At 59.2% G+C, this 55,830-nt stretch carries 56 protein-coding genes and 1 tRNA gene (2 of these 57 running past the window's edge); 34 read left to right on the top strand and 23 right to left on the bottom strand.

What is annotated here, in order from left to right:
* A protein-coding gene (locus I9185_RS07065; protein ID WP_224853568.1) for a DUF333 domain-containing protein crosses the window boundary here: on the bottom strand, nt 1–142 show its 5' portion. Its footprint begins 86 nt before the window's first position; only the first 142 of its 228 coding nucleotides appear in the window; the start codon lies at nt 140–142; its stop codon lies beyond the left edge, outside the window.
* A gap of 133 nt (nt 143–275) precedes the next feature.
* On the opposite strand from I9185_RS07065, the gene I9185_RS07060 reads away from it, so the two are divergent.
* From I9185_RS07060 to I9185_RS07050, 3 genes are all read left to right on the top strand, one after another.
* Nucleotides 276–1,091, top strand: coding sequence for a TIGR00282 family metallophosphoesterase (locus tag I9185_RS07060; protein ID WP_171114781.1), 816 nt, complete (start codon nt 276–278; stop codon nt 1,089–1,091).
* An 87-nt stretch (nt 1,092–1,178) separates the two neighbouring features.
* Nucleotides 1,179–2,957, top strand: a complete 1,779-nt coding sequence (locus tag I9185_RS07055) for an SLC13 family permease (RefSeq protein ID WP_210092659.1) — start codon at nt 1,179–1,181, stop codon at nt 2,955–2,957.
* 95 nt (nt 2,958–3,052) lie between these two features.
* Nucleotides 3,053–3,790: a YbaY family lipoprotein gene (locus tag I9185_RS07050; protein ID WP_245223422.1), complete on the top strand. Its 738-nt coding sequence runs from the start codon at nt 3,053–3,055 to the stop codon at nt 3,788–3,790.
* A 13-nt stretch (nt 3,791–3,803) separates the two neighbouring features.
* On the opposite strand, the gene I9185_RS07045 is transcribed toward I9185_RS07050, so the two are convergent.
* The 4 genes from I9185_RS07045 to I9185_RS07030 all read right to left on the bottom strand — a co-directional run bounded on the left by I9185_RS07045 (nt 3,804) and on the right by I9185_RS07030 (nt 8,930).
* Complete coding sequence (locus I9185_RS07045) at nt 3,804–5,465, bottom strand: FAD-binding dehydrogenase (RefSeq protein WP_210092658.1); 1,662 nt, start codon at nt 5,463–5,465, stop codon at nt 3,804–3,806.
* A gap of 10 nt (nt 5,466–5,475) precedes the next feature.
* Nucleotides 5,476–6,333, bottom strand: a complete 858-nt coding sequence (locus I9185_RS07040; RefSeq protein ID WP_171630853.1) for a bile acid:sodium symporter family protein — start codon at nt 6,331–6,333, stop codon at nt 5,476–5,478.
* 73 nt (nt 6,334–6,406) lie between these two features.
* Nucleotides 6,407–7,141: a glutamine amidotransferase gene (locus I9185_RS07035; protein ID WP_210092657.1), complete on the bottom strand. Its 735-nt coding sequence runs from the start codon at nt 7,139–7,141 to the stop codon at nt 6,407–6,409.
* Nucleotides 7,142–7,157: 16 nt separating this feature from the next.
* A complete protein-coding gene (locus tag I9185_RS07030; RefSeq protein ID WP_210092656.1) occupies nt 7,158–8,930 on the bottom strand; it encodes an SLC13 family permease in 1,773 nt (590 codons plus the stop codon).
* A gap of 110 nt (nt 8,931–9,040) precedes the next feature.
* Between I9185_RS07030 and I9185_RS07025 the strand changes: the two genes are divergently transcribed.
* Together I9185_RS07025 and I9185_RS07020 are read left to right on the top strand one after the other, a co-directional pair.
* On the top strand, nt 9,041–9,781 hold the full coding sequence (locus tag I9185_RS07025) for a YebC/PmpR family DNA-binding transcriptional regulator (RefSeq protein ID WP_152458737.1): 741 nt from the start codon (nt 9,041–9,043) through the stop codon (nt 9,779–9,781).
* Between the two features lie 149 nt (nt 9,782–9,930).
* Nucleotides 9,931–11,208 (top strand): permease, encoded by a 1,278-nt coding sequence (locus I9185_RS07020; protein WP_210092655.1) that lies wholly within the window; start codon nt 9,931–9,933, stop codon nt 11,206–11,208.
* An 11-nt stretch (nt 11,209–11,219) separates the two neighbouring features.
* Here the strand turns inward: I9185_RS07020 and I9185_RS07015 are convergent, their stop codons facing one another.
* Nucleotides 11,220–11,909 (bottom strand): nitroreductase family protein, encoded by a 690-nt coding sequence (locus I9185_RS07015; RefSeq protein ID WP_171722874.1) that lies wholly within the window; start codon nt 11,907–11,909, stop codon nt 11,220–11,222.
* A 26-nt stretch (nt 11,910–11,935) separates the two neighbouring features.
* Nucleotides 11,936–12,829, bottom strand: a complete 894-nt coding sequence (locus tag I9185_RS07010; RefSeq protein ID WP_171722875.1) for a LysR family transcriptional regulator ArgP — start codon at nt 12,827–12,829, stop codon at nt 11,936–11,938.
* An 87-nt stretch (nt 12,830–12,916) separates the two neighbouring features.
* On the opposite strand from I9185_RS07010, the gene I9185_RS07005 reads away from it, so the two are divergent.
* The 7 genes from I9185_RS07005 to I9185_RS06975 all read left to right on the top strand — a co-directional run bounded on the left by I9185_RS07005 (nt 12,917) and on the right by I9185_RS06975 (nt 19,402).
* The gene (locus tag I9185_RS07005; protein ID WP_171114801.1) at nt 12,917–13,516 is read left to right on the top strand and encodes a LysE/ArgO family amino acid transporter; all 600 of its coding nucleotides are present in this window, start codon (nt 12,917–12,919) and stop codon (nt 13,514–13,516) included.
* Between the two features lie 40 nt (nt 13,517–13,556).
* Nucleotides 13,557–14,465: a DMT family transporter gene (locus tag I9185_RS07000; protein ID WP_171633757.1), complete on the top strand. Its 909-nt coding sequence runs from the start codon at nt 13,557–13,559 to the stop codon at nt 14,463–14,465.
* 87 nt (nt 14,466–14,552) lie between these two features.
* The gene (gene betI, locus I9185_RS06995; RefSeq protein WP_171630867.1) at nt 14,553–15,125 is read left to right on the top strand and encodes a transcriptional regulator BetI; all 573 of its coding nucleotides are present in this window, start codon (nt 14,553–14,555) and stop codon (nt 15,123–15,125) included.
* Complete coding sequence (gene betC / locus I9185_RS06990) at nt 15,122–16,630, top strand: choline-sulfatase (RefSeq protein ID WP_210092654.1); 1,509 nt, start codon at nt 15,122–15,124, stop codon at nt 16,628–16,630. Before betI ends, betC begins: the two co-directional genes overlap by 4 nt.
* 70 nt (nt 16,631–16,700) lie before the next feature.
* The gene (gene betA, locus I9185_RS06985) at nt 16,701–18,359 is read left to right on the top strand and encodes a choline dehydrogenase (protein WP_171227852.1); all 1,659 of its coding nucleotides are present in this window, start codon (nt 16,701–16,703) and stop codon (nt 18,357–18,359) included.
* Nucleotides 18,360–18,414: 55 nt separating this feature from the next.
* A complete protein-coding gene (locus I9185_RS06980; RefSeq protein WP_210092653.1) occupies nt 18,415–19,062 on the top strand; it encodes a thermonuclease family protein in 648 nt (215 codons plus the stop codon).
* A gap of 100 nt (nt 19,063–19,162) precedes the next feature.
* A complete protein-coding gene (locus I9185_RS06975; RefSeq protein WP_152458727.1) occupies nt 19,163–19,402 on the top strand; it encodes a YdcH family protein in 240 nt (79 codons plus the stop codon).
* 81 nt (nt 19,403–19,483) lie between these two features.
* Here the strand turns inward: I9185_RS06975 and I9185_RS06970 are convergent, their stop codons facing one another.
* Together I9185_RS06970 and I9185_RS06965 are read right to left on the bottom strand one after the other, a co-directional pair.
* Nucleotides 19,484–20,884, bottom strand: a complete 1,401-nt coding sequence (locus I9185_RS06970) for a helix-turn-helix transcriptional regulator (RefSeq protein ID WP_210092652.1) — start codon at nt 20,882–20,884, stop codon at nt 19,484–19,486.
* A gap of 63 nt (nt 20,885–20,947) precedes the next feature.
* On the bottom strand, nt 20,948–22,153 hold the full coding sequence (locus I9185_RS06965) for a multidrug effflux MFS transporter (protein WP_171630878.1): 1,206 nt from the start codon (nt 22,151–22,153) through the stop codon (nt 20,948–20,950).
* Nucleotides 22,154–22,336: 183 nt separating this feature from the next.
* On the opposite strand from I9185_RS06965, the gene I9185_RS06960 reads away from it, so the two are divergent.
* From I9185_RS06960 to I9185_RS06950, 3 genes are all read left to right on the top strand, one after another.
* Nucleotides 22,337–23,869, top strand: a complete 1,533-nt coding sequence (locus tag I9185_RS06960) for an acyl-CoA carboxylase subunit beta (RefSeq protein WP_171630880.1) — start codon at nt 22,337–22,339, stop codon at nt 23,867–23,869.
* Nucleotides 23,870–23,978: 109 nt separating this feature from the next.
* Nucleotides 23,979–24,464, top strand: a complete 486-nt coding sequence (locus tag I9185_RS06955) for a DUF6497 family protein (protein ID WP_209832465.1) — start codon at nt 23,979–23,981, stop codon at nt 24,462–24,464.
* A 133-nt stretch (nt 24,465–24,597) separates the two neighbouring features.
* The gene (locus I9185_RS06950; protein ID WP_152458722.1) at nt 24,598–24,951 is read left to right on the top strand and encodes a hypothetical protein; all 354 of its coding nucleotides are present in this window, start codon (nt 24,598–24,600) and stop codon (nt 24,949–24,951) included.
* An 86-nt stretch (nt 24,952–25,037) separates the two neighbouring features.
* On the opposite strand, the gene I9185_RS06945 is transcribed toward I9185_RS06950, so the two are convergent.
* Nucleotides 25,038–26,189: a DcaP family trimeric outer membrane transporter gene (locus I9185_RS06945; protein ID WP_171630886.1), complete on the bottom strand. Its 1,152-nt coding sequence runs from the start codon at nt 26,187–26,189 to the stop codon at nt 25,038–25,040.
* Between the two features lie 650 nt (nt 26,190–26,839).
* Here I9185_RS06945 and I9185_RS06940 point away from each other — a divergent pair.
* Together I9185_RS06940 and I9185_RS06935 are read left to right on the top strand one after the other, a co-directional pair.
* Nucleotides 26,840–27,043, top strand: a complete 204-nt coding sequence (locus I9185_RS06940) for a hypothetical protein (protein WP_152458720.1) — start codon at nt 26,840–26,842, stop codon at nt 27,041–27,043.
* A 116-nt stretch (nt 27,044–27,159) separates the two neighbouring features.
* A complete protein-coding gene (locus tag I9185_RS06935; RefSeq protein ID WP_210092651.1) occupies nt 27,160–29,208 on the top strand; it encodes an acetyl/propionyl/methylcrotonyl-CoA carboxylase subunit alpha in 2,049 nt (682 codons plus the stop codon).
* 76 nt (nt 29,209–29,284) lie between these two features.
* Here I9185_RS06935 and I9185_RS06930 read toward each other — a convergent pair whose 3' ends face one another.
* Entirely contained in the window at nt 29,285–29,731 is a 447-nt protein-coding gene (locus tag I9185_RS06930; protein WP_171362466.1) for a DUF4174 domain-containing protein, read from the bottom strand.
* Nucleotides 29,732–29,899: 168 nt separating this feature from the next.
* Between I9185_RS06930 and scpA the strand changes: the two genes are divergently transcribed.
* The 6 genes from scpA to I9185_RS06900 all read left to right on the top strand — a co-directional run bounded on the left by scpA (nt 29,900) and on the right by I9185_RS06900 (nt 35,363).
* Nucleotides 29,900–32,026 (top strand): methylmalonyl-CoA mutase, encoded by a 2,127-nt coding sequence (scpA, locus tag I9185_RS06925; protein WP_171630890.1) that lies wholly within the window; start codon nt 29,900–29,902, stop codon nt 32,024–32,026.
* A 105-nt stretch (nt 32,027–32,131) separates the two neighbouring features.
* On the top strand, nt 32,132–32,734 hold the full coding sequence (locus I9185_RS06920; RefSeq protein ID WP_210092650.1) for a VOC family protein: 603 nt from the start codon (nt 32,132–32,134) through the stop codon (nt 32,732–32,734).
* Nucleotides 32,731–33,219 (top strand): GNAT family N-acetyltransferase, encoded by a 489-nt coding sequence (locus I9185_RS06915; RefSeq protein WP_210092649.1) that lies wholly within the window; start codon nt 32,731–32,733, stop codon nt 33,217–33,219. Before I9185_RS06920 ends, I9185_RS06915 begins: the two co-directional genes overlap by 4 nt.
* A gap of 45 nt (nt 33,220–33,264) precedes the next feature.
* Nucleotides 33,265–33,945: a molecular chaperone DjiA gene (locus I9185_RS06910; RefSeq protein WP_171114829.1), complete on the top strand. Its 681-nt coding sequence runs from the start codon at nt 33,265–33,267 to the stop codon at nt 33,943–33,945.
* Between the two features lie 4 nt (nt 33,946–33,949).
* Nucleotides 33,950–34,951, top strand: coding sequence for an endonuclease/exonuclease/phosphatase family protein (locus I9185_RS06905; RefSeq protein WP_171630896.1), 1,002 nt, complete (start codon nt 33,950–33,952; stop codon nt 34,949–34,951).
* 37 nt (nt 34,952–34,988) lie between these two features.
* Nucleotides 34,989–35,363 (top strand): hypothetical protein, encoded by a 375-nt coding sequence (locus tag I9185_RS06900; protein WP_171630898.1) that lies wholly within the window; start codon nt 34,989–34,991, stop codon nt 35,361–35,363.
* A gap of 12 nt (nt 35,364–35,375) precedes the next feature.
* On the opposite strand, the gene I9185_RS06895 is transcribed toward I9185_RS06900, so the two are convergent.
* The 5 genes from I9185_RS06895 to I9185_RS06875 all read right to left on the bottom strand — a co-directional run bounded on the left by I9185_RS06895 (nt 35,376) and on the right by I9185_RS06875 (nt 41,164).
* Nucleotides 35,376–36,920, bottom strand: coding sequence for a Ppx/GppA family phosphatase (locus I9185_RS06895; RefSeq protein ID WP_171630901.1), 1,545 nt, complete (start codon nt 36,918–36,920; stop codon nt 35,376–35,378).
* A 49-nt stretch (nt 36,921–36,969) separates the two neighbouring features.
* Complete coding sequence (locus tag I9185_RS06890) at nt 36,970–37,659, bottom strand: DnaA/Hda family protein (RefSeq protein ID WP_210092648.1); 690 nt, start codon at nt 37,657–37,659, stop codon at nt 36,970–36,972.
* A complete protein-coding gene (locus I9185_RS06885) occupies nt 37,660–38,733 on the bottom strand; it encodes an AI-2E family transporter (protein ID WP_171722887.1) in 1,074 nt (357 codons plus the stop codon).
* Nucleotides 38,734–38,822: 89 nt separating this feature from the next.
* Entirely contained in the window at nt 38,823–39,797 is a 975-nt protein-coding gene (locus I9185_RS06880) for an isopenicillin N synthase family oxygenase (protein ID WP_210092647.1), read from the bottom strand.
* Complete coding sequence (locus I9185_RS06875) at nt 39,797–41,164, bottom strand: FAD-dependent oxidoreductase (RefSeq protein WP_171723626.1); 1,368 nt, start codon at nt 41,162–41,164, stop codon at nt 39,797–39,799. Before I9185_RS06875 ends, I9185_RS06880 begins: the two co-directional genes overlap by 1 nt.
* 187 nt (nt 41,165–41,351) lie before the next feature.
* Here I9185_RS06875 and I9185_RS06870 point away from each other — a divergent pair, with 187 nt between their 5' ends.
* Both I9185_RS06870 and proS read left to right on the top strand, forming a co-directional pair.
* A complete protein-coding gene (locus tag I9185_RS06870) occupies nt 41,352–42,170 on the top strand; it encodes a methyltransferase domain-containing protein (protein ID WP_210092646.1) in 819 nt (272 codons plus the stop codon).
* 71 nt (nt 42,171–42,241) lie between these two features.
* Complete coding sequence (gene proS / locus I9185_RS06865) at nt 42,242–43,582, top strand: proline--tRNA ligase (protein WP_152458706.1); 1,341 nt, start codon at nt 42,242–42,244, stop codon at nt 43,580–43,582.
* 116 nt (nt 43,583–43,698) lie between these two features.
* On the opposite strand, the gene I9185_RS06860 is transcribed toward proS, so the two are convergent.
* Both I9185_RS06860 and I9185_RS06855 read right to left on the bottom strand, forming a co-directional pair.
* Nucleotides 43,699–44,058, bottom strand: a complete 360-nt coding sequence (locus I9185_RS06860; protein WP_152458705.1) for a hypothetical protein — start codon at nt 44,056–44,058, stop codon at nt 43,699–43,701.
* A gap of 17 nt (nt 44,059–44,075) precedes the next feature.
* A complete protein-coding gene (locus I9185_RS06855; protein ID WP_209832480.1) occupies nt 44,076–44,396 on the bottom strand; it encodes a hypothetical protein in 321 nt (106 codons plus the stop codon).
* A gap of 18 nt (nt 44,397–44,414) precedes the next feature.
* On the opposite strand from I9185_RS06855, the gene I9185_RS06850 reads away from it, so the two are divergent.
* Nucleotides 44,415–45,710 (top strand): lipoprotein-releasing ABC transporter permease subunit, encoded by a 1,296-nt coding sequence (locus tag I9185_RS06850; protein ID WP_171722891.1) that lies wholly within the window; start codon nt 44,415–44,417, stop codon nt 45,708–45,710.
* On the top strand, nt 45,703–46,389 hold the full coding sequence (locus I9185_RS06845; RefSeq protein ID WP_171630915.1) for an ABC transporter ATP-binding protein: 687 nt from the start codon (nt 45,703–45,705) through the stop codon (nt 46,387–46,389). Before I9185_RS06850 ends, I9185_RS06845 begins: the two co-directional genes overlap by 8 nt.
* On the opposite strand, the gene I9185_RS06840 is transcribed toward I9185_RS06845, so the two are convergent.
* Nucleotides 46,373–46,810: a DMT family transporter gene (locus I9185_RS06840; protein WP_171114855.1), complete on the bottom strand. Its 438-nt coding sequence runs from the start codon at nt 46,808–46,810 to the stop codon at nt 46,373–46,375. The two genes, I9185_RS06845 and I9185_RS06840, sit on opposite strands and share 17 nt — an antisense overlap.
* Nucleotides 46,811–46,907: 97 nt before the next feature.
* Between I9185_RS06840 and I9185_RS06835 the strand changes: the two genes are divergently transcribed.
* The gene (locus I9185_RS06835; protein ID WP_171630919.1) at nt 46,908–47,315 is read left to right on the top strand and encodes a cytochrome c; all 408 of its coding nucleotides are present in this window, start codon (nt 46,908–46,910) and stop codon (nt 47,313–47,315) included.
* Here the strand turns inward: I9185_RS06835 and I9185_RS06830 are convergent.
* Both I9185_RS06830 and I9185_RS06825 read right to left on the bottom strand, forming a co-directional pair.
* A complete protein-coding gene (locus I9185_RS06830) occupies nt 47,312–48,004 on the bottom strand; it encodes a hypothetical protein (RefSeq protein ID WP_210092645.1) in 693 nt (230 codons plus the stop codon). The two genes, I9185_RS06835 and I9185_RS06830, sit on opposite strands and share 4 nt — an antisense overlap.
* A 42-nt stretch (nt 48,005–48,046) precedes the next feature.
* Entirely contained in the window at nt 48,047–48,709 is a 663-nt protein-coding gene (locus I9185_RS06825; RefSeq protein WP_171722895.1) for a DNA-3-methyladenine glycosylase I, read from the bottom strand.
* A 418-nt stretch (nt 48,710–49,127) separates the two neighbouring features.
* Between I9185_RS06825 and I9185_RS06820 the strand changes: the two genes are divergently transcribed.
* From I9185_RS06820 to I9185_RS06800, 5 genes are all read left to right on the top strand, one after another.
* The gene (locus I9185_RS06820; RefSeq protein WP_171630927.1) at nt 49,128–50,078 is read left to right on the top strand and encodes an ABC transporter substrate-binding protein; all 951 of its coding nucleotides are present in this window, start codon (nt 49,128–49,130) and stop codon (nt 50,076–50,078) included.
* A gap of 9 nt (nt 50,079–50,087) precedes the next feature.
* Nucleotides 50,088–51,137: a betaine/proline/choline family ABC transporter ATP-binding protein gene (locus tag I9185_RS06815; RefSeq protein WP_171630931.1), complete on the top strand. Its 1,050-nt coding sequence runs from the start codon at nt 50,088–50,090 to the stop codon at nt 51,135–51,137.
* Nucleotides 51,134–53,200: an ABC transporter permease subunit gene (locus tag I9185_RS06810; RefSeq protein WP_210092644.1), complete on the top strand. Its 2,067-nt coding sequence runs from the start codon at nt 51,134–51,136 to the stop codon at nt 53,198–53,200. Before I9185_RS06815 ends, I9185_RS06810 begins: the two co-directional genes overlap by 4 nt.
* Before the next feature lie 102 nt (nt 53,201–53,302).
* Entirely contained in the window at nt 53,303–53,968 is a 666-nt protein-coding gene (locus I9185_RS06805) for an NnrU family protein (protein WP_171722897.1), read from the top strand.
* A 70-nt stretch (nt 53,969–54,038) separates the two neighbouring features.
* A complete protein-coding gene (locus I9185_RS06800) occupies nt 54,039–54,560 on the top strand; it encodes a DUF2478 domain-containing protein (RefSeq protein ID WP_171114871.1) in 522 nt (173 codons plus the stop codon).
* A gap of 79 nt (nt 54,561–54,639) precedes the next feature.
* Here the strand turns inward: I9185_RS06800 and I9185_RS06795 are convergent, their stop codons facing one another.
* Nucleotides 54,640–55,314: a VPLPA-CTERM sorting domain-containing protein gene (locus I9185_RS06795; protein WP_210092643.1), complete on the bottom strand. Its 675-nt coding sequence runs from the start codon at nt 55,312–55,314 to the stop codon at nt 54,640–54,642.
* 151 nt (nt 55,315–55,465) lie between these two features.
* Nucleotides 55,466–55,549 (bottom strand) — tRNA-Tyr (locus I9185_RS06790).
* Between the two features lie 116 nt (nt 55,550–55,665).
* On the opposite strand from I9185_RS06790, the gene rlmB reads away from it, so the two are divergent.
* On the top strand, nt 55,666–55,830 hold the start of the coding sequence (rlmB, locus tag I9185_RS06785; RefSeq protein ID WP_171630944.1) for a 23S rRNA (guanosine(2251)-2'-O)-methyltransferase RlmB. It continues 606 nt past the right edge of the window; the window shows 165 of its 771 coding nt (coding positions 1–165); its start codon is at nt 55,666–55,668; its stop codon lies off the right edge, out of view.

Genomic DNA, 55,830 nt, shown 5'->3' with positions numbered 1-55,830 from the left:
CTTCGTTTTTACGAAGCTGGTAGGTCCCGTCGTTTTCAATGCAAAAGGTCGCGGCGGGGTTGGGCATGGATGTCTTGGTGCCTTCGGCAGCGGCAGCAGTTGCCGCCAAAAGGCAGCCGGTCAGAACAATTGACGACTTCACGAAGAATTCCTTCTGTATTCAAGAGACGTATCGAAACATTGCCACGGCAGAATTTGATTTCAACCCCCAAGTCTGCCGTTAATTTCACGCTTCCGCCTTGTTATTGCCAAGTACAGCCCCTACGACCCGGATCATGAGGATTCTGTTTCTTGGTGATGTCATGGGGCGCGCGGGACGCGCTGCCGTTCAGCAGCATTTGCCGCGCCTGCGCGACGAATGGCGGCTGGATTTTGTCGTGGTCAATGGCGAAAACGCGTCGAACGGCATGGGGCTGACCGGAGATCACGCCAGGCTGTTGCTCGACGCCGGAGCGGATTGCCTGACGCTGGGCGATCATGCGTTCGACCAGAAAGACATGCTGCAATTCATCGAGAAGGAACAGCGCATCATACGACCCGTCAATTTCGCCAAAGGAGCGCCGGGGCGGGGTCATCGGCTGTTCACGGCCCCGGGGGGGCGCAAGGTTCTGGTGGTTCAGGTGCTGGGTCAGGTCTTTATGAAACGCCCGTTCGACGATCCGTTCTCGGCTATCGAACCGATCCTGAAATCTCATCCCAGAGGCGGGCAGGCGCAGGCGATCATCGTGGACATGCATTGCGAGGCCACGTCCGAGAAGATGGCGATGGGGCACTACTGCGACAAACGTGCAAGCCTTGTGGTGGGAACGCATACCCATGTCCCGACGGCGGATTCCCAGATTCTGCCGGGGGGCACTGCGTATTTGACCGATGCGGGCATGTGCGGAGATTACGATTCGGTCATCGGCATGGACAAGCAGGAGCCCATGCGCCGGTTCATCACCGGCATGCCCAAGGCGCGCTTTACCCCTGCAAACGGCGAAGCCACACTAAGCGGCGTGTTCGTGGAAACCGATGATCGTGACGGACAAGCCAAAACCGTGCGCATGGTGCGCGTCGGAGGGCGCCTGGAACAAGCCGGGCCCGAATAGTCATCGTCAGGCTTGCTCTGTCGGGCGCAATGCGTGAAACTGCATGTCATCAGGCGCTTGGGCCCGGGTTCGGACAGAATACCACGAATGAATTTCCTTTCACTGACAGACACAGGAAGCGCAGTTCTGGCGCTGGTCATCGTTGCGGGCATGTTTATCATGTTCCTGCGCGAGGTTTATCCGACCGAAGTCGTGGCCATTGGCGGTGTCTCACTGATGCTTGTAACCGGCATTCTGCCCTATCAGAGTGCGCTTGCAGTTCTGTCCAACCCGGCACCCTGGACGATTGCGGCGATGTTCATCATCATGGGGGCTTTGGTGCGGACCGGAGCCCTGGATTCGTTCACCTCGACCGCGCAAAAGCAAGCTCAGGTGAACCCGCGTGTCGCAATCGCTTTGCTCATGGGGTTTGTCGTGCTGGCCTCGGCGGTGGTTTCGAATACGCCAGTGGTCGTGGTGATGATACCGGTCTTTGTGCAAATCGCCCGCACCCTGAATGTTCCCGCGTCCAAATTGCTGATTCCGCTGAGTTATGCGGCCATTCTGGGCGGCACGCTGACATTGATCGGCACGTCCACCAACCTGCTGGTCGATGGTGTGGCCCGCGCGCAGGGGATGAAACCCTTTACGATTTTCGAAGTCACGCCGCTGGGGATCGCGCTGGTGATCTACGGCATGATCTATTTGCGGTTCATCGCGCCGAAACTGTTGCCCGAGCGGGACAGCATGGCGTCGCTGCTCAGCGACCGGTCCAAGATGAAGTTCTTTACCGAGGCCGTCATTCCGCCGGACAGCAACCTGATCGGGCGCGAAGTGACCGGCGTGCAGTTGTTCAAACGCCCCGGCGTGCGCCTGATCGATGTCATCCGGGGGGATGAGTCGTTGCGGCGCAACCTGAAAGGCGTCGAACTTAAGGTCGGCGACCGGGTGGTTCTACGCACCGAGATGACCGAGCTTCTGAGCCTTCAGCGCAACAGGGAACTCAAACGCGTGGATCAGGTATCGGCCGTTGAAACCAAGACGGTTGAGGTGTTGATCACGCCCGGATGCCGTCTGGTGGGTCGGACCCTTGGGATGATGCGGCTTCGGCGTCGTTATGGCGTTTACGTGCTGGCGGTGCACCGCCGCAACCAGAATATCGGTCGTCAACTGGATGACTTGGTGGTCAGGGTTGGGGATACGCTGCTTTTGGAAGGTGCCCCGGCGGATATCCAGCGGCTGGCGGTGGAAATGGACATGGTGGACGTCACCCAGCCATCGGCTCGTGCCTTCCGTCGCAGCCACGCACCGATTGCGATTGGGGCTCTTGTAGGGATTGTTGCCCTTGCCGCGCTGGGCATTGCGCCCATCCTGTTGTTGTCGATTGTGGCCTGCGCCGTGGTTCTGTTGACCCGTTGTATCGATGCGGATGAGGCGTTTTCTTTTGTGGAAGGTCGCCTGTTGGCGTTGATCTTTGCGATGCTGGGCATTGGGGCTGCACTGGACAGTTCGGGCGCGGTTTCTCTGATCGTCGAGGCCGTTGCGCCGGGGCTCAGTGTCTTGCCGCCATTCCTGATTATCTGGGCGATTTACCTGCTGACCTCGGTGCTGACGGAACTGGTTTCCAATAACGCCGTGGCGGTTGTGGTCACCCCGATCGCCATCGGTCTGGCTCAGGCGGTCGGAATAGATCCGCGCCCACTGGTCGTCGCGGTCATGGTGGCGGCCTCGGCGTCTTTTGCAACTCCGATCGGATACCAGACGAACATGATGGTCTATGGCCCCGGGGGCTACAGGTTCACCGACTTCATGAAGGTCGGTGTGCCGCTGAACCTGACGGTCGGATTGTTGGCGTCTCTGCTGATCCCGTTGATCTGGCCGTTATGACATCGGCACAGATTTGCCGCTTTATCCGCGGCGTACTTGTAAATGTCGGATGAACAGCAATCTTTTGTAGAAATATTACTTTAAGGGGTACTGCCATGCTGACATTCGGCCGCACCATGTTTCCTGCGGTTGCTTTCGCCACCGTTTTGAGCGGCGCATCGCTTGCCGGAACCGTCGAAGGAACTGCAACCTACCGAGAGCGTATTGCGCTTCCGCCTGACACGACCTTGTTCGTCGAGCTTCAGGATATCTCATTGGCGGATGCGCCGGCCGAAACGCTTGCCGCGCAGAGATATTCCTTGACCGGTGTGCCGGCGCAGTTCGAACTGACTTATGATGACGCATTGATTCAGGACGGGCGCAGATACGCCGTGCGTGCTTCGGTCATGCAGGGGCAAAAGCTGTTGTTCACCACGGATACCGTTTATCCGGTACTTACACATGGGGCCGAGAATTCTGCTGACCTGCTGATGATACAGGTGCAACACCAAGGTGCCGTGATGCTGGAAAACACCGAATGGGTCGCTTCGGGCCTCAATGGTGCGGCTGTCGAGACAGAGAAACGTCCTGAACTTGCTTTTGGGCAGGGCGGGGCATTTTCAGGCAGCGGAGGTTGCAACCGGTTCAGTGGCCAGGCCGAGATTTCTGACAATCGGATTGCGTTCCCGGACAATATGGCTGCAACGCTCATGGCTTGCCCACCCCCGCTGGATGAGGTCGAGCGGCAGTTTCTCAAGGCGATGCAAAGTGTCACAACCTTCGCGATGCAAGGCAACGCGCTGGCCTTGCTGGATGCTCAGGGTGAGCTGGTGATCAAAATGATGCGCAAGTAATAGGGCAGGGCTGTCACGCGATGGCCCTCGATCGTCCGGCGTTGCGACCCGAAAAGATGCAGCCGCCCAAGAAAGTTCCCTCAAGCGCGTTGTAGCCGTGATAGCCACCGCCTCCGAACCCGGCGACTTCGCCGGCTGCGAACAGGCCCGGCACAACCTGACCGTCGGCGCCGATCATCTGACTGTCCAGATTGGTCTGCAAACCGCCCAGTGTCTTGCGGGTCAGCACGTGCAGCTTGACCGCGATCAGCGGGCCATTCCTGGGGTCCAGGAACTTGTGCGGTTTGGCGGTGCGGATCAGCTTGTCGCCGCGATAGTTGCGCGCCGCCAGGATCGCCATCATCTGCGCATCTTTTGAGAACGGATTGTCCACCTGTGAATCCCGTGCTTCGATCTGGGCGCGCAGATGCGCCTCGTCGATCAGACCCCCGCCCAGATGGTTCATGCCACTCACCAGTTCGGTCAACGTGTTGGCGACGACAAAATCCCCGCCCTTTTCCTTGAACGCCTCGACCGGGCCGGTGGCTTTCGACCCCGACAGGATGCGCTGCCGGATCACTTCCTTCCAGCTGCCTGATGTGAAATCGGGGTTCTGTTCAGACCCGGACAGGGCGAATTCTTTCTTGATCACCTTCTGTGTCAGGACGAACCAACTGTATTCATAGCCAGTCTTAAGGATTTCGCGCAGGGTGCCCAGCGTGTCGAACCCGGGCAGGCAGGGGGGCTGCAACCGGTTTCCGCGCGCGTCGAACCACATCGAGCTGGGACCGGGCAGAATGCGAATGCCATGGTCGGGCCAGATCGGATCCCAGTTGCGCACGCCTTCGGTGTAATGCCACATGCGGTCTCCGTTGATGACATGGCCACCGGCCTTTTCGCTGATGGCGATCATCCGACCATCCACATGGAAGGGCACACCCGCCACCATGTCCTTGGGCGGTTCGCCCAGGCGGTCGCGGGGCCAGTTCTGGCGCACCATCTCGAAATTGCCACCGATCCCGCCCGAGGTGACGATGACGGATGGTGCATAGACCTCGAACTCGCCCACCTCGTCACGGTTGGTCTTGCCGCCGCGCGGGGCCGCGTCATCGGCCAGAACCTCGCCCGAGACGCCCTTGGCCTCGCCGTTCTGCATGATGATATGGCTGACCTGATGGCGGAACTTCAGCTGGATCAGGCCGGCGCTGACATGGTCGCGGACCCGGCGGATGAAGTGTTCCAGCACGCCGGGTCCGGTGCCCCAGGTGATGTGAAAGCGCGGGACGGAATTGCCATGCCCGTTTGCATAAGACCCGCCACGTTCAGCCCAACCCACGACCGGAAACCAGCGCAGGCCCATGCCATGCAGCCAGGGGCGCATTTCACCGGCGGCGAACTCGATATACGCCTCGGCCCATTTGCGGGGCCAGGTGTCTTCTTCGCGGTCAAACTGCGCGCTTCCGATCCAGTCGCGCAATGCCAGATCGTGGCTGTCGCGGATACCCATGCGGCGTTGTTCCGGCGTGTCGACCATGAACAAGCCGCCCAGGCTCCAGAAGGCCTGGCCGCCCAGAAAACCTTCTGGTTCCTGATCGAGTATGATTACCTTCTTACCTCGGTCGCCCAGTTCGGCGGCGGCGGCCAATCCGGCCAGACCAGCACCGATTACGATCGCATCAGCAGTGTTGTTTGTCATAACGGTCCTTTCAGCGCCTGCGGAACCAGACAAGAAACGGCAGAACCACGGCGTACATCGTAATGCCATAAACTGCCGAGGGCAGGGCCAGCGGGCTGAACCCGCTTTCGGTATTCGTGATCAGCGCCGCCAGTGTAATGCCCAGCGTGGAGTTTTGAATTCCGGTTTCGATCGAGATCGTCTTGCACTCATTCCAGGACAGGTTTGATATCCGCGCCAGCCCGAGCCCGATGAACAGCAGGGCGATATTCAAAGAAATCAAGCCTGCGCCCATGATGCCAAGATTGTCGACGAACAATTGCCAGTTCCCGGCCAGTGCCGCGGCAACGATCAGCACGAACAAAACGGTCGCGAGCGTCGACAATCCCGGCTCTACGCGGTTTGCAAACCCTGTTGCAAAGTTGCGAATTCCGACCCCGATGGCCACGGGCAGCGTTGTTATCAGAAACAATGCAACAGCCAGACCGGTGATCGAAACCTCGGGGGCTTCGTCGCCCATGAAGTGCCTGATCGACCACGCGGCCAGTATTGGCACGGTCACCATCGACAAAAGGCTGATCACGGCGGTCAGGCTGACCGAAAGCGCGACATCGGCTTTGGCGAGCTTGGAGAGGATGTTGCTGGTTACGCCGCCCGGGCAAAAACTGAGCAGCATGAAACCAACCGCGATCTCGGGGGGCAATGCAAAGATTGTGACCGTCACAAAGGCCGCGACTGGCAAGAGAACAATCTGGCTTGCCGCCCCGATGGCAAAGGCGCGTCGTCGGCTCAGGACACGACGGAAGTCTGCCACCTCCAGCCCGATGCCCAGAGACAACATGATAATGGCAAGCGACACCGGCAAGCCGACATTCAAAAGCAAATCCAAGGACAACTCCTCCCAAAGTTGCGTCAGATCAGCCTATGCGAGGGGGCAAGGCGCAGGCAACCGCGCCGTTGGGTCATTCGTATCGTCGGACGAACCGGCGCAGGATCTCGCCCGGCTGCGTGACATCGGCCGAATGGCAGTGGTCGATCAGTTTTTGCGCGTCTTCAGGCGGGAAATAGCCGTGGTTCTTGTAGATATTGATGCGCTGTTCAAAATCCCTGGCGTCGGCTTCGGGGTGGAACTGCGTGGCGTAAACGTTCTGCCCCCAACGGATCATCTGGAACGGGCAGGGGTCTGACGCGACAAGGTGCACGCATCCCTTCGGCAGAGCCTGAACCGCTTCCTTGTGGCCAACGAAAGCGTCGAAAGTGGGTTCCAACCCGGCGGTCAACGGATCCCGCTGCCCTTCCGGGGTCAAATGGCACGTGGATGGTCCGACGGGTTCGCCATACCGGGCCTTGCTGACGTCGCCGCCCAGATACGCCGCCAGAATGCCAAGGCCATAGCAGCAGCCCATGAACGGGTGATCTTGTGCGATGATCTGCGGCATCAACCCCATGATCGCAGCCTCGATCCGGGCATCCAGCTGGGATTTGGTCGCCGGGTCGTCACTGACGCATCCCGGTCCGCCGCCTACGATGACACCGGCATAGTCCGTGACATCCAACCCTTCTGGCAGGTCGTCGCAATCCAAACGGATGCGATGCGTCTGTTCAGGAGACAACCCGCTCCGGTTCAGGATCGAGGCATATTCGGCATCGGACGCATCTGTTTCGGGGCGCAGTTGCAGGATCAAAAACGGTTTCATGCGCAGCCTTTACCCGTCACAGCGGCCAGAACACAAGAATGGCGGGAACAGAAACGGCTATGATCAGCACTTCCAGCGGCAATCCCATGCGCCAGTAGTCTCCGAATCGATAGCCGCCGGGCCCCAGAACCAGCGTGTTGTTCTTGTGCCCGATGGGGGTAAGGAACGCAGCCGAGGCCGCAACAGCCACGGTCATCAGGAACGGGTCGGGTGACACCTCGAGCGTGCGTGCCATCTGTATCCCGACCGGCGCGGCGACAATAGCAGTGGCAGTGTTGTTCAACACGTCTGACAAAGTCATCGTGACAACCATCAATACGGTCAGAATGGCCCAGGCGGGCAGACCATCGGTCAGTTGGATCAGGGCGTTTGCGATCAGTTCGGTGCCGCCCGAGGTCTCCAAGGCGCTGCCCAGCGGGATCATAGACCCCAGCAGTACGACCACCGGCCATTCGATGTGATTGTAAATGTCGGTGATCGGCATGATCTTGGTCAGCACATAAGCAATCACGACCAGCCCCAAAGCAATGGGCAGATAGATCAACCCAACACTTGCGGCCAAAACAGCGGCGGCAAACAGACCGATGGCCAGCCATGCCTTGTCATTTGCCGTTACGTTCAGCCCGCGTCCGGCAAGGGGCAGGCAACCCAGCCATTCCGTGACATCCGCAGCGCGGTCGCGGGGGCAGAGCAGCAGCAGGATATCGCCCGGTTCAACCTCGGTCTTGCGGACCTGTTCAGTGATCCTGCGCCCCTGGCGTGAGATGCCCATCAGAACGGTGCTTTGCCGCCAGGCCAGCCCAAGCCCTTGTGCGGTGCGGCCTGTGATGCGCGCGCTTTCCGGCACGACGACTTCAATCACTTCCAGCCCGTCACCCTCGGCCGTCAGCAACTCCTGCCGGCGCGTGTCCGAGAAGTCGAGATTGAGCGCTGCGCGAAACTCGTCCAGCGCCTCGGGTCGGGCTTCCAGAACCAGCGCGTCACCTTCCTGCAAAACGGCGTGCGCCGACCGGCCATAGCGACGCTTGCCATCCCGGATTAATCCGATGATGGCCACGTCCGATTTCTCGGCCACCTCATAAAGCTCGCTGACCCGTTTGCCGATATGGGCGGATTCCGGGGGAACGGTCAGCTCGGCAATGTACTCGGCCAAGGTTTCCGATGTCTCGGCCTGCGGTCCGCGATTGGGGATCAGGCGCCAGCCTACCAGTGCGACAAAGGCAAGACCGGCGATCGCGGCCAGCCCACCGACCGGGGCAAAATCGAACATGTGAAACGGCTCGCCCAGTGTTTCGGCCCGGATCGACGCGATGATGATGTTCGGAGGTGTGCCGATCAGCGTCGCCATCCCCCCCAGAATGGTGGCAAAGCTCAGCGGCATCAGCGACAGGCCCACTGATCGTCCGGCCTTGCGTGCGGTCTGAATGTCCACGGGCATCAGCAGCGCCAGCGCCGCTACGTTGTTCATGAAGGCCGACAGAACCGCACCGATCCCACCCATCAGGGCGATATGCGCGCCCAGACCCCGCGAGGCATCCACCAGCGTGCGGGTGATCAGGAACACTGCTCCGGACCGGACCAGACCGGCAGAGACGACCAGAACCAGCGCCACGATGATGGTGGCCGGGTGGCCAAACCCGACAAAGGCGTCGTCCATTGGCACGACGCCCAGCACGACGCCGATCATCAGCGCGGCAAAGGCCACAAGGTCGTATCGAAACCGGCCCCACAGCAGCATTCCGAAGACGGTGATGAAAAGCGCAAAAAGAATGATCTGGTCTGTCGTCATGCCGTCACCATACTAGTCGGTGAAGCCGTCGCAAGCCGCTCTCTTGATCCTGCCCCCTGCAAACGTCTATATGAGCGCCGAACACGCAATCACGATGACGAGGACGCATTATGGCAGGCCACTCAAAATGGGCCAACATCCAGCACCGCAAGGGGCGTCAGGACGCCGCGCGGTCCAAACTGTTTTCCAAACTGTCGAAAGAGATCACCGTTGCCGCCAAGATGGGCGACCCCGATCCCGACAAGAACCCGCGCTTGCGTCTGGCCGTGAAAGAGGCCAAGTCGAACTCGGTTCCCAAGGATGTGATTGACCGCGCGATCAAAAAGTCCACCGCCGGTGAAGGCGACGATTACGAAGAAATCCGCTACGAGGGCTATGGCCCCAACGGCGTGGCCGTGATTGTTGAAACCATGACGGACAACCGCAACCGCACTGCGTCGACCGTGCGTTCGACCTTTTCCAAGAACGGCGGCAATCTGGGCGAGACGGGCTCGGTCGGGTTTATGTTTGAACGCAAGGGCGAAGTGATTTACCCGGCAACGGCGGGTGACGCAGACACCATATTCGAAGCCGCCATCGAGGCCGGCGCGGAAGATGTCGAAAGTTCAGAGGATGGACACATCATCTGGTGTGCGGATACGGATCTGAACGACGTTTCGAACGCGTTGGAAGCTGCGCTGGGTGAATCGGAATCCACCAAATTGGTCTGGAAGCCGACCACCACGACCGAGCTGGGTCTGGAAGACATGCAAAAGCTAATGAAGCTGGTGGACGCGCTGGAAGACGATGACGACGTACAGCGTGTCACGACCAATTTCGAGGCCTCGGATGAGGTGATGGCACAGCTCTGAGCTGTTGCGGATCTTGACGGCGAAACCCGGCTCAACCGCCGGGTTTTTTCATTTTCGGACAGTTTCGAAGAGTTGTTGGCTGAACCCTTCGAAACGCATAGGCTGGAAAAACTCGGAAATTCCGGGACAACACCACCGAAAGATCCGCGATGGATGCGACTGCTGAAAAGGCCAAGCGAAACGTGCCGGTTCTTGCTGGGCAGAGTATCGTGTCTCAGGTTGCGTGGACTCTGGGCAGCCCGTCGGTGGTTTTGCCGTTTCTGGCCGTGTCATTCGAACTGCCGATGTTCGTGGCGGGCGCGCTGGTTTCGGTGCGAATGATTGGCAGCATGATTTCCGATTTCTTTCTGGCGCAATCCGTCGCGGCGAAATCGCAAAAGAAACGCGCAATCGCTCTGACCGAAGCGATCATCGGATCCTGTCTGGTCCTGGCAATGGTGGCCGCCGCGACCGGGGTCGTTCCGTTGATCGCAGTGGTTTTCGTGGCGGTCTTTTTCGTGATCGGTCTTGTGGACGAGGTGCAGAACCTGATGTTTACCGATCTGCTGGGCGATCATGTCCACTCGCGTTCGCGCATGGTCCTGCATTACCTGCAACTTGGGGGCGGAGGCCTGTGTGCCATCGGTCTTGCCATGTTGGTGCATCAGATCACCAAGGAAAACCCACCTTTTTCGCGCCACTCAACCATGATCGGTGTATCGGTTGCGTTTTTCATGCTGTCAGGGCTTTTGATGTTGGCCATGACAGAGAATGCCCGCTCGGCGGAGTCGGCAAACAAGACCGGACCCACAGCAAAGCTGTCGTTCAAGGCCAATGCCCGGGGTATTCTGGGCATGTTCCAATACTCGTGGTTTCGGCGTTACATGGTCATGCGAATGCTCTTGGTGGCTGTTTCGCTCTCTGTCCCGTTCTTCGCGCTGATCGCGGCCGAGGCGCATCACAGCTCGGCCAAGGGACTGACTGCGATGATTGTTTCATCTGCTTCGGGCTATCTTGTGTCCGGACCTTTGTGGCAGGTTGTAAACATGAAGTCTCATCGTGCCGTCATGGTGGTCGGGACACTGATGGTGGTCGCAACGGGCGGTGTTCTTCTGGCATTTCACGACTTGGGTATCGATCACGATGTGCATCTGCACGCGATCGCGCTGTTTGTCGTCACCGTTGCGGTGACCGGGATCAGCAGCGCACGCAAGCTCTATTTCCTGGACGTCGCGCCCAAGGAACAGCGCGTTCAGGGATCAGCCGCGATCAAGTCTTTTGCCCGTTTGTTGGCGGTGCTGCTTTCGGCGGCTCTGGCCGCGGTCGCCCATATGCACGAGGTTGCATTGGCCGTCGGGTTCATAGTCGCGGCCAGCCTGGTGGCCTGCGTGACATGCTATCTGACGATGTCGCCGGGCCGAAAGGACGCCTCTGGCACACAGGGCTGATGCGGCTCCGCCTAGAAAAAGGAAGAAATCTCGTCCAGGGGCTTTTTCAGCTTTGCAACGGACGGCACGGTCGCGGTTTCCGAGGGATGTCCAACTGCGATGATCATTGTCGGTTTCTCTGAAGCGGGCCGACCCAGCGCATCGGTCAGAAATCGCATCGGATTCGGGGTATGTGTCAATGTGCTGAGACCGGCGTGATGCAACGCCGCCAGCAGAAAGCCGGTGGCAATGTTCACACTTTCTGGCACATAGTAATTCTTGTACCGCGTCCCGTCTTCGAATTGCCCCCAGCGTTGGGCAAAGACCACGATCAGCCACGGGGCGATGGTCAGATGTTCCTTGACTGCGTTTGTCCCGATGGGTTCCAGAGCCTTGATCCATTCATCGCCCGCCGCTCCCGCGTAAAAGCGACGCTCTTCTTCCTCGGCTTCCTCGCGGATGCGCAGTTTCAGCTTGGGGTCCGAGATGGCAGCAAAATGCCAGGGCTGGTGGTTTGCACCTGACGGGGCCGTTCCCGCGGTGCGCAGGCAGGTTTCGATCACGTCACGAGCCACCGGGCGCGTGGAGAAGTCCCGAACGGTATGACGTCGCCGCATCTTTTCAAAAAAAGCCACTGCCGCGTCCTGCATGTCCGCATCACTGATCTCGCATCGGTCGGGCAGGGGAATGGGGTCATAACTGAGGGCGTCGCGCGAGAACATTGGTTCCTCCAATCGAATGAGTCTGACTATTTGCCTTGTGACGGTAGTAAAACCCGTTGCGCAGCATGCTGGACTGCCTGTGTAAGGGGTTTGAGCGCCGGGGCAAGAACCCGCCCGACCTGCCAGCTGAGCGCGATGTCCAGTGGCGCATCTGGAACGATCGGGCTCAGAAGTCCGCGCGCCATGGCGTCTTGCACAAGGGCTGCGGGGTTCATGCCCCAGCCAATTCCGGCGATTGCGGCATCAACGAACCCTTGCGAAGATGGCAGGAAGTGGAAAGGCGGTGACAGATGTTTGCCGGTGTGATGTGCGATCCACGCTTTTTGCAGACCGTCCTTCCTGTTGAAGACAAGGCAAGGCGCTTTGCTGAGGGTTTCCTCGGTCACGCCGTTCTTGAACCAGGTGTTGACAAATTCCGGGCTGGCGGTGGGCAGATACCTCAACACGCCCAGCTCAATCGCGTCGCAACCGCTCACGGTTTGTCCGCCGACAGTGACGGCGGCGCTGACCTCGCCGCGCCTCAGCCAGTCTGCAGAATGATCCTGATCGTCGATCACAAGGTCGAACAGCAGGTCGGGCACCCGCGCCATCGCGTCAATGAACCAGGTGGCCAGAATGTCGGCGGGTACCGCAACGCGAACCCTTGCGGACCCGGGTTCTTGTACCAGAGCCAATTCCCGTGCCAGCTGCGCCTCGAGCAGACCGACATCTTCAGCGTAACGTGCGATGCGCTGCCCGGCTGGCGTTCCGGTGCAAGGGGTTCCCCGATGGATGAGCGAGGCGCCCACGCGATCCTCCAGCGCTTTTATCCGCTGGGATATCGCCGAAGGGGTTACAGCCAGTTCCGCCGCCGCCGCATCAAAGCTGCCATGGCGTAGAATGGCTGACAAAGCGGCCAATTGGTGAGGATCCAGCAGCATTAGCAAAACTTAACTGAGGGCAACATCTTTAATTTGATAGATCGCATCGCGGCCAATAGTCAACGCAAAGGCAACGCAGGAGATACCATGCCTACATCCGTGATCGCCGGTTTCGCGCTGGGTTTCAGCCTGATCCTCGCCATCGGGGCGCAGAACGCCTTTATTCTGAGGCAGGGCCTGCGGCGCGAGCATGTGTTTTTTCTGTGCCTGACCTGCGCGGTGTCTGATGCCATCCTGATCGGAGCAGGCGTAGCAGGTTTTGGCACACTGGCACAGGCCGCACCTTGGTTCGAAACCGTGATGCGATACGGTGGGGCGGCATTCCTGACCTGGTATGGCTTGCGCAGTCTTCGGTCGTCCTGGCTGGGTGGTTCGGTGATGGAAATCGGCAATGGCAAGCGAACCAGCCTCAAGGCTGCGCTGCTGACGGTTTTCGCGTTCACCTGGCTGAATCCGCATGTATATCTGGATACGGTCGTGCTGATCGGCTCGATCTCGGCCCAATATGACGACCGGCTTGGTTTCGCCCTCGGCGCGATGACATCCAGCTTTGTATTCTTCTTTTCGCTTGGCTATGGGGCAAGCATCCTGTCGCCTGTTTTTGCGCGCCCCAGGGCGTGGCAGGTGCTGGACGCAGGGATTGGCGTGGTCATGTTGGGTATCGCGCTGAAACTTGTTACCATGTGAAGGGTTGTTCCCGGCCGGGTTTCGGTGTTCAACCTTGAACATGACTTCATCCACCGTATCGTCCCGTCCGCTTGCCGGCATGTTCTGGATGTTCGCCGCCGGCTTGTCCTTTGTTGTGATGACCGCGCTGGTGAAGTCGCTGGGCACATCGATGAATTCCATCCAGGCCGCCTTTCTGCGATATGTGCTGGGGTTGGTGTTTCTGTTGCCGGCCATGCGGTCGATCATGGCGACGCATCTGACCCCCCGCCTGCTGACGCTGTTCGGTCTGCGAGGCGTCGTGCATGCGGTTGCGGTCATGCTCTGGTTCTTTGCGATGACACAGATCCCACTGGCCGAAGTTACAGCCATGAATTACATGACTCCGGTTTACGTCACACTGGGGGCGGCCCTGTTTTTGGGCGAAAAGCTGGCCTTTCGCCGGATTGCTGCGATTTTGGTCGCTCTGGTTGGCGTCCTGATCATCCTGCGGCCCGGGTTTCGCGAAGTGTCATCAGGCCATCTGGCCATGCTGGGAACGGCCCTGACCCTTGGGGGGTCGTATTTATTGGCCAAGATTCTGGTGCGTGACGTACCGCCCGCCGTCGTTGTGGCACATCTGTCGATCTGGGTGACCATTGCCTTGATACCCTTTGCGATCGCCGTTTGGACGCAGCCAAGCCTGCGGGATATCGGGGTTCTTTTTCTGGTGGCCAGCTTTGCGACCGCCGGGCACTATTTCATGACCCTGGCGCTTCAGGCGGCGCCAGTGGCCGTCACGCAGCCGGTGACGTTTCTTCAGCTGATATGGGCCACGATCCTGGGCGCCGCGGTTTTCCATGAAAGCGTTGACGTGTGGGTTGTCGCGGGCGGCACGCTGATCCTTGCCGCCGTGAGCTTTATATCGTGGCGCGAATTCATGTTGAACCGCAAGGACTTGACGCCTCCGAGTATTGCGCCGAAGCTGTAACGACATCGCTCTCTGATTTTTCATTAATTGACGAGTCAATAAAAACCCCCTAGCGTGGTCCCGTGACGCCTGCTCAAGGGGAGAACGATGCCAAAAGTCGGAATGGAGCCAATCCGCCGGGATGCGATTGTTCGCGCGACAATCGCTGAGCTGGGCGTGAAGAAATCCCTTGATGTAACCGTCAGTCAGATTGCCAAACGTGCGGGCATGTCCAGCGCGCTTGCGCATCACTATTTCGGCGGCAAGGATCAGATCTTTCTGGCCGCCATGCGCCGGATCCTGTCGGACTTCGGCGAAGAAGCAAGGGGCGAGCTGAAAGCGGCTACGCCGGACCAAAGGGCGCAGGCGATCGTCAGGGCGTGTTTTGCGCCTTCTTGTTTCACACCCGATGTGATCGCGGCATGGATGACCTTCTATGTGCTGGCTCAGACAAATGATGATGCCCTGCGCCTGTGGCAGATCTATCAGGCCCGCATCAAATCCAATCTGACCCACGCCCTGCGGCACAAGTTGGCTGACCCGCAAGAGGCGGCCGAGAACATGGTTGCCCTGATTGACGGTCTGTACATCCGCGCCGCACTCAGCGCCCCTGAAGAACCGCAACTGGCCGTGAACCACGCGATGCGTGTGCTCAACACTCTGCTCGAGGCTGAAAAATGACAAAACCGAACATTCTGATCCTGATGGTGGATCAGCTCAACGGGACTCTCTTTCCAGACGGTCCCGCTGATTGGCTTCACGCTCCGAACCTGAAGAAACTGGCAGAACGGTCAACCCGGTTTGCCAACGCTTACACGGCGTCGCCCTTGTGCGCGCCCGGGCGGGCCAGCTTCATGTCCGGTCAATTGCCGTCGCGCACCGGCGTCTATGACAACGCGGCCGAGTTTCGCAGCGATATCCCCACATACGCACATCACCTGCGCCGCGCGGGCTATTACACCTGCCTGTCGGGCAAGATGCATTTCGTCGGTCCCGATCAGCTGCACGGGTTCGAAGACCGCCTGACCACCGACATCTACCCGGCCGATTTCGGCTGGACCCCGGATTACCGCAAGCCGGGTGAACGCATCGACTGGTGGTATCACAACATGGGGTCCGTCACCGGCGCGGGTATTGCCGGGATTTCCAACCAGATGGAATATGATGACGAGGTCGCCTACAACGCCAAGGCCAAGCTTTATGATCTGGCACGCGGCAAGGATGATCGCCCGTGGTGCGTAACCGTCAGCTTCACACATCCGCATGATCCCTATGTCGCCCGGCGCAAATACTGGGACCTTTACGAGGATTGCGCGCATCTGCTGCCCGAAATCGCTGATATCGGCTATGACAACCAGGATCCTCACGCCAAGCGGATCTTCGATGCCAACGACTGGCGTAGCTTCGACATCACCGAGGAAGACATTCGCAAGTCGCGCCGCGCCTATTTCGCCAATATTTCCTATCTGGACGACAAGATAGGCGAAATCCTCGAAGTGCTGGAAACCACCCGGCAAGAGGCGATCATCCTTTTCGTTTCGGATCACGGGGACATGTTGGGTGAACGCGGGCTGTGGTTCAAGATGAACTTCTACGAAGGTTCGGCGCGAGTGCCGCTTATGATCGCGTCGCCTGATCTGCCCGCCGGCCGGATTGATGCTCCGGTGTCAACAATTGACGTAACGCCGACCCTAGGGGCGCTGGCCGGCGTAGACATGGCCGAGATTGCCCCCTGGACCGATGGCGAAAACCTCGTGCCGTTGGCACTGGGCGAGGAACGAACCACACCGGTAGCCATGGAATACGCGGCCGAGGCATCCTACGCGCCGCTGGTCTCGTTGCGATATGGCAAGTGGAAATACAACCGCTGTGCGCTGGACCCTGATCAGTTGTTTGATCTTGAGGCCGACCCGCACGAACTGAACAATCTGGCAGACAGCCCCGAACACGCAGGTACGCTGCAAACACTGCGTGCCAAATCCGAGGCCCGTTGGGATCTGGATCGCTTCGACGCCGAAGTCCGTGCCAGCCAGGCGCGGCGTTGGGTTGTGTACGAAGCGCTGCGGCAGGGCGGATACTACCCGTGGGACTATCAGCCGCTGCAAAAAGCGTCGGAACGCTACATGCGCAATCACATGGATCTGAACATCGTCGAGGAAAGCGCCCGGTTCCCACGCGGCGAATAACCTCTTCATCTTTTCGAAAATACTCCCGCCGGAGGCATCCAACCTTCTCGGCGGGGCAGGAGTTGTGGAAATGGAAGCAGATTTTGTCATCGTCGGCGCAGGGTCCGCAGGCTGCGCAATGGCATATCGTCTGAGCGAGGCCGGGGCCTCGGTTCTGGTGATCGAACACGGCGGCACCGATATGGGGCCGTTCATTCAGATGCCGGCGGCGCTGAGCTATCCGATGAACATGTCGCGCTATGACTGGGGCTATCAGTCCGAGCCCGAGCCGCACCTGAACAACCGCCGCCTAGCCTGTCCGCGCGGCAAGGTGATCGGCGGGTCGTCCTCGATCAATGGCATGGTCTATGTTCGCGGCCACGCGCGCGATTTCGATACCTGGGCCGAGATGGGGGCTGACGGTTGGTCTTACGCGGATGTTTTGCCTTATTACAAACGGATGGAAACCTGGCACGACGGCGGCCACGGGGGCGATCCGGCATGGCGCGGCACTGACGGTCCGCTGCACGTGTCGCGCGGCCCGCGCGAGAACCCGTTGTTTCAGGCCTTTGTGGATGCCGGTCAGCAGGCCGGTTACGAAGTCACGGGCGACTACAACGGTGAAAAGCAGGAAGGCTTTGGCCCGATGGAGCAGACCGTCTGGAAAGGGCGGCGCTGGTCTGCGGCGAATGCCTATTTGAAACCTGCGCTCAAGCGCGACAATTGCGATATCGTGCGCGGTCTTGCGTCTCGGGTTGTCATGGAAAACGGCCGCGCCACAGGGGTCGAACTGATCCGTGGCGGCAGGAAAGAGGTCATCAAGGCCCGGCGCGAAGTTGTTCTGGCGGCATCGTCGATCAATTCGCCCAAGCTGCTGATGTTGTCCGGTATCGGCCCAGCGGCGCATCTGGCCGAGCATGGGATCGACGTCGTGGCGGATCGCCCGGGGGTTGGTGCTAACCTACAGGACCATCTAGAGCTGTATATCCAACAGGCGTCGCTGCAACCGATCACGCTCTACAAGCACTGGAACCTGTTCAGCAAGGGCCTGATCGGGGCGCAATGGCTGTTTACCAAAACGGGACTGGGCGCATCGAACCAGTTCGAAAGCGCTGCGTTCATCCGGTCGAAGCCGGGCGTGGAATACCCCGACATTCAATACCACTTCCTGCCGATAGCGGTGCGCTATGATGGGCAGGCCGCTGCCGAGGGGCACGGGTTCCAGGCGCATGTCGGCCCGATGCGGTCCCCGTCACGCGGGGCGGTCACATTGCGCTCTGCCCAAGCCGCAGATGCGCCGGTGATCAAGTTCAACTACATGAGCCATGAAAAGGATTGGGAGGATTTCCGCACCTGTATCCGGCTGACCCGCGAAATCTTTGGGCAAGCCGCCTTCAAGCCCTTTGCGGGCAAGGAAATTCAGCCCGGTTCCGCTGTCCAAACGGATGAAGAGCTGAACGCCTTTATCGCGGAGCATGCGGAAAGCGCCTATCACCCCTGCGGTACGTGTCGGATGGGGCGCGCGGATGACAAGAATGCGGTAGTCGACCCCCAAGGCCGTGTCATCGGCGTGGACGGGTTGCGCGTTGCGGACAGTTCAATCTTTCCGCAGATCACCAACGGCAACCTTAATGCGCCGTCTATCATGGTGGGTGAAAAAGTGTCGGATTCGCTATTGGGCAAAGATCCGTTGCCGAAGGCCAATGATCGTCCGTGGATTCACCCCAACTGGGCAACCGCTCAACGTTAACCTTTCCAAACGGCCCCCGGTTGAATGCGCGTGAAATACCGCGCATATCGGGGGCATGTTAAGGATTTGTTTAACCCTTGTTCTTCTGCTGCCAGGTCTAACCCATGCCGCAGAGCACCTTGCGGGTCGGGTTCACGTAATCGATGCGGACACCTGGAATGTCGGTGGTGTTCGGGTGCGGCTGCACGGTATCGATGCGCCCGAACTGGATCAGACCTGTCAGGATTCCGACGGATCAAGCTGGCCGTGCGGGGCGTGGGCCACTCATATGGTTCAGAAGCAGTTTCAGGGACGGATGACCACATGTGTCCCGGTGGATCGGGATCGCTACGGTCGCATCGTTGCTCGGTGCAGCGTGGAGCGCGAAGACGTCGCCACCCAGATTGTAGAGCAGGGCTTGGCCTTTGCGTACCGCAAATATTCGGACACGTATGCAGGCGCCGAGCGGGTTGCGAAGACTGGAAACAGGGGATTGCACAAAACTCAGATTCAGGTGCCTTGGGTGCACAGGGCGCGCAAGAAACCGAAATCCTCTGATGTATGCATTATTAATGGAAATGTTTCGTCAAAGGGCGAAAGGATCTTTCACGAACCGGGCCAGAGGTACTATTCCAAGACCCGGATCAGCGCAGCCAAGGGCGAGCGATGGTTTTGCTCTGCTGCCGAAGCACGTGCAGCGGGTTGGCGTGCTGCGCGACGCTGAATTCTGAATTTTTACTGTGTGAAATTGATCCGCGTCAAAGTGGGCGGCGCGTCACGCTTCTACCACTGATATGCAACGACATATTAAGGAGCGAACAGACATGTCCCACACCCCGCATGAACTGGCCGAAGAGTTTCCGGACAAGGTTGAACTGATGAGCCAGCTCAAGCAAACGGACGCGCATTTTGCCCGTCTGGCTGATGAGTATCACGAGGTCAATCGCGTTGTGCATCGGGCTGAAACCAACGTCGAACCCATGGAAGACCTGGCCGAAGTTGATTTGCGCAAGAAGCGGGCAGCGCTGAAAGACGAAATCTGGGCGATTTTGTCCAAGGCCTGAACATTATGGCCGGGGGATACTGTCCCTATCCTTTCCCGGCCCCGGTCGGGGCTCCCCCGGTTAATTTCTGGCCATACGAACTCAGGTGACTTCGTATGGCAGGGTGCCGCGCGTATGGGTGTCGATGCTGAGCCGACGTTCCAGCGGCGGGACCGAGCGCTGATGGCAGTTTTGCCGCTCGCAGATGCGGCAGGAAATGCCGATGGGCTCGTAAGCGCTGGCGTTGTTTATGTCGAGGTTGTCGGCATACACGAGCGCCGGGGCGTGGCGTACCTCGCACCCCAGCGCAATTGCGTACCGCCTGACCGGTGCGCCGAATGAACCACCTGATTTCGACACATCCCGAGCCAGCGAGATATAACGCACACCATCCGGCGTTTCTGCCAGTTGCCGAAGGAAATGGCCCGGCGTTTCAAAGGCCCGATGCACGTTCCAAAGGGGGCATGCGCCACCAAACCGTGCAAATTGCAGACGCGTGGCCGAGTGCCGTTTCGTGATTGTTCCGGCCTGATCCACGCGGACAAAAAAGAACGGGATACCTTTTGCACCGGGGCGTTGCAGCGTCGACAGTCTATGCGCAACCTGCTCAATCGATGCGCCGAACCGGTTGCTGAGCAGCTCCAGATCGTGGCGCTCTTCCTGAGCGGCGGTCAGGAATGCGGAATAGGGCATCAAGGAAGCGCCGGCGAAATAATTGGCGAGGCCGATCTTGGCGATGGACCGTGCCTCTTCGCTTTGGAACTTGGCAAAATCCAGTGTCGCTTCCAGCAGCTTGTCCTGACTGATCAATGCGACCTGCAACAGCAGTTGAAACACTTGCGTTTGCGGAGTCGAGCGGGAGGAAAGGCGCAGGACTTTGCTTTCAGCGTCATAGGTGCGCAAAGGGGCGATGTCAGAGAACATCACTTGAATACCGCGCTCTGTCAGGCTGTTCAAAGCAGCCTGCCGGATGCTGCCCGGGCTTTCCGCGCGATTGGCGAACAGCTCTGCGGCCCGGTCCACGGCGTCGATGTAGTTGTCGCAATAGTGGAAGAAGTCCCGCACCTCTTCCCAGGGGCTGGCCTGCATTCGGGCGTCTTCCCGCCCCAAAGCTTCGTCCAGTGACGCGAGGCGTTCATGCGTTTGACGGTAGGTTTTGTGCAGCTCGATAAATGCGCGGGCCAAGGCCGGGGCGTTTGATGCCGTCAGGCGTAAATCGGCAAGTGGCGGCAGAATATCCGCAAAAACCGGGTCGGCCAAAGCTTCGCGCATGTCCGACACCAGTCGCTCGCTGTCGCCGGTGCTGAGCTCGGTGACATCCATGCCGAATTCTTGTGCCAGAGCCAACACAACCGTGGTCGAGATCGGCCGGTTGTTGTTCTCCATCTGGTTCAGATATGGGAGTGAAACACCCAGTTTCGCCGCGAATTCGCGTTGTGTCAGGGCCAGTCGCGTGCGCATTTCACGCAGTTTCGCGCCGGCATAGAGCTTTTGGGTGGCCATGAGGTACCTTTGCAAGTTTTCTATTTTGGAAGACTAACTTTGCAAAGTTTTCTGGGCAAGTCGTTACAGCCCCAATTGCCGTTCTCGCCGAATGACGGATCCAATTGCGAAAATCGCCAGAACTGCGGAGGTGAGCATCAGCCAAAGCAACGGCATGGCTCCGGTTTCCCGGGTCAGCAGGGTGCCTGCCAACGCGCTCAGGCCCGCGCCGCCCCCCAGCATGATTGCGCCGCTCAGCCCCGAGGCGGTTGCGGCCAGATGCGGACGAACAGACAATGCGCCGGAAGTGGCATTGGGAATGGCCATGCCGTTTCCGACGCCCACAAAGGTCATCAAGCTGAAAAAGCTGAGTGCGGTGCCCAGACCTGCGAGGAACAAGGATGCCGAAAGCGCAACGCCCAAGGCGTTCAGCAGGCTGCCCCACAACACCATCCGGTTGATGCCAATCTGCATGGAAAAACGACCGCTCAGAAAGTTGCCAACAAAATAACCGACTGCCGGTGCACCAAAATAGATGCCGACCTGTGCCGCGCTTAGTCCGAACAGCTCGGTTCCAATAAAGGGCGCGCCACCGAGATAGGCAAAGAAGGTGCCCGAAGACAACGCGCAGGACAGTGAATAGCCCCAGAACCGTGGCGAGGTCAGAAGTTCAGGGTATTCCTTGAACTGCTGAACAAGGGTCTTGCCGCTTTTGGCTGACGTTTCGCCAAAATCCGCGAAGGTCAAGGCAAGCGTCAATCCACCCAGGGCGAAAGGCAGCCAGAAATTCGCTTTCCAGCCAAAGCTTTCCTCCAGCAGCCCGCCGATCGCCGGGCCGATCATCGGGACCACGGCCATACCCATTGTCACATATCCGATCATCGATGCCGCCTGATCCTGATCGTACATATCCCTTACCGCGGCCCGGCTGAGAACCATGCCGACAACCACGACCGCCTGGCACATTCTGAACGCCAGAAAGATTTCAACGTTGGGGGCATAGATGCATCCAAGCGTGGCCAGCAGGAACAAGCCGATCCCCCACAGCAGAACTGGCCTGCGACCTGCCTTGTCGGCGAGCGGCCCAATCAGGATTTGCAGAACGGCATTGACCAGAAGATACAGCGCGATCGACAGCTGCATGACCTTGTAATCGGCGCCAAAATACGCGGCCATGTTCGGCAGGCTCGGCAGAAACAGGTTCATGCTCAGCGCAGACAAGCCCGCGAGCAATACCAGTGTCGCCAATGTGGGTGGTGTGCGGCGAACCGCGCGAGAGCTGAACTGCATGGTTCACATGTATAGTCATGGAATTTGGGATTGCCAGCAATCCAGCGATCTCAATAAGAGGCTTTGCAAGTTTACAGTTATCCAGATTGTTGTTGCTGAATATTTGCAAATTTGCCGAAAAGGGCTTTGGATGAGAGGCGCAAAGGGGTAGGGTCCCGGTAAATTTTACAGGGGATAATCGTCATGAAAGACATCCTTTCCGAGTTGGAAAACCGCCGCAACGACGCACGACTGGGCGGCGGGCAGAGGCGGATTGATGCCCAGCATGCGCGCGGAAAACTGACGGCGCGAGAGCGGATCGAGTTGTTGCTGGATGAGGGCAGCTTTGAAGAATTCGACATGTTCGTCAGTCATCGATGCACCGAATTCGGAATGGAAAAACAAAAACCTGCAGGTGATGGCGTTGTCACCGGCTGGGGCACCATCAACGGCCGCATGGTCTATGTGTTCAGCCAGGACTTTACGGTCTTTGGTGGGTCGCTGTCCGAGACGCATGCCCAGAAGATCTGCAAGATCATGGATATGGCGGTGCAAAACGGAGCACCAATTGTCGGAATCAACGATTCGGGCGGTGCGCGAATCCAGGAAGGCGTGGCTTCGCTGGCCGGGTATGCCGAAGTGTTTCAGCGCAACATCACGGCCTCGGGGGTGGTTCCGCAGATCAGCGTGATCATGGGCCCATGTGCCGGCGGTGCGGTTTACAGCCCCGCGATGACTGACTTCATTTTTATGGTCAAAGACTCGTCTTACATGTTCGTGACGGGCCCCGACGTGGTCAAAACGGTTACCAACGAGGTTGTAACGGCTGAAGAACTGGGTGGCGCCTCGACCCACACCAAGAAGTCCTCGGTCGCCGACGCCGCGTTTGAAAACGATGTGGAAGCATTGGCAGAAGTGCGCCGTCTGGTGGATTTCCTACCGCTCAACAACCGCGAAAAACCTCCGGTGCGCCCGTTCTTTGATGACCCTCACCGGATCGAGGATTCGCTGGACACTCTGGTTCCGGACAATCCGAACACGCCCTACGACATGAAGGAACTCATCACCAAAATAGCCGATGAAGGCGATTTCTACGAAATTCAGGAAGATTTCGCCAAGAACATCATCACCGGCTTTATCCGGCTGGAAGGTCAGACCGTAGGTGTGGTGGCGAACCAGCCGATGGTTTTGGCGGGATGTCTGGATATCGACAGTTCGCGCAAGGCGGCGCGGTTCGTGCGGTTCTGCGACTGTTTCGAAATTCCGATCCTGACGCTTGTCGATGTTCCGGGCTTTCTGCCGGGCACACAGCAGGAATATAGCGGCGTGATCAAGCACGGCGCAAAGCTGCTTTATGCATATGGCGAGGCGACCGTGCCCAAGGTCACGGTGATCACGCGCAAGGCGTATGGCGGTGCCTATGTGGTTATGGCGTCCAAACACCTGCGCGGCGATTTCAACTATGCCTGGCCGACAGCCGAAATCGCGGTGATGGGTGCCAAGGGTGCAACCGAGATCATTCACCGGGCAGATCTGCATGATGCGGAAAAGACCGCACAGCATGTCGCCGATTATGAAGATCGGTTTGCAAACCCCTTTGTCGCCGCCGAACGCGGGTTCGTCGACGAGGTCATCATGCCGCATTCGACCCGCCGGCGCGTGTCCAGGGCCTTTGCCAGTTTGCGCGGCAAACAGCTTAAGAACCCATGGAAAAAGCACGACAATATTCCGCTTTGACCCATTCGGGGCGGCGTTGTCCGCCCCGGTTGTTGGCACCGGTAGTCCGATTCTGAGCAGGAAATGCTCAAAATTGCGGCGGAATTGACAAAAAGCGACAAATAGTTGAATGATCCGACCCGTCAGACATAGAACCGCGCAGGCCAAAAGCACTGCGCGCGCGATCCCGGAAGGAGGAGCCTGCCTTCGGTGGGTCCGGGATCGTGCCATATGTCTGGTATTGTGCGCGCTCGGCGCTCCTGTTTTTGCCCAGACAGACAGTTCGTTGCCGGTACCGTCCGGTCAGCCCGTGCATCTGAGCGATGTCCTGCTGGACAACAACCCCGGTGAGCTTTGGGTGCGCTTTCGATTTGTCGCCCCGAAGATCGGAGCATCAGTGGGACGGATCGGCTATGATGTGGCGTCCAGGGATATGGAGCATCTGTGCCAGGTTCTTGCCGTTCCTTATGTGGCTCTGCACGAATTGCAGCCATCCAGAGTTGTCATTTCCCTGTCTGATCGCCCGGTGGAATTCGGCGACACCGCTCCGGACGCGACACAGTATTTTGAAGCCTACCGGCTGGAGCAGTCCCGTTGTATCTGGGAAGGGCTTTGACCATGAACTCACGCTGTCATGACGTCAAAGCTTCTCAGACCAACGGTGCGGCTTTGGAGGTGCGCAACATGATCCCATCCAAGTTCGGGTTCGAACTATTTTTGACTGCAAAACAAAGCTGTGGAGTGTCGCCATGCTGAAACATCGCGGGTTTCCAGGGCGTCTTTCAGGCACCGATTTTCAGTTCACTATTCGCCGCGCCAATCCCAAGGGTGTGACGCCGCTGACGCGGAGGGAACGGTTCCGGGATCGCAAACCGGCGGACAAACGTGCCGATGCCGCCTTCATGGAGGCCCTTTGGGCGCATTTCGGCGATCAGCCGTTCGAGAGGGGCAACCTGGATGCCGGACGTCTCAGCTGGCTTTTTGGGCGCGAAGTCATCCCGGCGGAAGATCCTTTTGATCCGGCCAGCTATGACGCGATGCTGGTGATCGATGTGGACGCCGCCCGTGCGTCCTTTCCCGACGTAATCGACGGGACAGGCTGATCGTGATCCAGGCCGCCGCATATCAGCCCTTCAAAACCGGTTTCGGGATGACCCTGCCCGAAACCGGGCAGGATCCGTGTGCGGCGTCAGAAGTTCAACTGAGCGGCCAGCTGAACGCGGCTTCCGTCAAAGGTTCTGCCGGTCGGCGCGTCGTTCCGTTCGCCATAGATGTACTCGGCGCTGAGTGTCAGATCCTCGGTTGCCTTGTAAAATGCGTTGACGTGGATCGTTTCCAGTTCGGTAAACGACAGGGTTCCGGTCGAGGTCGGCAGGTCATAGTCTTCTTTGCCGTATGCAATGCCAACATTCCATTTCGGGCTCAGATCCTGCCGGAATTCGATGGTGTATCCATCCACGTCATTGGCCTGGCCGTTCACGATGGGATCACCAAGGCCGATCAGGTACGGGCCGAGTGCCTCGCCGTTCACATAGTTGACCTGGAACAGACCGCCCTGCCATGGGCGAACCGAGCCGGATATCGTGAACCCGGTCTGATCAACTTCGACATTGCCGGATTCCGCCTTGCCATAAAGGCCGGACACACGTGCGACATAAGTCCCGTCATTGTATTCGGCGGATGCGGTCAAAACCGGATCGTCCGAGTTCGAACCGCCGACATTCTCTTCGATCGAAACGGCGAAGGACGTGTTCGTTCCGAAAGAGTTGGTATAGCGAACCTGCGGAACCCGTGCGAAAGGGATACCAACGGGGCCGTTGAATTCCACCGAGGTCGGGTAGGTGTCCAGCGGCATGAAGTTGGTCCAGGTCTGTCCGATCAGCCAGTTGTCACCGATGGTGATATTGGCGTGGCGTATACGCAATTCGGCCGTTCCGCCGGAACCGAACAGATCCAGTTCCAATTGTCCGCCGATATCGCCGATACCGCTTGGGGTGGTGGTGCGCAGACCGATCCGCGATTGGCGGACGGTGGCACCAAATGTACCATCGGTCGCGGCCGACGGTTCCCCGATGACATTCACGAACGCCGTGTCGCCCTGATCGAACTCGAAATCGTAGAAGAAGTCGGCCTTTACATAGCCATAAACGTCCAGAACGGTGTTACCGATGCGGAAGTCACCGTTGGCAGGGCTGGCACTGGCGGATTCCAGCGCCTCGACCCGGGCGCGCAAGGCGTCAAGTTCGGCTTGGGTTTGGGCGTCCTGAGCAAAGGCAAGCGTGCTGGTCACACAAAGCGCAGAGGCAGCAAGCAGGAGTGCCTTTTTTCTAGTCTTCGTCATGTGGGTGTTCCTTTGAGTGCGAGTGTGCACAAGGACCGTTTCACGAGGTGCAAACCTTGGGAAATCACGAGAATGGGAAGTGAAGGCTTTGATTTTTCAAGTAAATGTGTGTTTTTTACTGCGCTGAAACACGACGTCTTGAGCCGCTTGGATAACGCATTGGCGCAAGGCGGTTCTGTATGTCCAACGCTGACCGAGAGTCGTGATGCTGCAACCGCGAAACGCGCGGGAAGCGGCTTGATCTGTCACGAAACTGTGACGGTAAAGCGGCCTCAAACGCCCGAGCAGTATCGAACCGGAATAGGCGCGAAGTTGCGCGGCATTTCCGGGTGTGGGCAGATTCCAGCCGAAATCCCGATTGGAAACAATACTGTGTTTGCCGGCAATATTGTGCTGTGCAAACTGGTTGAGCCGTGCGGCTCTACTTTGCCTGCGCCGCACATGCACCTACTATTCCGTACCCCTTCCTTGCGCGGGCAGGCTTGTGTTCCCCACATAGTCCTGTCCGCGTTTTTCTTTTTGCCTGTCACGGACAAAAAGAGGCAAAATCCCGCACAAAAATCGCCGGCGCGTCCGTTGATATTGAATAACAGGGTGTGTTTCGCGCATCTGACCCGAAAAGGACCAAGAAACCAAAAAGGGCAGATACTATGCGATTCTCACGCTTCATCCTTGTGGCGACGACCTGCGCGGGTCTGGCCGCCTGCGGAGACACCACGGGCGAACAGGCAATCCTCGGCGGCGGTGCCGGGGCAGTGGGGGCGGCCGTCCTCAACGCGGACCCGTTGTTTGGCGCAGCAGTCGGCGCGGCGGGCAACGTGCTGTACTGCAAGACACAGAACACCTGTAACTAACGCATATTTTGCGGGGCGCATGTCGTCCCGCCCGTCATCGCGCATCACGCCGTCGTGGGGATTGTTCCCTGCGGCGGCGTTTTGCGTTTCCAGAACACCAAGCCAAAGGACGTTCCATGTTCAATAAGATCCTGATCGCCAACCGGGGCGAGATCGCCTGCCGGGTTATCAAGACCGCCCGCAAGATGGGTATCGGCACCGTCGCCATTTTCTCGGACGCGGACAAGAACGCGCTGCATGTGTCGATGGCGGACGAAGCCATCCATATCGGCCCGCCACCTGCAAACCAGTCCTATATCGTTATCGACAAGGTGATGGACGCCATCCACCAGAGCGGCGCGCAGGCGGTCCATCCCGGTTATGGTTTCCTGTCCGAAAACGCCAAGTTTGCCGAGGCGCTGGAAGCCGAAGGTGTGGTTTTCGTCGGTCCTCCGAAAGGCGCGATCGAGGCGATGGGCGACAAGATCACCTCGAAGAAAATCGCGCAGGACGCGAATGTGTCGACGGTTCCCGGATATATGGGGCTGATCGAAGACGCGGAAGAGGCGGTCAAAATCTCGAACGAGATCGGCTATCCTGTCATGATCAAGGCCAGCGCCGGCGGCGGCGGCAAGGGCATGCGGATCGCGTGGAATGACGACGAGGCGCGCGAGGGCTTTCAGTCGTCAAAGAACGAAGCCGCAAGCTCGTTCGGGGATGATCGGATCTTCATCGAGAAATTCGTGACCCAACCGCGTCACATCGAAATTCAGGTTCTGTGCGACAGTCATGGAAACGGCATCTACCTTGGCGAGCGCGAATGCTCGATCCAGCGCCGGAACCAGAAAGTCGTGGAAGAGGCGCCGTCGCCGTTTCTGGACGAAGCGACGCGCAAAGCCATGGGGGAACAGGCGGTGGCCCTGGCCAAGGCCGTGGGCTATTCCAGCGCGGGAACGGTAGAGTTCATCGTTGACGGTGAAAAGAACTTCTATTTCCTGGAAATGAACACGCGTTTGCAGGTTGAACACCCTGTCACCGAACTGATCACCGGCGTTGATCTGGTCGAACAGATGATCCGCGTAGCAGCGGGTGAAAAGCTGTCGATCACGCAGGACGACGTGACACTGACCGGATGGGCGATCGAAAACCGCCTGTACGCCGAGGATCCGTATCGCGGCTTCCTGCCCTCGATTGGCCGTCTGACCCGGTATCGCCCGCCGCAGGAGACGGCAGCCGGACCGATGCTGGCCAACGGCAAATGGCAGGGGGATGCGCCCGAAGGCGATGTTGCTGTTCGAAATGACACCGGCGTCTATGAGGGCGGTGAGATCAGCATGTATTACGACCCGATGATTGCCAAACTGTGTACCTGGGCTCCGACCCGTGATCAGGCGATCGAGGCGATGCGCGTGGCGCTGGACAGTTTCGAGGTTGAAGGCATTGGCCACAACCTGCCGTTCCTGTCCGCCGTGATGGATCATCCGAAATTCATCAGCGGCGATATGACCACGGCCTTCATCGCCGAGGAATACCCCGACGGGTTCGAGGGCGTCGAACTGGCCGAGGCAGACCTGCGCCGGATTGCGGCGTCCTGCGCGGCCATGCATCGCGTCGCAGAAATTCGCCGGACCCGCGTGTCGGGCCGGATGGATAATCACGAACGCAAGGTCGGCACCGATTGGGTTGTTTCCTTCGGGCGCGAGATCCAGTGGCCCGTCAAGGTTAACGCGGATCAGGACGGGGCCACGATTAGGTTTGACGACGGTCAGGAAATGCGGGTGACGGGTGATTGGACACCGGGTGATCAACTTGCCGTCATGACGGTCGATGAAGCGCCGCTGGTCATGAAGGTGGGCAAGATCTCGGGCGGGTTCCGCATCCGTAACCGCGGCGCGGATCTCAAGGTGCAGATACGTACCCCGCGTCAGGCCGAACTGGCGCGGCTGATGCCTGAAAAACTGCCGCCGGACACTTCGAAAATGCTGCTGTGCCCGATGCCCGGCCTGGTCGTGAAGATCGACGTCGAAGTGGGGCAGGAGGTGCAGGAAGGTCAAGCGCTGTGCACCATCGAGGCGATGAAGATGGAAAACATCCTGCGCGCCGAGAAGAAGGGCATCGTTGCCAAGATCAATGCAGGCCCCGGCGACAGTCTCGCCGTGGACGAAGTGATCATCGAGTTCGAGTGATCATGACCGCGCTTTTGCCATACCCGTCAAAGCCTCCGGCATTCTGTGCCGGGGTCTTTCGGGGTGGCGAAAGCGGTCAGCCGCCTTCGCGCCGATCGCGGATTTCGCGTTCGCGCAAGGGGGTCTTGTCGATGGATCGGCCAATCTCGCGCACGCTCCACGGAGAAGGTTTGCGCAGTTTGACCACGCCGTCCTTGTCGACGAATACCATCTGGAACCCGCGCGGGCGCAGCTGTGACCGGATCGGAGACCGCGCCGATGGGTCGGTGTCGGTCAGAACCACCACGTCACGCTCACGCATTGCGGCTTCGCCCTCGACCAGCATGTCGATCTGTTGCTGGAACCGCGGGTCCGCTGGCGTGTCGGCAAAGACTACGATAGGTCGGTTGACCCAAAGAAACTCGCTGAGTTCGCTGTCACCCACCGGGCGGACAAAACTGTCATCCGTCGTCGCCGTGCCATCCGCCGCCCAGACAGACATCGGGATTAGTGCCAAGAAAACAAAGGCAAGCGTGCGTGTCATGTGGCCTCCTGTTCCTTCGAATATAGCCTCTGTGACACCGATTGCGACCGACGATTTGTACCAAACACTCAAAATGTCGCGCTTGCGGCTGAATGAAACGGCCAAGCGCAAGACCTCAATGCGGAAGCTTTCGACTGCCGCCATCCGAATTGACAAGAGGAAACCGAAATGACCGACACCAAGGATTGGAAAGCGCTGGCCGAGAAAGAGCTGCGCGGGCGTCCGCTGGACGACCTTACCAAAGAGACGCTGGAAGGCATTGCGGTCAAACCGCTCTATACGCAGGAAGACACCGCTGGTTTGCCGCATATGGGTTCGCTGCCGGGCTTTGGTCCGTTTACACGCGGTGTGAAAGCCACGATGTATGCCGGCCGTCCGTGGACGATCCGTCAATATGCGGGCTTTTCGACCGCCGAAGAATCCAACGCCTTCTATCGCCGCAATCTGGCGGCGGGCCAGCAGGGTGTTTCGGTTGCCTTCGATCTGGCCACCCACCGCGGCTATGACAGCGACCACCCGCGTGTCGTCGGTGACGTGGGCAAGGCCGGTGTGGCCATCGACAGTGTCGAGGACATGAAAATCCTGTTCGACGGCATTCCGTTGGATCAGGTCTCGGTCTCGATGACCATGAACGGCGCGGTGATCCCGATCCTCGCCAATTTCATCGTGGCGGGTGAAGAGCAGGGACACGACAAATCCGTGCTGTCCGGCACCATTCAGAACGACATTCTGAAGGAATTCATGGTGCGAAATACCTATATCTATCCGCCCGAGCCCTCGATGCGGATCATCTCGGACATCATTGAGTATACCTCGAACGAGATGCCCAAGTTCAACTCGATCTCGATCTCGGGCTATCACATGCAAGAGGCCGGCGCGAATCTGGTGCAGGAGCTGGCCTATACCCTGGCCGACGGGCGCGAATATGTCCGTGCAGCGACACAGGCCGGGATGGACGTGGACAAGTTCGCAGGCCGTTTGTCGTTCTTCTTTGCCATCGGCATGAACTTTTTCATGGAGATCGCCAAACTGCGCGCCGCGCGCACGCTGTGGCACCGGGTCATGACCGAGTTCGGCGCGAAATCCGAACGGTCAAAAATGCTGCGCACCCACTGCCAGACGTCAGGTGTTTCGTTGCAGGAACAGGATCCTTACAACAACGTGATCCGCACCGCCTATGAGGCGATGAGCGCGGTTCTGGGCGGTACCCAGTCGCTGCACACAAACGCTCTGGACGAGGCGATCGCGCTGCCCACCGACTTTTCGGCGCGTATCGCCCGAAACACGCAGCTGGTGTTGCAGGAAGAGACCGGCGTGACCGATGTGGTCGACCCGCTGGCGGGGTCTTATTACGTCGAAAGCCTGACCAATGAGCTGATCGAGAAAGCCTGGGCCCTGATGGAAGAGGTCGAGGAAATGGGCGGCATGACCAAGGCCGTGGCCAGTGGTATGCCCAAGCTGCGCATCGAGGAAAGCGCCGCGCGCCGCCAGGCCATGATCGACCGTGGCGAAGAGGTGATCGTCGGGGTCAACAAATATCGCAAGGAACAGGAAGATCCGATCGACATTCTGGACGTCGACAACGTGGCGGTTCGCGAAGCGCAGGTCGCGCGTTTGGAACGTATCCGTGCGACCCGTGACGAAGCCGCTTGCCAACAGGCGCTGGACGCTTTGACCAAGGCTGCCCAAGAGGGCGGAAACCTGCTGGCCGCCGCCGTCGAGGCCGCCCGTGCCCGCGCATCCGTAGGAGAGATCAGCATGGCAATGGAAAAGGAATTCGGCCGCCACCGCGCCGAAGTGAAAACCCTGGCCGGCGTTTATGGCGCGGCCTATGAGGGCGACGAAGGCTTTGCCGCGATCCAGAAATCCATCGAGGAGTTTGCCGAGGCCGAAGGCCGCCGCCCGCGTCTGCTGGTGGTCAAGATGGGGCAGGACGGCCATGACCGTGGGGCCAAGGTGATTGCAACTGCCTTTGCCGATATCGGGTTTGACGTGGACGTTGGCCCCTTGTTCCAGACCCCGGCCGAGGCCGCGCAGGACGCGGTGGACAATGACGTGCATGTGGTCGGCATTTCCTCGCAGGCGGCAGGGCACAAGACACTGGCTCCGCAACTGGTGGAAGAGCTGAAAAAGGCCGGGGCCGAGGACATCATCGTGATCTGCGGCGGGGTGATCCCACAACAGGATTACCAGTTCCTTTATGATCATGGGGTCAAGGCCATCTTTGGCCCGGGCACCAACATTCCCGAGGCCGCTCAGGACATCCTGCGCCTGATCAGCGAAGCGCGCGGCTGAAGAAGGTCGGGTTTTTCGTCAGATCATCTTGTGATCGTGCCTCTTTGGCGAAAACATACGGCCAGATCCGCAAGGGTCTGGCCATTAACTTGCAGGAGGTGGCACATGTTACTGGATCATCTGGCCGTCGCGGGCGAAACGCTTGAAGAAGCGTCTGCGCATATCGAACAGGCGCTTGGCGTTGCGCTGCAACCCGGTGGGAAACACGAAAAATTCGGGACACATAACAGGCTGCTGGGTCTTAGGGATGGGCTCTATCTGGAAGCGATTTCCATCGATCCGCAGGCGCACCCTCCGGGCAGGCCGCGATGGTTCGATCTGGACAGTTTTCAGGGCGGCCCGCGTTTGACGAACTGGATATGCCGGGTCGAGGATATCGAGGCCACACTGTCGATCTTCCCCGATGGCACCGGAGAGCCGATCGACCTGACCCGGGGCGCGCTGCGGTGGCGCATGGCGGTTCCACCAACCGGGCGCTTGCCGTTCGACAACCTGTTTCCCGCCCTTATCGAATGGCAGGGCGATCTTCACCCGGCCGACATGCTGCAAAACAGCGGCTGTCGGCTGCGGCGTTTGGTTGTGTACCACCCGGATGCGTTGACGCTGGCCAGACATCTTGGTGCATTGGATCAGGTGGTGTTCGACACCGGCCCGGCCGCGCTCAGGGTGGAGTTCGAGACGCCTCATGGGGTCCGGGTGCTGGAATGATCATTCGCCCGGCCATGGCGGCGGATGCGCCCGCAATCGCCAGGATTACCAATGCGATCATTCGTGAGTCCTTGATCACCTTCACGACCGATGAGCGCAGCACAACGCAAATCACCGAGGATATTACGGAGCGGGGCACTGGATTCCTAGTCGCCGAACATGATGGGCAAGTTGTTGGTTTTGCCACCTATGCCCTGTTTCGCGCGGGCCCCGGATACGCGCAAACGCGCGAACATTCGATCCAGTTGTCACCGGACGCGCGCGGAAAAGGCGTTGGGCGTGCTTTGATGCAGGCGCTTGAGGCGGCCGCAAGAACCGACGGGGTGCATGTGCTGGTCGCAGGCATTTCCTCGGCCAATCCGGGCGCCGTGGCGTTTCACGCGGCGCTGGGCTTTTCACAGGTTGGTCGCATGCCCGAAGTTGGGTTCAAACGGGGTCAATGGCTGGATCTTGTGCTGATGCAGAAAATTCTTTCACCTGAATGATCTGTCGCACCTGACAGTCCCGAATTGTGACGCTAGTGTACGCCCATGTCGATCTGGACCCGCATATCCGATGCGCTCAGCGCGCTGGCCCAAGGCGAAAGCCTAGCCGCAGTTTTTGAAAAGCTGCGAACACCTCCGGAACGATCGGTGGCGTTCACGATTGCGGTGATTGCCCTGGGCGCAAAAATGGCCAAGGCAGACGGCCAGGTGACACGAGATGAAGTCACTGCCTTCCGCGATGTGTTCCAGATCGCGCGCGAAGACGAAGAAGATGCTGCGCGGGTCTTCAACATGGCGCGCACGGATGTGGCGGGGTATCAGGACTATGCCCGCAAGATCGCCCGGATGTTCGCCGAAGACAGCACCACGCTTTGCGATCTGATGGAGGGGCTGTTTCACATCGCCATGGCCGATGGGTTCTACCACCCCAATGAGAACGCGTTCTTGGAGGAAGTGAGCAAGATATTCGGGCAGTCCGACGCTCAATTCAAAGCATTGCGGGCACGGTTCGTGCCGGATGCGCCAAAGGATCCTTACACGGTTCTGGGTGTGCCGCAGGACATGCCTTTGCCCGATATCCGCAAAGTCTGGCGAAGGCTGGTCCGCGAAACGCACCCGGACGCCATGATGGCGCGCGGTGTCCCGGAAGAGGCGATCAGACTGGCCGAGAAAAAGATGATCGACATCAACCGCGCCTGGGATGAGATCAACGGCGCGCGGGCCTGACAGGATGCGGCTGGCGACCTACAATATCGAATGGTTTGCCAATCTTTTTGATCAAAACGACCATCTGATTGTCGATGACACCTGGTCCGGTCGGCATAATGTCACCAAGGCGCAACAGGTCGAGGCGATCGCAAAAGTGCTGACCGCGATTGACGCGGATGCGGTATTGATTGTCGAGGCTCCGAACACCGGCAAACGCCAGAATACGGTGCGGGCCCTGCAAACCTTTGCCGAGGCGTTCGATCTGCGCATCTCTGACGCTGTGATGGGGTTTGCCAACGACACCCATCAAGAGCTGGCGCTGCTCTACGACAGGACCATTCTTACCGTGCGTCATGATCCCAAGGGTGACATCGACGACCCCTTGGCCCCCCGGTTCGATGGTGCGTTCAGAATCGATCTGGATATTGATGCGACCGAGGATGTGGTGCGGTTTTCCAAACCACCGATGGAACTGGCGGTGACGACGCAATCGGGCCACGACGTCCGGCTGATCGGAGCTCATTTGAAATCCAAGGCTCCGCATGGGGCCGGGTCGCGGGACGAGGCGATCCGGATCTCGATTGCCAACCGCCGCAAGCAACTGGCGCAGGCGGTCTGGCTTGCCAGGCGGGTCGAGATGCACGTTGCCAGCCAGGAACCCGTCATTCTGCTGGGAGACCTGAACGACGGTCCCGGGCTGGATGAGTTCGAGCATCTGTTCGGCCGCTCTTCGGTCGAGATTTTGCTGGAGGCAGGGTTGTTCGACCCGCACGCGGTGACGGCTCATGGTTTTCGGCCGGGATCGATACCCTCCACGGCGCGCTTTGCCCGCCCGGAAGAAGGCAGGTTTCTCGAGGCTCTTCTGGATTACATAATGATTACACAGGATCTGCGTGCATACCGCCCGGCCTGGCGCATTTGGCATCCGTTTCGCGACGCGGCCTGTTGGTCCGCACCGGACCTGCGACAGGCGCTGCTGACGGCGTCGGATCACTTCCCAGTCACACTGGACATCGACCTGTGACCTTTCACGCCTGCGGCTGGGGCGCTATATACTAGGTATGAAACACGTTTTGCTGATCAGCATAATCACTGCCGGCATCGCCGCGCCCGCCCTTTCGCAGGAAGACAACAGCAAATCCCTGATGGAGCAGGGGGCCGAGCTGTTTTTCGAAGGTCTGCGCAAGGAGATGGAACCGGCGCTGGATGATCTGCTGGGCCTTGCGGATGAGTTTGGCCCGGCAATGCAGTCGTTCTTGCGGGAAATGGGCCCCGCACTGGCCGAGCTGGGGGCCGAGATCAAGGATTGGAGCGCTTATGAAGCGCCCGAGATCTTGCCCAATGGCGATATCATCATCCGAAGGAAACAGGCCGAGGATCCGCCAGAGCCTGAAAATGAAAGTGAAGAATTGCCCGAAGGGGCAACTGATATCTGATCGGATCGATGGTCAGCCCTTGATGATCACGCGCGTATCGGATTTCAGGGCGTTCGCCAGTGAATTCAGGCGCGCTTCGGCAACTTCGCTGAACAGGGGGGCTGCTGCTTCGGGCAGGTATAGCTCCAACTCCCGCTTTTTGGGATAGAATTTCAGGCGCCCCATATTGGCGTCCTTGTGCATCCACAGCATCGCGCCAAAGCGCATGGCCTTGCCCAGAATTTCGGCCTGTTTCTGGCTTTTTTCATCCAGCAATTCGTAAAGCCGAGAGAACCGGTTGCCTTCCCGTTTGTTGCGATAGCGGTGTTGCAGTGCCAATCCGATGAAAACACGCTCGGAGTGCTTCAGGCCCCCCAGATTGGCGCGCGTGACGTTGTCGAAACACACCTCGGCCCGATAATCGGGATGTGCGCGCCAGCTTACATCGTGCAGCAGGCAGGCCGCCTTGATCAGGCGCACCCTGCTGGGCGGTGCGGATCTGAACAGCGGGATGACAAAATCATAGAGATTGCTGCCAAATCCGGGCAGGCGCGCGTCCTTGGCTTCCGAGAACCGGCTGGCTTCGATCAGCGGGTCGCGGTCGCGCACTTCCTGCGGCATCTGCTCATACAGCAACCCCTCGCGGATACCATAGCTCGAGATGGCGATATCTTTGGGTTTGAACGTGCGGATCAGCCGCGCCAGAACATCCATCGCATAAGGGATAAGCGCCATGCGCGAACTGGACACGCCGGCCTGAGTACGCAGCTTTTCATGATCGTGTTTCTCGATGTATTTGATTGTCTCGCGCACCTGCTTGGTGGTCATGCGGTATTCATGCAGAACGTTCAGCGGATAGCCTCGCCGCAGCATGTCCAGCCGCGCAAAGGCACGCCAGCTGCCGCCGACCAAAAACAAACGATCCCGCTGCTGGCCCATCTGATTGCGCAGATCCTCCATCGTTTCCTTGATATGCGCTTTTCGCGCGCGCCGCCCGCCTTTGATGTCACGCAGTTTCAGCGGCCCAAGCGGCGAGGTCACGCGGCGGCCGACCTGACCACCGCCGATTTCGGCCAATTCCATCGACGATCCGCCAATATCGCAGATCAGCCCATAAGCTCCGGGCCATCCCAACAGGACACCCTGTGCCGACAGGCGGGCTTCTTCGTCACCGTCAATGATGGCCACTTGCAAACCTGTTTCAGCCTGCACCTGATCGCAGAACTCGGGCCCATCCGAGGCTTCGCGCACAGCAGCGGTGGCGACAACATGCAAACCGGGCAAATCCAGATCCATTGCCAGGTGCTGGAAGCGCCGCAATGCCGCCAGGGCACGTTTGCGGCCTCGCGGGTTCAGCCGTCCGGTTTCGGACAGGCCCGCCCCCAGTTCGCACATGACCTTTTCATTGTAGAAATAAGCCGGTGATCGGGCCGCCCCGTCGAAAATGACCATCCGGACCGAGTTCGACCCGACATCGACAACCCCGACGCGCGACAGCGCCCGTGCGTCCGGTTTGTCAAACAGAGGCTTTCCGATTGTTCCCCAATCCGGGATATCGGTTTCGACGGTCTGATCCATGTGCCTTCCAGATTGTTCTGTTTGAGGATGCGAAATTGACGTCAGCGGGTCAATCATTGGTCTCGATCTCGTCCGGGCTCATGTTCAGAACCCGCACGGCCAGGGAACGGGTGATGTCGCGCTTTTCCATAAGGGCCAATTGATCCAGCTGCGCCACTACGTCGGCCGCAGTTTCAAATCGACGATCCATGTGTTTGACCAGATAGGCGATTACTTCGGGGCCGGGGTTCAGCTGCCGATCTACGAACAGTTTGGCCAGAACCGCACCCAGCAACGCGTCGTCGGGCGGATCCAGCGCCACGTGATGGGCGCCTTCGACCCGGCTTTGCAGGTCGGCCAGTGGCAATTCCCAGAACTTCGGGGCCAGCCGACCCGTCATCAGCAGGGCGTTCCCCTCGGCCAGAACCAGATTGTGCAGGTGAAACAGCGTTTTCTGCTGGTCGGCATCGTCGGCGATCATGGGCACGTCTTCGACGGCAATCGGCCTGCGTGCCAGATCCGGCACGTCGTCATACCGCAAATCGGCGGCCTGAATGATGCGCCCGCCGGTTTCCGCGGCCCAGACATGTGCCAGATGGGTTTTACCCGCGCCAGCCGGACCGGTCAGAACAAGCTTGTTTCCCGGCCAGGATGTGGCCGAGATCATCGCCACGGCCAAGGCATTGGCAGGCGACACAAAAAAGTCCTCTCGCCCGAGCGCAGTTTTGGCGAACAGATCAAAGCTGAGTTGTCGGGCCATTTACTCGGTTTCCTGATCCTGACGTTCAAGACCGGTATAAAGTCGGCTGTCCAGGTACAGCGATGTGGCAAATCGGGCCAGCACGCCCAATGCTGCGGCCACGGGCACGGCGATCAGCATGCCGACAAAGCCAAACAAGGCCCCAAAGACCGACAGCGCCAGCAGCAGCCAGACCGGGTGCAGCCCGACAGAGCTGCCTACCAGTTTGGGTGTCAGGAAATTCCCCTCGGTGACCTGTCCGATGGCAAAGATCCCCGCGATCAGTCCGACATGTGCCCAATCACCCCAAAACTGAAACAGCGCCAGCCCGATGGCCAATGAGCCTCCGATTAGGGCACCCAGATAGGGGATGAACGTGACCAGCCCCGCGATGAACCCCACGATCAGGCCGAATTGCAGACCGGCAAGCATCAGCGCGACGGCATAGTAAGTACCTAGGATCAGGCAGACCGTTCCCATCCCGCGCACGAAAGAGGCCAGCACGGCGTCAATCTCACCGGCCAGCCGCCTGATGGTGGGGGCATGATCACGCGGCAGGAGCTCTCCGATGCGAGCGACCATGCGATCCCAGTCCAGCAGCAGGTAAACGGCCACAACGGGCACGATCACCAGAAGGACAACAATGTTTATCGCAGACCCAAGTGAGGCAAGAACCGTTTGCAGAACATCACCGGTCTTGGATTTCAGCATGTCGCCGAAGGACACCAGCATCTGATGAGTGTTTGATTCCCGATCCAGCAGCGACGGGAATTGTTTTTCAATGAACCCGCGCAATTGCTTGAACAGGTCTGGCAGAACGTCGATCAGATCCAGCAACTGGGTAATCAGGGCGGGCACGACCATCAGGATCGCCAATATAAACCCCAAAATCCCGATGACGGTGATGACGGCTGTGGCTGCGATGCGCGACAGGCCCAACCTCTCCAGCCGATCCGCAACGGGATCAAGGAAATACGCAATTGCTCCGCCTATGACGAAGGGCAGCAGGACATCCCCCAAAGCCCAGAGGATCAAAACAAAAACCGCCGCGGCGACGCCCCAGTATCTCAGCTGATCCTTTACCGGCAAAGCCATCGTGATCCCCTTGTTCAGGCACTTGCAGGCGTTCTTGGCGCATCAAAGCCCATGATGCAAGCGCTTCATGGGCAGGAGCTTTGCCCGCTTCAATCTTGCAACGTCCCCAGTTCAGGGGTGTCTTCTTCTGCGGCTTCATCGGGCCAGTTGGTGCGCCAGATTTCTGCCGACCAGTGGCCGCAATGAACCGCCGGACGGTCGAAACCGGGCAGGGCGGGCAACAATGGTTCAACAATGACGTCATGGCGGGGTACGGCGAAATAAGGGAAAGAATACCGTTCCTTGCCCGACCGGTTGACCACCCGATGTGGCGTGGATTTCAATCGCCCGCCTGACCAAAGTTCCAGCATGTCGCCGATATTCACCACGAAACCACCGAGTGGGCAGTCTGGTGAAATCCACTTGCCGCTGCGGGTCTGCACCTCGAGCCCGCCCACCGGATCGGGCGCGATGATGGTCAGTGCGTCCGTATCCTTGTGCGGATGGATGCCATAGCCCGCTTCTTCCGCGGCCTGCGGGGGATAGTGCAGCAATGTCATATTGGTCATCGGATTGCGGAACGCGTCGCGCAAAATGCCAGAGGTCAAGTTCAGGCCGGATTCCAACGCGCCCAACAACACATCAGTGACCTGATCCAATTGACGCCAATAATCCAGGATGACCTCTTTGGCGCTGGGAACTTCGGCGGGCCACAGGTTTGGGCCGTACAGGGCACATTCAGAGCGCACAGGGTCGGTGGCGGCAACCTCGTGGTGCAGCTTGTAACCCTCGTATTTGTCGGCCTTGCCGGATCCGTCATTCGGTGTGAATAAACCCATCGGGATATAACCGCGATAATTCTTGCGCGTGATGGCCTGATCCCATTTGCGGGATTCATTGATGGCAAAGATCTCTCTTGTGGTTTGACGGACGTGATTCACTGTCCGCTGGGACACACCTGTCCCGGTGATGGACAGAAACCCGATTCCTGTGCAGGCCTCAATTATGCCTTGTACCGTTGCGGCAAAGGCTGCGCTGCCGGGATCGGACAGCGGCGAGATGTCTATGGTCGGAATTCTGTCCATCAGTGAATCCTGACCCCCTGACGTTGCAGTTCCGCGTGAACAGGTGCCAGATTCAGCTGGTCCAGCTCCTGATTGCTTTTCAATGATACCGCTGCGGCGATTCCCGCGCCCTGGCCCATGACGGCGCAGCAGGCCATGTTGCGCGTGGCGGCATGGGCCACCCGGTCCGCGCCATGCGACCGCCCGGCGACCAGCAGGCCCTTGACGCCCCTGGGCAGCATCGAGCGGTAGGGGACCTGCATGTACCGCCCCGTGGTCGGCAGGATCAGAATGCCATAGCCGTCGATGAATTCGGGATAGATGCCGATCGTGTCCTCGAACCGGCCCTGATGGCGGGCGTCGTTTTCGGTCATGTTGTAGACCGCATCGATCTTGCGGGTGTCGCGGATACCGATGGTCATCCCGAAATTCCGAAGCCGCGCGTTTTCGCATCCCGGCATGAACCGGCGCAGCGCCTCGATGGCCAGCATGGTCTGACGGCGGCCTTCGATCTCGCCACGTGTCAGGCTGTCGGGGTCGGTCCCATCAATCTCGGCCAGATGGATGAGGTTCATGTAGGTCAGCTCGCCCGTGTCATGCATCGCGCCCCAGGTGCCGGCAATGGTATTCAGATGCGGCGGGATCAGCCCCTGATCGATGGCCTGCTGGAAGGGCTTGTGCACGAAGGGCGAGAACATGTCGTCCTCTTTGCCGCTGGTTTCGATGTTCCACTCACCACCGCCGCCCCAGTCCTTATAGGTCTGCGGGTCGGCCTTGACGCCCTCGATAAAGGCGCGCTTGTCCACCCCGGCCAGATGGAACATGACAGACGCCGCCATCATGTCCTCCCGAGCGGTTTTGTGCGTCGGGGCCCCCGCCCGATGGGCCACATCGGCGTCACCGGTGGCATCGATTACCACCTTGGCCAGTATCGCCTCGCGCCCGGCCTTGGATTCGGTGATGATGCCAGTGATCCGGTCCCCTTCCATGATGGGGGCGACGAATTGCCGGTGCAGCATCGGGTGAACACCCGCCTCTTCGACCAACTTGTCCGCCACCAGCTTGAACCCTTCGCTGTCCAGTTCATAACTGAGCGACTGGCTTTCGGGCACCGCCGCGCCCATTTCTTTGGCGCGGGTTTCGAACTCCATCCCGATGCCGCCGGCCTCGACGGTTTGCTCGTGCCGGTACCAGGCGAATCCTTCGACGCCGACGGCAGTGATGTTGCCGCCCATACAGCCGAACCGGTCAACCAGCGACACGTCTGCGCCTGCACGGGCCGCTGCCAGCGCTGCTGCCAACCCGGCTGGGCCAGAGCCCACGACCAGAATATCGGTCTGGTGGATGACAGGTATCTGCCGGGCGGGTTCCTGAATTGTTTGCAACAGTGCCTCCTGGGGTTGGTGTTCCCGTCACAATTGAAATTCCCAATTGGCGGGTCAATCAAAAACCCGACTGACCTTGGGTCGCAAACGCGCCATTGCCGGGCGTCGCATTCACAGCCCGCCAGCGCAGAGAGCCGACGTACCGGGCCGAAACGTGCTATACTGACGCCCTGCCTTGGGGGACGAAGCAATGCCCGACATCTATCAGAGCCTGGATCAACAGGGGGAAGACACGGTTCGCGTCGTTGCGGACCGTCTGGAATTTCGCGGCGAAATGCCGGATTTCATAAAAATGCGCGAACGCTATTTCGACCGGCTCGACTGGGCCTCGTGCCGCCGCATCGTCGATCTGGGCTGTGGCACGGGCGTCGTGACGCGGGCGCTGGCCGACCGGGTCGGCCCGGAGTGCGAGATTGTCGGGTCGGATCTGGCGGCGGAACTGATCAAGGTCGCAATGGAAAAGACGGACGCTGCGGGGTTGGCGGGGCGCATACGGTACGAGGTTGCGGATTCCCGGAACACCGGTGACGGCGAAGGTAGCTTTGATATCGTCATCGCGCATACGGTGATCAGCCATGTGGTGGACCCGGCGGCGATGCTGGAGGAAGCCGCGCGACTGACGCGGCCCGGCGGCACGATCGCCATTTTCGATGGCGACTATGCGTCGTTGACGATCGGCGCTGGCGACCCTGACGCCAACGCGATGGCGGTGAACGCGATCTTGCAGACGGTGGTCGGCAATCCGTTCGTTCTGCGGCATCTTCCGTTCCTGGTCCGGCAGACGGGGCTGGAAGTTTCCGGTTTCATCCCGGAATTGCTGGCCGAGGCTGGCCAGACCTCGTTTTTTGGAAACATGATCGACGCCTATGTCGGCCCCTGCATTCAGGCAGGCGCAATCGACGCCGAGACTGCCTTGAAATGGGCCGAAGGTCAGAAAACAGCCGCGCGGGAAGGCACGTTCTTTGGTTCGTGCAACTATTACACTTATTTGCTGCGCAAGCCTGAATGATGCGGCGCCTTGCCTAGCCTTTGTGGATCGCGTAGAGCATTCGGGCTTTCGCTAGACAAATAGGATCGTTCATGCGCCTCAGCCGTTACTTTCTGCCCGTTCTCAAGGAGAACCCGTCCGAGGCCCAGATCGTTAGCCACCGGCTGATGCTGCGTGCTGGGATGATCAAGCAGGCTTCTGCGGGGATTTATTCCTGGCTGCCGCTGGGCTTCAAAGTGCTGCGCAAGCTGGAAAACATCGTCCACGAGGAACAGGCCCGGGCTGGTCACATCGCGATCCAGATGCCCATCATCCAATCGGCGGATCTGTGGCGCGAATCCGGCCGCTATGACGATTACGGGCAGGAAATGCTGCGCATGAAGGACCGGCATGACCGGGACATGCTGTTCACGCCCACGGCCGAAGAACTGGTGACCGATATTTTCCGCGGTCACGTGAACAGCTACAAAGACCTTCCGCTGACCCTCTATCAGATCCAGTGGAAGTTCCGCGACGAAATCCGCCCGCGTTTCGGTGTGATGCGAGGGCGCGAGTTCTATATGAAGGACGGCTACAACTTCGACCTCACCAAGGAAGATGCGCTGCACGCCTATAACCGCCATCTTGTCAGCTATCTGCGCACCTACGAGCGTATGGGCCTTCAGGCGATCCCGATGCGCGCGGATTCGGGGCCCATCGGCGGCGATGACACCCATGAGTTCCTGGTGCTGGCTGACACTGGTGAATCCGAGGTCTTCTATGACAGCGCCGTCACCGATCTGACCTTTGGTGATCGTGAGATTGACTATGACAGTCGCGAACAGTGTCAGGCGATCCTGGAAGAGTTCACCTCGAAATACGCGCGCACGGATGAAACGCATGACGAGGCGCTGTTCAATCAGATCCCCGAAGAACGCCGCCGCGTGGCGCGTGGTATCGAAGTTGGCCAGATCTTCTATTTCGGCACGAAGTATTCCGAGCCGCTGGGCGCCACCGTGCAGGGCCCGGATGGAAAACCGGTTCCGGTGCATATGGGCAGCCACGGGATCGGCGTCAGCCGTCTGGTCGGCGCAATCATCGAGGCCAGCCATGACGACAAAGGCATTATCTGGCCCGAGGGCGTGACCCCGTTCCATTGCGGCATCGTGAACCTGAAGCAGGGCGATGAAGAAGCGGATGCGGCCTGTGACAAAATCTACAATGCTCTGACTGCCTTGGGGCTGGAGCCGCTTTATGATGACCGCAATGAACGGGCAGGGGGCAAGTTTGCGACCATGGATCTGATTGGTCTGCCCTGGCGGATCACGGTCGGGCCGCGTGGCCTGAAGAATGGTGTCGTTGAACTGACTTGCCGCCGGACCGGTGAAAGCGAGGAACTGAGCCCCGAGGCGGCCGTTACCAAAGTTGCTGAAATCTACCAGCAGATTGCCTGAGCACCGTCACCGGTGACGGGTCTTGCTGTCACGCAACACAGATCCATTTCGCGAAGGTGGCCATGCGATTGGCTTGGCCACCAAATGTGAACTGACCAATTTGATTGGTTCAGACGTCAGTCTTGGTCTGCCGTCGGGCGCGTTGCAAGGATGTCGCCGTTGGCGCCATCGCCGCGTGCGACCACGATCGGACGGCCCAGCCGGTTGACCAGGTCGCGAAACTCAAGACCCAGAAATCGCAACCCGCAAACCCGCGCGTCCGTAGTGCGATCCGTGATACACAGACGTCCTTGCCGGAAAACCAGACGGTACCCTTTGTCTTTCAGGATATCAGTCAAGTTGCCCCAGCTTGCCGCGCTGGCAAAGATCGGCCGAATGGCCGCACGCAGCAGCGCCGCTGTTTCACAATCCAGTTCTTTTGATGCTTGGCGAGACGGAATAACCCCCGCACCGTTGGTTGAAATTTGAAAATTCATTGAGCGACCCCCGCTCCTTAAATGTGTTCCCCCACATACAGGGTGACAAAGTTTCTGAAAATAATCAAAAAGAGTAATAAAATTTCGCGCCCATTGTTGCCTTTTCGATTCAGGAGCTCACAAAGCGCGACGATTAACTTCATACATGAAACAATACCAGTTTGTCTGTGATGCGCTTCACAACTCATGGTGTAGCGCCAGAATTCCAAGTCATCCGTTTGGCCCAGCCACAGCGCTGGGCAACCGGATTGATTCGGCTCGTTCAGGCTGAGGAACGGGTTCGGAATGACAACCGGCTTGACCATCGGGTGAAATGTCGAAACTGTCCCCGCGAACATGAACACCCCGGAGCAGGCATGGCCAAGACACCCCCGCCCTTTGCCCCTTTTGAATGGAAAATCGCATGGCGTTATCTGCGGGCCCGCAGGGCCGAGGGCGGCGTCAGTGTGATGACCTGGATTTCTCTGATCGGGATCACATTGGCAGTGTTTGCCCTGATCGCGACATTGGCGGTCCGGTCCGGCTTCCGTTCGGAATTTGTTGGCACCATTCTGGGCGCCAACGCGCATGTGACGGTCTATTCGTCAGGCGAGATTGATGCGCAGGGGCGGGTGGATCGCACAATCGCCGACTTTGAGGAACGCGCGGCCCGGGTCGCGCAAGTGCCCGGTGTTCAACGCGCGGCTCCCTTGGTAAAGGGGCAGGTACTGATCACCAACCGCGACCGCAGCAGCGGGGTCGAGGTGTTTGGAATCCGACCCGACGATCTGCGTGATCTGCCCGGAATTGCCCAGGCAGAGCAGGCTGTGGGGGACTTGTCTGAATTCCAGGCGGGTGAGGATGTCATCGCAATTGGTTCAGGCGTGGCGCGCAGCATCGGGGCAACGGTCGGGGATGTCGTCAAGTTGACGTCGCCCAACGGCGTCAAAACCGCCTTTGGTACGTCGCCCCGCGTGAATGCCTATCGCGTTGTCTATGTGTTCTCGGCCGGGCGCTATGACATCGACCGCACCCGCGTCTACATGCCGTTTTCGCAGGCGCAGGGCTTTTTCAATCGCGAAGGTGTGGCCGATGAAATCGAAGTGATGGTGGACAACCCCGAAGACCTGGGCCCGATCCTGATTTCGATTCTCGAAGCATCGGGCGAGCGCAGCCAGATCTGGACCTGGCAGGATGCATCCGGAGGCTTTCTGCGGGCATTGGAAGTTGAAGACAACGTGATGTTCATCATCCTTTCAATCCTCGTTCTGATCGCCGCGATGAATATCGTTTCGGGCCTGATCATGCTGGTCAAGAACAAGGGGCGCGATATCGGCATCCTGCGCACCATTGGCCTGAGCGAAGGGTCGGTTCTGCGTGTTTTTTTCATCTGCGGCGCTTTTACCGGCCTGATCGGAACGGCAATGGGGGTCATCCTGGGATGCCTTTTTGCGATCTATATCGATCCGATCTTTTCCTTCGTGAATTACGTGATGGGCGGTGGCGTCTGGGATCCGTCGATCCGGGGCATCTATGCCTTGCCCGCCGAGCTGCATCTGAGCGACGTGCTCAAGGCGATCGGCCTGTCGCTTGGCCTGTCCTTTGTCGTCACCTATTTCCCTGCCCGTCGAGCGGCGCGGCTGAACCCGGTCGAGGCGTTGCGCTATGAATGATGTCACATTGCGTCTGAAAGGTCTGACCAAGACCTATCTGAAAGGCAAACCGGGCGAGGTGCAGGTTCTGCGCGGAGTTGATCTGGATCTGCGCGCGGGTGAGGCCGTAGCGATGGTTGCGCCCTCTGGGGCAGGTAAATCAACGCTTCTGCATATTGCTGGTCTGCTGGACATGCCCGACGAAGGAACCGTTGAAATCGGCGGGCAGAACGTATCGGGCAAGGGCGACCGGACCAGAACCGCACTGCGTCGGCAGGATATCGGGTTCGTGTATCAATTCCACCACTTGCTGCCGGAATTCACGGCCTTAGAAAACATCACCCTGCCGCAACTGGCCAATGGTGTACCGGACAAGGCCGCACAGGCCCGAGCGCTGGATCTGCTGGACCGTGTCGGCGTGGCCGCACGCGCCAGCCATCGCCCCGCCGCACTCTCTGGTGGGGAACAGCAGCGGGTGGCGTTTTGCCGGGCCTTGGCGAATGCGCCCCGTGTTTTGTTGGCGGATGAACCGACGGGCAATCTGGACCCCGAAACCTCGGATCAGGTCTTTGATACACTGATGAAGCTGGTGCGGGACGAAGGGTTGTCGGCGTTGATAGCAACGCACAATCTTGACCTAGCGGCGCGCATGGACCGGATGGTCCGGCTTGAGGGCGGAGTGCTCAGGCCAGTTGAGTGATCGCAACGCCAATGGCCATGACGGCGATCCCGCCCATCCGCATAAGCGTAAGCGGTTCGACCTGTGCGCCGAACAGGCCGAAATGGTCGATGGCCGCAGCGCTGATCAATTGCCCGAGCAGCACAAAGAACACTGCATTGCCCACCCCGAAATGTGGTGCGACATGGGTGATCGACAGGACATAGAAAGCAATCAGGACACCTGCAAGCAACAGGTGTTTCGGCGCATTGGCAATCTTGGACAAGGCCGCAAATCCGGGAAACAGCGCCATGACCAAGGCGGAGGCGGCGAAGGCAATGGCAAACAGCACAACAGCTGCCGCAGTTGGCGACCCGATGACTTTTCCCAGCGCCGCGTTGAGCGCGGCCAGGATCGGAATTCCAAATCCGGCGGCCAGCATGATGGCGGCGTATTGTGTCATTGCCCGAAACCTCTGTACCTTTTTCGTTGATCTGGATCATTGCGCCAAGACGGTCATCGGGCAACCCTGCAAATGCCAATCCAGGCAGGAGGATACGATGTTCAAGGCAACAATCAGTGTAATGGTTCTTGGGGTTTCGGCTGCTGCCTCGCAGGCCGCCTGGGCTCAGGACGCGAAGACCGGAGAGGAACTCTATATGCACCATTGCGCGACCTGCCACGGAATCGATGCGATGGGTCAGGGTCCGATGGCAGCCGTGCTGGTGGTTCAACCAAGTGATCTGACCGCTTTGTCCAACGAAGAGGGCGTGTTCCCGACTGCCCGCGTTGTCGCCCGCATTGATGGTCGGGATCCGCTGGTCAGCCATGGTAGCCCTATGCCGGTTTATGGTCCTTATTTTGACGGGCAGGACACATCCATGAAAACGCCGCAGGGTCAGCCAATTCTGACGAGCCAGCCCATCGTGGATCTGGTGGCCTATCTGGAAACACTTCAGAAGAATTAGGTTCCGCTGCAAATCCCGTCGATCTCGGCCTCGCTCCAGGGAAGCAAGATCGCGCGCTCACGCCCTTTTTGCGGAAGCGGGGACAGATCAAAATGCGCACTCAGCATCCTGTGCAGCCGTTTGGTTCGGGTGGCCTGAGGGTCCAGCGCACGGCAGCAAACGTATTCCTCGACGATGGCGCCCTGCTGTTCAAACCCGTAGGACAGGAAGTCCGGCGAGGCTTCGAGGTCAAAAAGATACGGGTCGCTGCGCCCACCATGTTCCGCCGCTGCTCGCAACGGGTGGTAACCGGTGGTCCGGCGATTCTGCCACTGCCAGACATGCGTCAGTTCATGGGCCAGCAGCATCGCGGCCACCAGGTTCATCTGATCCGGAAAATCGGACATGTAGTCTTCCAGATACCAGTCGCGCGCAAAATAGACCTTGTTGAACAGGGCCACGGCGGCTGGCCTGCCGGTCACCGGCCCGGGTTCTACCGGAGGAAGGATGCGCTCGCGGCAGGCCAGACGTGGCCGCTCTTCGCGGAAATACGTCACATTGGTAACCGGCGCGCCTTGGACCAATCGCACGCTGTCAAGATTCAGGGTCTCGCCCTGAATGGCATCCGCAAAGTCGCGCTCTTGCTTTGTCAACGGACGGCCGCAAGAGGACAGCAATAAAAGAGCACACAGGAATACGCGCAGAACCATGAGGTGAATCCTAGTCCTCTGCCTGCGATCCGCAAACGGTTTTCACAGGCTCATGGCCAGAACCCGGCTGATTTCCGTCAAAGACCGCCCGGATTGATCCATCCAGGAATTGAAGGCCCGTTGTACCGCCGCCATGGCTTTTTTCGACGTAGCGGGTTTGTCGATCACGCCCTCGGCGATCAGACGGGCGGTGACGTCTCGCGACAGGATGAAACTGTCGCGGCCCGCAAAACGCATCGCATATTGCGCCGAAGCCCCGCCAAGACGAGACCCGCGTTTGGACAGCATGGCAAGAAGGTTGACATAGTCATCAGAGGGCCAGCCCCCCAGAACCTGGCCCGCGCCGCCTTCGTTGCGCAGTTCCAAAAGGAACGCCGCGTTGTCCCGCACTGCTGCGATCTTGGTTCCATTGCGGACAATGCGTGTGTCTTGCAGCAGGGAATCGAACTTTTCATCATCCATGAACGCACACCGGCCCACATCGAAGCCGTCAAAGGCGGCCTCGAATCCATCCCATTTGTTTTCGATGACCTTCCAGTTGAAACCGGCCTGAAAGACGCATTTCGTGATGATCGATAGCCACCGGTCGTCGGGCATCGCCGCCAGTTCTTCGTGGCTTTTGGGCTTGTTCAGCTGTGCTTCAAAGGCTTCGATCCCACCGTGGCGAGAGGCGGCAATATCAAAGATCTCGTCAAATGAACGCATGAACCCAACCTCAAAGCTGTCTTAGGAAGAGTGTTTTGTTTTGCCTTCCTTTTGCAATGGGAATTTTCGGTGTTCGAAAGCCACCCGACCGGAAATGAAACTCGGCCCGAACAAGAAAAACACTGAACTGTCAAAGAAATCCTCGACAAACGGGTTTAAAACGGTTTGTGATTGACTCGTCAGTCAACATTCCGTGCCCCGGGGCGGGGGATAATGGCGGGTTGGGCGGGGGTCCTTGCGGCGCCTGCGGGAAAAAATCAACGCTTCAGCGGCAAGAAAGCCGCGCTGTTACAAACTGATCACTTTCCTTTTCCGACCAAATTTGTGCATGTTGCGGCATGGTATTGTCATCAGACAAAGACACCGGCGGGAAACCCCTGCCGGGGTGGGCAAAACAAATAAGACAGGGAGAAAATCCATGAAAAAACTGAGTGTAAGCCTTATGGCCCTGACCGTTGCCGGTGCGGCGCATGCGGCGGATATGGGGGCCGTGGACGAGCCGATCAAACTGGCGATCAACGAATGGACCGGTCAGCACGTAACCACGCATGTGGCGGGTGAGATGCTCAAGGCCGCCGGTTATAACGTGGAATATGTGACCGCCGGCATGATGAACCAGTTCCAGGCGCTGGCCGATGGAGACATCGACGCGACGCTTGAAATCTGGTCGTCCAATGTTTCGGATGAATATGCCAAGAAGATCGAGGAAGGCACGGTTGTCGAAATCGGCGATCTTGGCCTGGATGCCAAGGAAGGTATCGCATACCCGGCGCATGTCGCTGATCTGTGCCCCGGCTTGCCTGCGTGGGAAGCGCTGAAAGACTGCGCGCAGGTGTTCGCCACGGCGGAAACTCTGCCCGGTGGCCGTCTGGTCGACTATCCGGCCGACTGGGGCACGCCTGGTGCGGATCGCATGACTGGCCTTGAGCTGCCGTTCAAGGCTGTCCCCGCCGGTTCCGAAGGTGCCCTGATCGCTGAACTTCGCGCATCGACCGAGCGTAAGTCGCCGCTGCTGATCACATTCTGGCAGCCGCACTGGGCGATGTCTGCCTATGACGTGCAGTTCGTTGAACTGCCCGCAGGTGAAGAGGCATGTTTTAACGATCCGGCGTGGGGTCCGAACCCGAACGCGGTAAACGATTGCGACTTTTCGCCATCGCGCATCTTCAAAGCCGGCTGGAGCGGCCTGGAAGAAAAGTGGCCGGCCGCCTATGAGATCCTGTCCAACTATCAACTGGCGGTCGAAGACCAGCAGCCGATGATGGGCGCGATCGATGTCGACGGCGGTCAGGTCGAAGAAGTTGTCGCCGCATGGATGGCCGAGAACGAAGACAAATGGCGTCCTGTTGTCGACGCGGCGACCAAGTGAGCCACTTAGGTGACTGACACGACTGTGCCAGCCATCGCCTGCCGGAATCTCTGGCAGGTGTTTGGCCCGGGCGCTGACAAAGCCCTGACCGACGCGCTGTCTCGGTCAGGGAATGACGCCGACAAGGCTGCCGTCGCCCTTCGCGAACAGGGGCTGATCCCCGCCGTTCAGGATGCCAATTTCGAAGTTCAGGAAGGTGAACTTTTCGTCATCATGGGCCTGTCGGGCTCGGGCAAATCCACGCTGATCCGCTGCATTTCGCAGCTGCTGCCCGGCACAGGCGGTGAGATTCGGGTGGACGGCGAAAATGTCATCGGCGCCTCAAAAAAGGCCCTGACCGAGCTGCGCCGGAAAAAACTGGGCATGGTGTTCCAGCATTTCGGCCTGTTCCCCCACATGACCGTTGCTGAAAACGTCGCATATCCTCTGCGCGTTCAGGGCGTGGGCAAAAAGGAACGGCTGGACCGCGCGCAGGAAGTGATTTCGCTGGTCGGTCTGGAAGGGCGCGAAGACAGCTTCCCGCGACAACTTTCCGGCGGGCAGCGGCAGCGGGTGGGTATCGCCCGCAGTCTTGCCGTAAACCCTGACATCTGGTTTCTGGACGAACCGTTCTCGGCGCTTGATCCACTGATCCGTCGCCAGTTGCAGGATGAATTCCTGCGCATTCAAGCGACGTTGAAGAAGTCGATCGTCTTCATCACCCACGATATTCAGGAAGCGCTTAAGCTGGCTGACCGTATTGCCATCATGCGGGACGGCAAGATCGTGCAGATCGGCACGCCCACGGATATCGTCCTGCGACCCGTCGATGACTATGTGCGCGAATTCTCGAAGGACGTCGCCAAGGGGCAGCATGCCAAGGTCGCCTCGGTCATGCGAAACGAGGCAGAGTGCGGCCCGGACGATCCCGGCCTGACCACATCGATGACACTGGACGCGGCCCTGGCCCATTGCATGGAACTTTATGAACCCGTGCCGGTGCGGGATGCCGATGGCAATGTCGTTGGCACGGTGCACCCTTCCGATCTGGCTGCCGCGCTTCAGGTGGACGAAACATGACCGCCGTAGCTGAGTTTCCGACGCAGCACGGCGCGCGGCTGACGGCAGGCGCCAAGGCCGCCCTGATCACGGTTGTCGTCGGTGCGGTTTGCCTTGCACTCGAGGGCATCGCCCCATGGCTGGTCAAATGGCCCGCCGCGTGGGAACTGCCTGCAACCCAATGGGTGGGCACGTTTCTGGACTGGTTTCTGAACCTGATCAAACCGGCGATGCGGTTGTTCTCGGATTTGATGACCTATCCGATGAACTGGGCGAATTTCGTTCTTGGCAACACGCCATGGCCCCTCCTGATCGGGATCGTGACCGCTCTGGGCTGGTACTTGGGCGGTTTGCCCATGGCGGCGCTGGGCTTTCTGGGCCTTAGCTTTGTCCTGGCGTCGGGTTACTGGGCTGAGAGCATGAACACTCTGGCCTTGGTCGCAGTATCCGTTCCGGTGGCGTTGATACTGGGTGGTGGCATCGGCATCCTCGCCAACGAGGTGCCGCGGGTGAAATCCTTCGTTCAGGCGGTTCTGGATGTCATGCAGACGGTGCCGACCTTCGCATATCTGACACCGCTGTTGCTGCTTTTTGGCTTTGGCCCCGTCGTCGGTCTGATCGCCTCGGCCATCTATGCCGCGCCGCCCATGGCGCGCAACGTGATGCTGGGGCTGGAACGGGTCGAGCCCGAGATCAAAGAGGCCGCCATCATGTCCGGAGGCACGCGGTTTCAGCAACTGTTTCAGGTCGAAATTCCCGCCGCCACCACGCAGATCATGGTCGGTGTGAATCAGTGTCTGATGGCGGCCTTGTCCATGGTCATCATTGCCGCCGTCATCGGCGGGTTCAACGATATCGGCTGGGAGGTTCTGCTGACCATGCGCAAGGCGCAGTTCGGGGAGTCTCTGATGGCGGGTCTGGTCATCGTGGTCTTTGCCGTCGTCATAGATCGCATGAGCGGCACCTTGGCGACCGAGCGCAAACGTTATGACAGCCGGGTTGTCTGGGCGATGTTGGGTTTCGCCGTGGTCTTCACCGCCGCCTTCTGGGCGTGGTTGCCGAACCCATCCGAACTGACCTTGCTGGATCCGATGGCCGAGGCCGTGGACAGCGGCCTGACCGCGTTCACTCAGGCCAATGGCCCATGGTTGGATGCGCTCAAGAACAACTCACTTTTCTATGTGCTGCTGCCTTTGCGGATCGGTCTGGATCAGGCGGTGCTGCCCTTCACCTGGGGCTTTCAGTGGACGCCGGGCATGAGCTTTGGCCTGTTTGCCGCAGGTGCCGGGATCGCGCTGTTGATGGCATGGCGTGGGCGGCTGACGGGTGGTCTGATCGTCATGGTTCTGATTGGAATGCTGGAAACCGGCATTGCCAACCTGCCGTGGCCCTTTGTCCTGACCGGCGCCGCTGCTCTGGGCTGGGTCGCGGGGGGCTGGCGTCTGGCGGCGCTGTGCGTGGGGCTGCTTTGCACTATCCTCGTTTCGGGCCTGTGGGAGAGAGCGCTCTTGTCGCTTTACCTCAGCGGTGCGGCGGTGTTTTCCTGTGCCGTGGTCGGCGGCCTGATCGGCCTTGCCAGCGCGGTCTGGGAACCGGTGTGGAAAGTGGTCCGTCCGATCTGCGACATGTTGCAGACAATCCCTCTGTTCGTGTTCCTGATCCCGGTTCTTATGGTGTTCCAGATCGGCGAGTTCTCGGCCTTTCTGGCAATCTGCGCCTATGCGATCGTGCCCATGATCCGCTACACGCGGCACGGGTTGGTCAACACGCCGGACGAGATGATGGAGGCCGCGATCTCAAGCGGTGCGACCGAGTGGCAGATCATGCGCGACGTGCGCGCGCCCTATGCCGCGCCCACGATCCTGCTGGGGTTGAACCAGACCATCCTCTACGCCTTTGCGATGCTGGTGATCGCCGCCCTTATTGGCACCACGGGTCTGGGGCAGTCGATCTATCTGGCGCTGGGTCAGGCAGATGTGGGGCTTGGCATTTCGGCCGGGGCCGCGATGGCGATTCTGGCGCTGATTGCCGACCGCATCGTGCAGGGGTTTGCCGAAGAACGCCGCGCGGCGCTTGGATTGTAAACAGGGCAGGGGCGATGCACCGCCCCTGCGCCGAACTTGATTTTGGACAAGGATACCAGTGTCGTCCTGATCTAGACCGATCCCAATAACGCGGAGATTACCATGACCGGTTGGGTCCTATTCCTTGCAGCGCTCGTCACATTCCTTCTCAGCCACGCGATTCCGGTGCGACCCGCCATACGCGGACGGCTGATCGATACACTCGGACGCCGGGGGTATTTCACGGCCTATTCGGTTCTGTCGCTGGCCGTCCTGGCGTGGTTGATCATCGCCGCTGCCAACGCTCCTTATGTCGAGGTCATTCCGCCATTTGCGGTTTTGCGCTGGGCGCCGGTTCTGATCATGCCGGTGGTCTGCTGGCTGGCTGTTGCGGGGCTGATCATTCAGAACCCGTTCTCATTCGGAGGGCTGGGCAATCGGCCCTTTGACCCAGAGCAGCCCGGTATCCTGCGCACCACCCGACACCCGATCCTTGCCGCGCTGATGCTGTGGGCGGTGGCACATCTCCTTGCCAATGGCAGCCTGTCACATGTGATTCTGTTCGGCCTGTTTGCCGGTTTTGCAGCCATGGGCATGGCCCTTGTCGACCGGCGCAAGTCGCGGGAAATGGGCTTTGAATGGGTCCGCTTGTCCCGCAACACGGCGCGGTTCTCACTGCGCGCACCGCGGCCCTGGCCGCGTCCCGGGGTGTGGCTTGCCGCGCTGGCCGCCTATGCGGTTCTGCTTCACCTGCACGCCCCTGTGATTGGCCTGTCCCCGCTTCCGTGAACGAGGGAGTGGCCGGGCGGTGTCATGCGTGCTATTTGAAACGTCACAAACGAATTACAAGAGATCCAAGATGCATCTGGCCTATGTCACCACCACCGATCGCGGCGCGACGGACCGCCTGCTGAGCGCCGTTGCGGACCGCCTGCTGGCCTCCGGAGCAAAACTGGCCGGTGTCGTGCAAACAAACACGGAATGCGCCGACAGCAGCAAATGCGATATGGACTTGCGCGTGCTTCCCGACGGTGAAACCATCCGCATTTCGCAGTCGCTGGGCACCCAGTCGCGCGGCTGCCGTCTGGACCCGGCAGCGCTGGAACAGGCGGTGGGATATGTGACTGCCTCGCTGGAGGGCGCGCCCCAATTGCTGATCATCAACAAATTCGGCAAGCATGAATCCGATGGGCGTGGATTCCGCCCCGTGATCGGCGAAGCCCTGGCGATGGATATCCCGGTGCTGGTCGGCGTGAACGGTTTGAACGAAGAGAAATTCCAGACTTTCGCGGATGGCGCAGCGGAAGCCCTTCCGGCGGATCTGGATGCAATCGAGGCGTGGTTCAACAAGGTCTCGGAACTGCGCCCGGCGGCAGAATAGAACCTTCCAAACCCTTGGTTAAGAAACAAAAAACGGCGCTGACCAACAATCAGCGCCGTTTTTTTGATGTTGGGTGCAACTAGGTTGTCTTAAGCCTGCGGTACCCGAACAGGCCCAGAACGGCCCCGATCAAAAGCAGCCCGCTTGCGGGCAGGGGGACCGGTGCAACGACTAGATTGTCTACGTGAAACTCGCCGCAATATTGCTGACACCAGGCCGTGTTTGGCGTGGTCACGAACTGGTGTTTAAGTGATGTCGGAACGTTGTAGGTCACCAGTAGCGAGTCAATTGCCGTAAAGGCGCTGGAAAAACTCAGCGTCGTCCATGCCATTGGCCCGAAGGTCTGATTGGCCACAACCGTGCCATTCAATAAACCGGAAAAGGTTAGCGTTGGGAAGATTGTGGCCCCGCCAGTCAGCCATTGATAGTATTCAGGCGTTCCGTGAGCCGGTGCTGGTCCAGCCCCAGTTGTGTAAGCTCGCGACCAGCCTTGCAAATCAACGGTCTGCACGGTGAATTTGCCGCCATTGACAGGCTTAATAGTGGTCGTGAGTACCCCGCTATCATCGTGGAAATTAATGAAATTACCGAAGTTGTAAACGGATGCGTAGTCAAACGTAAATCCTTGGCTGGTTGCTTGGTGTGTTGTCGGCCCAGATACCGGATCGTTCGGGAAGTCGATATCAAATGTAATAGTCAGCGCATTCGCTGCGCCTGCGACACAAACGGCAAGTGCCGCCAAAAGCAGTCTCATAACATGTCCCTCGCAAATACGTGAACAGACTAGCGGGCGGTGCCCTGTTTCGCAACTTTTACGAGTCTTTGCAGCCATCATTGCGCATAAGCATGCACATAAGCTCGCGCGGGCAATGCGTTCTGGCCATCTTTGAATTCTACGGGAAAGATGGTGGGCGACCCTGGAATCGAACCAGGCGTGCGTCTCCGCGAGGGAGTTACAGTCCCCTGCCACACCTTGCGGCCTGTCGCCCACTGTCAGGCGTTGCACCTGACGTGGAGGCGTGATTACTAGCGCACCAAAGGAGCGTCAACAGGAAAATTTCGCTTTGGCGCAGGAAACCGAATTCCCGGCCCGGAGGCCTGAAAAATGAAGAAACCCAAATGGGTCGTTGAAAAGGAGCAGGCGCGCAAGGCCGCGGCTGCTGAAACCGTTTGGCTGTTCGGTCTGCATGCAGTTCGCGACGCTTTGATGAACCCCAATCGGCAGAAATTGCGCCTGATCGTAACGCGCAATGCGCGGGACAAACTGGCG

This window comes from Ruegeria sp. HKCCSP346 (assembly GCF_017872595.1).
Classification (GTDB): domain Bacteria; phylum Pseudomonadota; class Alphaproteobacteria; order Rhodobacterales; family Rhodobacteraceae; genus Ruegeria.
The sequence above is the reverse complement of the archived record's forward strand: the minus strand, read 5'-3'. Positions and strand labels throughout refer to the sequence as shown.

Coding starts and splice junctions, on each gene's coding strand:
- I9185_RS06955 (WP_209832465.1), top strand. CDS start 23,979: ATGATCCGACCCGTCAGACATAGAACCGCGCAGGCCAAAAGCACTGCG.
- I9185_RS06810 (WP_210092644.1), top strand. CDS start 51,134: ATGACCGCCGTAGCTGAGTTTCCGACGCAGCACGGCGCGCGGCTGACG.
- I9185_RS06950 (WP_152458722.1), top strand. CDS start 24,598: ATGCTGAAACATCGCGGGTTTCCAGGGCGTCTTTCAGGCACCGATTTT.
- I9185_RS06850 (WP_171722891.1), top strand. CDS start 44,415: ATGGCCAAGACACCCCCGCCCTTTGCCCCTTTTGAATGGAAAATCGCA.
- I9185_RS06965 (WP_171630878.1), bottom strand. CDS start 22,153: ATGCAGTTCAGCTCTCGCGCGGTTCGCCGCACACCACCCACATTGGCG.
- I9185_RS07010 (WP_171722875.1), bottom strand. CDS start 12,829: ATGCTGCTGGATCCTCACCAATTGGCCGCTTTGTCAGCCATTCTACGC.
- I9185_RS06915 (WP_210092649.1), top strand. CDS start 32,731: ATGATCATTCGCCCGGCCATGGCGGCGGATGCGCCCGCAATCGCCAGG.
- I9185_RS06800 (WP_171114871.1), top strand. CDS start 54,039: ATGCATCTGGCCTATGTCACCACCACCGATCGCGGCGCGACGGACCGC.
- I9185_RS06860 (WP_152458705.1), bottom strand. CDS start 44,058: ATGAATTTTCAAATTTCAACCAACGGTGCGGGGGTTATTCCGTCTCGC.
- I9185_RS06870 (WP_210092646.1), top strand. CDS start 41,352: ATGCCCGACATCTATCAGAGCCTGGATCAACAGGGGGAAGACACGGTT.
- scpA (WP_171630890.1), top strand. CDS start 29,900: ATGACCGACACCAAGGATTGGAAAGCGCTGGCCGAGAAAGAGCTGCGC.
- I9185_RS07000 (WP_171633757.1), top strand. CDS start 13,557: ATGACTTCATCCACCGTATCGTCCCGTCCGCTTGCCGGCATGTTCTGG.
- betA (WP_171227852.1), top strand. CDS start 16,701: ATGGAAGCAGATTTTGTCATCGTCGGCGCAGGGTCCGCAGGCTGCGCA.
- betI (WP_171630867.1), top strand. CDS start 14,553: ATGCCAAAAGTCGGAATGGAGCCAATCCGCCGGGATGCGATTGTTCGC.
- I9185_RS07060 (WP_171114781.1), top strand. CDS start 276: ATGAGGATTCTGTTTCTTGGTGATGTCATGGGGCGCGCGGGACGCGCT.
- I9185_RS06930 (WP_171362466.1), bottom strand. CDS start 29,731: ATGACACGCACGCTTGCCTTTGTTTTCTTGGCACTAATCCCGATGTCT.
- I9185_RS06890 (WP_210092648.1), bottom strand. CDS start 37,659: ATGGCCCGACAACTCAGCTTTGATCTGTTCGCCAAAACTGCGCTCGGG.
- I9185_RS06840 (WP_171114855.1), bottom strand. CDS start 46,810: ATGACACAATACGCCGCCATCATGCTGGCCGCCGGATTTGGAATTCCG.
- I9185_RS06970 (WP_210092652.1), bottom strand. CDS start 20,884: ATGGCCACCCAAAAGCTCTATGCCGGCGCGAAACTGCGTGAAATGCGC.
- I9185_RS06920 (WP_210092650.1), top strand. CDS start 32,132: ATGTTACTGGATCATCTGGCCGTCGCGGGCGAAACGCTTGAAGAAGCG.
- I9185_RS07005 (WP_171114801.1), top strand. CDS start 12,917: ATGCCTACATCCGTGATCGCCGGTTTCGCGCTGGGTTTCAGCCTGATC.
- I9185_RS06795 (WP_210092643.1), bottom strand. CDS start 55,314: ATGAGACTGCTTTTGGCGGCACTTGCCGTTTGTGTCGCAGGCGCAGCG.
- I9185_RS06980 (WP_210092653.1), top strand. CDS start 18,415: ATGTTAAGGATTTGTTTAACCCTTGTTCTTCTGCTGCCAGGTCTAACC.
- I9185_RS06940 (WP_152458720.1), top strand. CDS start 26,840: ATGCGATTCTCACGCTTCATCCTTGTGGCGACGACCTGCGCGGGTCTG.
- I9185_RS07035 (WP_210092657.1), bottom strand. CDS start 7,141: ATGAAACCGTTTTTGATCCTGCAACTGCGCCCCGAAACAGATGCGTCC.
- I9185_RS06905 (WP_171630896.1), top strand. CDS start 33,950: ATGCGGCTGGCGACCTACAATATCGAATGGTTTGCCAATCTTTTTGAT.
- I9185_RS07045 (WP_210092658.1), bottom strand. CDS start 5,465: ATGACAAACAACACTGCTGATGCGATCGTAATCGGTGCTGGTCTGGCC.
- I9185_RS07015 (WP_171722874.1), bottom strand. CDS start 11,909: ATGTTCTCGCGCGACGCCCTCAGTTATGACCCCATTCCCCTGCCCGAC.
- I9185_RS06895 (WP_171630901.1), bottom strand. CDS start 36,920: ATGGATCAGACCGTCGAAACCGATATCCCGGATTGGGGAACAATCGGA.
- proS (WP_152458706.1), top strand. CDS start 42,242: ATGCGCCTCAGCCGTTACTTTCTGCCCGTTCTCAAGGAGAACCCGTCC.
- I9185_RS07030 (WP_210092656.1), bottom strand. CDS start 8,930: ATGACGACAGACCAGATCATTCTTTTTGCGCTTTTCATCACCGTCTTC.
- I9185_RS07020 (WP_210092655.1), top strand. CDS start 9,931: ATGGATGCGACTGCTGAAAAGGCCAAGCGAAACGTGCCGGTTCTTGCT.
- I9185_RS06910 (WP_171114829.1), top strand. CDS start 33,265: ATGTCGATCTGGACCCGCATATCCGATGCGCTCAGCGCGCTGGCCCAA.
- betC (WP_210092654.1), top strand. CDS start 15,122: ATGACAAAACCGAACATTCTGATCCTGATGGTGGATCAGCTCAACGGG.
- I9185_RS06805 (WP_171722897.1), top strand. CDS start 53,303: ATGACCGGTTGGGTCCTATTCCTTGCAGCGCTCGTCACATTCCTTCTC.
- I9185_RS06880 (WP_210092647.1), bottom strand. CDS start 39,797: ATGGACAGAATTCCGACCATAGACATCTCGCCGCTGTCCGATCCCGGC.
- I9185_RS06855 (WP_209832480.1), bottom strand. CDS start 44,396: ATGTTCGCGGGGACAGTTTCGACATTTCACCCGATGGTCAAGCCGGTT.
- I9185_RS06835 (WP_171630919.1), top strand. CDS start 46,908: ATGTTCAAGGCAACAATCAGTGTAATGGTTCTTGGGGTTTCGGCTGCT.
- I9185_RS06825 (WP_171722895.1), bottom strand. CDS start 48,709: ATGCGTTCATTTGACGAGATCTTTGATATTGCCGCCTCTCGCCACGGT.
- I9185_RS06945 (WP_171630886.1), bottom strand. CDS start 26,189: ATGACGAAGACTAGAAAAAAGGCACTCCTGCTTGCTGCCTCTGCGCTT.
- I9185_RS06975 (WP_152458727.1), top strand. CDS start 19,163: ATGTCCCACACCCCGCATGAACTGGCCGAAGAGTTTCCGGACAAGGTT.
- I9185_RS07055 (WP_210092659.1), top strand. CDS start 1,179: ATGAATTTCCTTTCACTGACAGACACAGGAAGCGCAGTTCTGGCGCTG.
- I9185_RS06935 (WP_210092651.1), top strand. CDS start 27,160: ATGTTCAATAAGATCCTGATCGCCAACCGGGGCGAGATCGCCTGCCGG.
- I9185_RS06830 (WP_210092645.1), bottom strand. CDS start 48,004: ATGGTTCTGCGCGTATTCCTGTGTGCTCTTTTATTGCTGTCCTCTTGC.
- I9185_RS07050 (WP_245223422.1), top strand. CDS start 3,053: ATGCTGACATTCGGCCGCACCATGTTTCCTGCGGTTGCTTTCGCCACC.
- I9185_RS06885 (WP_171722887.1), bottom strand. CDS start 38,733: ATGGCTTTGCCGGTAAAGGATCAGCTGAGATACTGGGGCGTCGCCGCG.
- I9185_RS06845 (WP_171630915.1), top strand. CDS start 45,703: ATGAATGATGTCACATTGCGTCTGAAAGGTCTGACCAAGACCTATCTG.
- I9185_RS06900 (WP_171630898.1), top strand. CDS start 34,989: ATGAAACACGTTTTGCTGATCAGCATAATCACTGCCGGCATCGCCGCG.
- I9185_RS06960 (WP_171630880.1), top strand. CDS start 22,337: ATGAAAGACATCCTTTCCGAGTTGGAAAACCGCCGCAACGACGCACGA.
- I9185_RS06820 (WP_171630927.1), top strand. CDS start 49,128: ATGAAAAAACTGAGTGTAAGCCTTATGGCCCTGACCGTTGCCGGTGCG.
- I9185_RS07025 (WP_152458737.1), top strand. CDS start 9,041: ATGGCAGGCCACTCAAAATGGGCCAACATCCAGCACCGCAAGGGGCGT.